General features: G+C 46.9%; 52 protein-coding genes, 1 tRNA gene and 1 other RNA gene (1 of these 54 running past the window's edge). 27 read left to right on the forward strand and 27 right to left on the reverse strand.

All coding sequences use genetic code 11. The features are described 5' to 3' along the window. Window positions 1–5 precede the first annotated feature (5 nt). Window positions 6–1,337: a hypothetical protein gene (locus tag ACEW9I_RS03125; RefSeq protein WP_373538914.1), complete on the reverse strand. Its 1,332-nt coding sequence runs from the start codon at window positions 1,335–1,337 to the stop codon at window positions 6–8. Between the two features lie 104 nt (window positions 1,338–1,441). Between ACEW9I_RS03125 and msrB the strand changes: the two genes are divergently transcribed. Next, window positions 1,442–1,855 (forward strand): peptide-methionine (R)-S-oxide reductase MsrB, encoded by a 414-nt coding sequence (gene msrB / locus ACEW9I_RS03130; RefSeq protein ID WP_373538915.1) that lies wholly within the window; start codon window positions 1,442–1,444, stop codon window positions 1,853–1,855. 193 nt (window positions 1,856–2,048) lie between these two features. Beyond that, window positions 2,049–2,507 carry a CBS domain-containing protein gene (locus ACEW9I_RS03135; RefSeq protein ID WP_373538916.1) on the forward strand — a complete coding sequence of 153 codons (459 nt, stop codon included), beginning with the start codon at window positions 2,049–2,051 and terminating at the stop codon, window positions 2,505–2,507. Window positions 2,508–2,789: 282 nt separating this feature from the next. Here the strand turns inward: ACEW9I_RS03135 and ACEW9I_RS03140 are convergent, their stop codons facing one another. After that, window positions 2,790–3,560, reverse strand: coding sequence for a hypothetical protein (locus ACEW9I_RS03140; RefSeq protein ID WP_373538917.1), 771 nt, complete (start codon window positions 3,558–3,560; stop codon window positions 2,790–2,792). Window positions 3,561–3,843: 283 nt separating this feature from the next. Continuing rightward, on the reverse strand, window positions 3,844–4,671 hold the full coding sequence (map, locus tag ACEW9I_RS03145) for a type I methionyl aminopeptidase (protein WP_373538918.1): 828 nt from the start codon (window positions 4,669–4,671) through the stop codon (window positions 3,844–3,846). Between the two features lie 92 nt (window positions 4,672–4,763). On the opposite strand from map, the gene ACEW9I_RS03150 reads away from it, so the two are divergent. From ACEW9I_RS03150 to ACEW9I_RS03175, 6 genes are all read left to right on the forward strand, one after another. Continuing rightward, window positions 4,764–4,928, forward strand: a complete 165-nt coding sequence (locus ACEW9I_RS03150; RefSeq protein WP_373538919.1) for a hypothetical protein — start codon at window positions 4,764–4,766, stop codon at window positions 4,926–4,928. A gap of 316 nt (window positions 4,929–5,244) precedes the next feature. Further along, window positions 5,245–5,766, forward strand: coding sequence for a DNA phosphorothioation-associated protein 4 (locus ACEW9I_RS03155; RefSeq protein ID WP_373538920.1), 522 nt, complete (start codon window positions 5,245–5,247; stop codon window positions 5,764–5,766). A gap of 115 nt (window positions 5,767–5,881) precedes the next feature. After that, window positions 5,882–7,507, forward strand: a complete 1,626-nt coding sequence (locus tag ACEW9I_RS03160; RefSeq protein ID WP_373538921.1) for a B12-binding domain-containing radical SAM protein — start codon at window positions 5,882–5,884, stop codon at window positions 7,505–7,507. A gap of 182 nt (window positions 7,508–7,689) precedes the next feature. Next, a non-coding RNA gene (gene ssrS, locus ACEW9I_RS03165) (6S RNA) lies at window positions 7,690–7,879 on the forward strand. A gap of 129 nt (window positions 7,880–8,008) precedes the next feature. Further along, window positions 8,009–8,707, forward strand: a complete 699-nt coding sequence (rpiA, locus tag ACEW9I_RS03170) for a ribose-5-phosphate isomerase RpiA (RefSeq protein WP_373538922.1) — start codon at window positions 8,009–8,011, stop codon at window positions 8,705–8,707. A 167-nt stretch (window positions 8,708–8,874) separates the two neighbouring features. Beyond that, complete coding sequence (locus ACEW9I_RS03175; RefSeq protein ID WP_373538923.1) at window positions 8,875–9,630, forward strand: Uma2 family endonuclease; 756 nt, start codon at window positions 8,875–8,877, stop codon at window positions 9,628–9,630. A 68-nt stretch (window positions 9,631–9,698) separates the two neighbouring features. On the opposite strand, the gene ACEW9I_RS03180 is transcribed toward ACEW9I_RS03175, so the two are convergent. Beyond that, entirely contained in the window at window positions 9,699–10,115 is a 417-nt protein-coding gene (locus ACEW9I_RS03180) for a photosystem I reaction center subunit II PsaD (RefSeq protein WP_373538924.1), read from the reverse strand. 277 nt (window positions 10,116–10,392) lie between these two features. Here ACEW9I_RS03180 and ACEW9I_RS03185 point away from each other — a divergent pair, with 277 nt between their 5' ends. Next, window positions 10,393–11,526 (forward strand): iron-containing alcohol dehydrogenase family protein, encoded by a 1,134-nt coding sequence (locus ACEW9I_RS03185; RefSeq protein WP_373538974.1) that lies wholly within the window; start codon window positions 10,393–10,395, stop codon window positions 11,524–11,526. Between the two features lie 17 nt (window positions 11,527–11,543). Here ACEW9I_RS03185 and ACEW9I_RS03190 read toward each other — a convergent pair whose 3' ends face one another. The 7 genes from ACEW9I_RS03190 to metG form a co-directional block, all read right to left on the reverse strand. After that, entirely contained in the window at window positions 11,544–12,740 is a 1,197-nt protein-coding gene (locus tag ACEW9I_RS03190) for an S-layer homology domain-containing protein (RefSeq protein WP_373538925.1), read from the reverse strand. Between the two features lie 279 nt (window positions 12,741–13,019). Continuing rightward, the gene (locus ACEW9I_RS03195) at window positions 13,020–13,154 is read right to left on the reverse strand and encodes a ribbon-helix-helix protein, CopG family (protein ID WP_373538926.1); all 135 of its coding nucleotides are present in this window, start codon (window positions 13,152–13,154) and stop codon (window positions 13,020–13,022) included. Between the two features lie 325 nt (window positions 13,155–13,479). Continuing rightward, window positions 13,480–14,703: a cell division protein FtsZ gene (gene ftsZ / locus ACEW9I_RS03200; protein ID WP_373538927.1), complete on the reverse strand. Its 1,224-nt coding sequence runs from the start codon at window positions 14,701–14,703 to the stop codon at window positions 13,480–13,482. Window positions 14,704–14,952: 249 nt separating this feature from the next. Continuing rightward, window positions 14,953–15,795 (reverse strand): cell division protein FtsQ/DivIB, encoded by an 843-nt coding sequence (locus ACEW9I_RS03205; RefSeq protein WP_373538928.1) that lies wholly within the window; start codon window positions 15,793–15,795, stop codon window positions 14,953–14,955. A gap of 22 nt (window positions 15,796–15,817) precedes the next feature. Then, a complete protein-coding gene (gene lptC, locus ACEW9I_RS03210) occupies window positions 15,818–16,942 on the reverse strand; it encodes an LPS export ABC transporter periplasmic protein LptC (protein WP_373538929.1) in 1,125 nt (374 codons plus the stop codon). A 133-nt stretch (window positions 16,943–17,075) separates the two neighbouring features. After that, window positions 17,076–17,666, reverse strand: coding sequence for an NYN domain-containing protein (locus ACEW9I_RS03215; RefSeq protein ID WP_373538930.1), 591 nt, complete (start codon window positions 17,664–17,666; stop codon window positions 17,076–17,078). A gap of 116 nt (window positions 17,667–17,782) precedes the next feature. Then, on the reverse strand, window positions 17,783–19,420 hold the full coding sequence (gene metG / locus ACEW9I_RS03220; RefSeq protein WP_373538931.1) for a methionine--tRNA ligase: 1,638 nt from the start codon (window positions 19,418–19,420) through the stop codon (window positions 17,783–17,785). A gap of 416 nt (window positions 19,421–19,836) precedes the next feature. Here metG and ACEW9I_RS03225 point away from each other — a divergent pair. The 4 genes from ACEW9I_RS03225 (at window position 19,837) to ACEW9I_RS03240 (ending at window position 23,987) form a co-directional block, all read left to right on the forward strand. Next, window positions 19,837–19,908 (forward strand) — tRNA-Lys (locus ACEW9I_RS03225). Window positions 19,909–20,399: 491 nt separating this feature from the next. Further along, window positions 20,400–21,332 carry a beta-carotene hydroxylase gene (gene crtR, locus ACEW9I_RS03230; protein ID WP_373538932.1) on the forward strand — a complete coding sequence of 311 codons (933 nt, stop codon included), beginning with the start codon at window positions 20,400–20,402 and terminating at the stop codon, window positions 21,330–21,332. A gap of 328 nt (window positions 21,333–21,660) precedes the next feature. Next, window positions 21,661–23,037 carry a UDP-N-acetylglucosamine 1-carboxyvinyltransferase gene (murA, locus tag ACEW9I_RS03235; RefSeq protein WP_373538933.1) on the forward strand — a complete coding sequence of 459 codons (1,377 nt, stop codon included), beginning with the start codon at window positions 21,661–21,663 and terminating at the stop codon, window positions 23,035–23,037. Between the two features lie 314 nt (window positions 23,038–23,351). Further along, the gene (locus tag ACEW9I_RS03240) at window positions 23,352–23,987 is read left to right on the forward strand and encodes a peroxiredoxin (protein ID WP_373538934.1); all 636 of its coding nucleotides are present in this window, start codon (window positions 23,352–23,354) and stop codon (window positions 23,985–23,987) included. A 261-nt stretch (window positions 23,988–24,248) separates the two neighbouring features. Here the strand turns inward: ACEW9I_RS03240 and ACEW9I_RS03245 are convergent, their stop codons facing one another. The 3 genes from ACEW9I_RS03245 to ACEW9I_RS03255 form a co-directional block, all read right to left on the reverse strand. Beyond that, on the reverse strand, window positions 24,249–24,698 hold the full coding sequence (locus ACEW9I_RS03245; protein WP_373538935.1) for a hypothetical protein: 450 nt from the start codon (window positions 24,696–24,698) through the stop codon (window positions 24,249–24,251). Window positions 24,699–24,898: 200 nt separating this feature from the next. Continuing rightward, window positions 24,899–25,168 (reverse strand): DUF3146 family protein, encoded by a 270-nt coding sequence (locus ACEW9I_RS03250; protein WP_373538936.1) that lies wholly within the window; start codon window positions 25,166–25,168, stop codon window positions 24,899–24,901. 57 nt (window positions 25,169–25,225) lie between these two features. Then, a complete protein-coding gene (locus ACEW9I_RS03255) occupies window positions 25,226–27,571 on the reverse strand; it encodes a tetratricopeptide repeat protein (protein WP_373538937.1) in 2,346 nt (781 codons plus the stop codon). Between the two features lie 236 nt (window positions 27,572–27,807). Between ACEW9I_RS03255 and ACEW9I_RS03260 the strand changes: the two genes are divergently transcribed. Continuing rightward, complete coding sequence (locus tag ACEW9I_RS03260) at window positions 27,808–28,740, forward strand: ferritin-like domain-containing protein (protein WP_373538938.1); 933 nt, start codon at window positions 27,808–27,810, stop codon at window positions 28,738–28,740. A 104-nt stretch (window positions 28,741–28,844) separates the two neighbouring features. Next, window positions 28,845–29,588, forward strand: coding sequence for an isoprenyl transferase (locus ACEW9I_RS03265; RefSeq protein ID WP_373538939.1), 744 nt, complete (start codon window positions 28,845–28,847; stop codon window positions 29,586–29,588). A gap of 215 nt (window positions 29,589–29,803) precedes the next feature. On the opposite strand, the gene fabD is transcribed toward ACEW9I_RS03265, so the two are convergent. From fabD to topA, 4 genes are all read right to left on the reverse strand, one after another. Further along, window positions 29,804–30,691, reverse strand: coding sequence for an ACP S-malonyltransferase (gene fabD / locus ACEW9I_RS03270; RefSeq protein ID WP_373538940.1), 888 nt, complete (start codon window positions 30,689–30,691; stop codon window positions 29,804–29,806). Between the two features lie 143 nt (window positions 30,692–30,834). Next, window positions 30,835–31,842, reverse strand: coding sequence for a beta-ketoacyl-ACP synthase 3 (locus tag ACEW9I_RS03275; protein WP_373538941.1), 1,008 nt, complete (start codon window positions 31,840–31,842; stop codon window positions 30,835–30,837). A 234-nt stretch (window positions 31,843–32,076) separates the two neighbouring features. Continuing rightward, window positions 32,077–33,123 carry a phosphate acyltransferase PlsX gene (gene plsX / locus ACEW9I_RS03280; RefSeq protein WP_373538942.1) on the reverse strand — a complete coding sequence of 349 codons (1,047 nt, stop codon included), beginning with the start codon at window positions 33,121–33,123 and terminating at the stop codon, window positions 32,077–32,079. A 96-nt stretch (window positions 33,124–33,219) separates the two neighbouring features. Further along, a complete protein-coding gene (gene topA, locus ACEW9I_RS03285; RefSeq protein WP_373538943.1) occupies window positions 33,220–35,898 on the reverse strand; it encodes a type I DNA topoisomerase in 2,679 nt (892 codons plus the stop codon). A 28-nt stretch (window positions 35,899–35,926) separates the two neighbouring features. On the opposite strand from topA, the gene ACEW9I_RS03290 reads away from it, so the two are divergent. Continuing rightward, window positions 35,927–36,103 (forward strand): hypothetical protein, encoded by a 177-nt coding sequence (locus ACEW9I_RS03290; protein WP_373538944.1) that lies wholly within the window; start codon window positions 35,927–35,929, stop codon window positions 36,101–36,103. A gap of 91 nt (window positions 36,104–36,194) precedes the next feature. Here ACEW9I_RS03290 and ACEW9I_RS03295 read toward each other — a convergent pair whose 3' ends face one another. Beyond that, window positions 36,195–36,956 (reverse strand): sucrose-phosphate phosphatase, encoded by a 762-nt coding sequence (locus ACEW9I_RS03295; RefSeq protein ID WP_373538945.1) that lies wholly within the window; start codon window positions 36,954–36,956, stop codon window positions 36,195–36,197. Window positions 36,957–37,158: 202 nt separating this feature from the next. Here ACEW9I_RS03295 and ACEW9I_RS03300 point away from each other — a divergent pair, with 202 nt between their 5' ends. Beyond that, window positions 37,159–37,770, forward strand: a complete 612-nt coding sequence (locus tag ACEW9I_RS03300; RefSeq protein ID WP_373538946.1) for a peroxiredoxin — start codon at window positions 37,159–37,161, stop codon at window positions 37,768–37,770. 186 nt (window positions 37,771–37,956) lie between these two features. On the opposite strand, the gene ACEW9I_RS03305 is transcribed toward ACEW9I_RS03300, so the two are convergent. The 5 genes from ACEW9I_RS03305 to ACEW9I_RS03325 form a co-directional block, all read right to left on the reverse strand. Further along, window positions 37,957–40,257, reverse strand: coding sequence for a GumC family protein (locus ACEW9I_RS03305; RefSeq protein WP_373538947.1), 2,301 nt, complete (start codon window positions 40,255–40,257; stop codon window positions 37,957–37,959). Window positions 40,258–40,537: 280 nt separating this feature from the next. Beyond that, window positions 40,538–41,929, reverse strand: coding sequence for a UDP-glucose/GDP-mannose dehydrogenase family protein (locus ACEW9I_RS03310; protein ID WP_373538948.1), 1,392 nt, complete (start codon window positions 41,927–41,929; stop codon window positions 40,538–40,540). A 151-nt stretch (window positions 41,930–42,080) separates the two neighbouring features. Continuing rightward, window positions 42,081–43,010: a UDP-glucuronic acid decarboxylase family protein gene (locus tag ACEW9I_RS03315; protein ID WP_373538949.1), complete on the reverse strand. Its 930-nt coding sequence runs from the start codon at window positions 43,008–43,010 to the stop codon at window positions 42,081–42,083. Further along, window positions 42,998–43,174: a hypothetical protein gene (locus ACEW9I_RS03320; protein ID WP_373538950.1), complete on the reverse strand. Its 177-nt coding sequence runs from the start codon at window positions 43,172–43,174 to the stop codon at window positions 42,998–43,000. Before ACEW9I_RS03320 ends, ACEW9I_RS03315 begins: the two co-directional genes overlap by 13 nt. Before the next feature lie 20 nt (window positions 43,175–43,194). Beyond that, window positions 43,195–44,829 carry a WD40 repeat domain-containing protein gene (locus ACEW9I_RS03325; RefSeq protein WP_373538951.1) on the reverse strand — a complete coding sequence of 545 codons (1,635 nt, stop codon included), beginning with the start codon at window positions 44,827–44,829 and terminating at the stop codon, window positions 43,195–43,197. 657 nt (window positions 44,830–45,486) lie between these two features. On the opposite strand from ACEW9I_RS03325, the gene purF reads away from it, so the two are divergent. Continuing rightward, window positions 45,487–46,971 (forward strand): amidophosphoribosyltransferase, encoded by a 1,485-nt coding sequence (gene purF, locus ACEW9I_RS03330; protein WP_373538952.1) that lies wholly within the window; start codon window positions 45,487–45,489, stop codon window positions 46,969–46,971. A 35-nt stretch (window positions 46,972–47,006) separates the two neighbouring features. Here the strand turns inward: purF and ACEW9I_RS03335 are convergent, their stop codons facing one another. Both ACEW9I_RS03335 and sufR read right to left on the reverse strand, forming a co-directional pair. Next, complete coding sequence (locus ACEW9I_RS03335) at window positions 47,007–47,252, reverse strand: hypothetical protein (protein ID WP_373538953.1); 246 nt, start codon at window positions 47,250–47,252, stop codon at window positions 47,007–47,009. Between the two features lie 11 nt (window positions 47,253–47,263). Then, complete coding sequence (gene sufR, locus ACEW9I_RS03340) at window positions 47,264–47,914, reverse strand: iron-sulfur cluster biosynthesis transcriptional regulator SufR (protein ID WP_373538954.1); 651 nt, start codon at window positions 47,912–47,914, stop codon at window positions 47,264–47,266. Between the two features lie 214 nt (window positions 47,915–48,128). On the opposite strand from sufR, the gene sufB reads away from it, so the two are divergent. The 9 genes from sufB (at window position 48,129) to ACEW9I_RS03385 (ending at window position 56,685) form a co-directional block, all read left to right on the forward strand. Beyond that, window positions 48,129–49,568, forward strand: a complete 1,440-nt coding sequence (gene sufB, locus ACEW9I_RS03345; RefSeq protein WP_373538955.1) for a Fe-S cluster assembly protein SufB — start codon at window positions 48,129–48,131, stop codon at window positions 49,566–49,568. A gap of 73 nt (window positions 49,569–49,641) precedes the next feature. After that, window positions 49,642–50,220: a hypothetical protein gene (locus tag ACEW9I_RS03350; RefSeq protein ID WP_373538956.1), complete on the forward strand. Its 579-nt coding sequence runs from the start codon at window positions 49,642–49,644 to the stop codon at window positions 50,218–50,220. An 82-nt stretch (window positions 50,221–50,302) separates the two neighbouring features. Next, window positions 50,303–50,926, forward strand: a complete 624-nt coding sequence (locus tag ACEW9I_RS03355; protein ID WP_373538957.1) for a hypothetical protein — start codon at window positions 50,303–50,305, stop codon at window positions 50,924–50,926. A gap of 60 nt (window positions 50,927–50,986) precedes the next feature. Then, window positions 50,987–51,553 carry a Uma2 family endonuclease gene (locus ACEW9I_RS03360; protein ID WP_373538958.1) on the forward strand — a complete coding sequence of 189 codons (567 nt, stop codon included), beginning with the start codon at window positions 50,987–50,989 and terminating at the stop codon, window positions 51,551–51,553. Between the two features lie 96 nt (window positions 51,554–51,649). Further along, window positions 51,650–52,426 (forward strand): Fe-S cluster assembly ATPase SufC, encoded by a 777-nt coding sequence (sufC, locus tag ACEW9I_RS03365; protein ID WP_373538959.1) that lies wholly within the window; start codon window positions 51,650–51,652, stop codon window positions 52,424–52,426. Window positions 52,427–52,630: 204 nt separating this feature from the next. Continuing rightward, window positions 52,631–53,908, forward strand: coding sequence for a Fe-S cluster assembly protein SufD (gene sufD / locus ACEW9I_RS03370; RefSeq protein ID WP_373538960.1), 1,278 nt, complete (start codon window positions 52,631–52,633; stop codon window positions 53,906–53,908). Window positions 53,909–53,981: 73 nt separating this feature from the next. Next, a complete protein-coding gene (locus ACEW9I_RS03375) occupies window positions 53,982–55,241 on the forward strand; it encodes a SufS family cysteine desulfurase (protein ID WP_373538961.1) in 1,260 nt (419 codons plus the stop codon). 157 nt (window positions 55,242–55,398) lie between these two features. Further along, window positions 55,399–55,752, forward strand: coding sequence for a single-stranded DNA-binding protein (locus tag ACEW9I_RS03380; protein WP_373538962.1), 354 nt, complete (start codon window positions 55,399–55,401; stop codon window positions 55,750–55,752). Between the two features lie 279 nt (window positions 55,753–56,031). Further along, entirely contained in the window at window positions 56,032–56,685 is a 654-nt protein-coding gene (locus ACEW9I_RS03385) for a PEP-CTERM sorting domain-containing protein (RefSeq protein ID WP_373538963.1), read from the forward strand. Window positions 56,686–56,748: 63 nt separating this feature from the next. On the opposite strand, the gene ACEW9I_RS03390 is transcribed toward ACEW9I_RS03385, so the two are convergent. After that, window positions 56,749–57,671 carry the 3' portion of an ABC transporter ATP-binding protein gene (locus tag ACEW9I_RS03390; RefSeq protein WP_373538964.1) on the reverse strand. Its footprint extends 874 nt past the window's final position, so 923 of the gene's 1,797 nt are visible here — the last part of the coding sequence; its start codon lies beyond the right edge, outside the window; the stop codon is at window positions 56,749–56,751.

Below are 57,671 nucleotides of genomic sequence, written 5' to 3' on the forward strand. Positions count from 1 at the left end.
AGAAATTATTTAGAGAATTCTAACAGGCGCTCCACGATTCTGCCCAAGGGCTGACTGGATCTTGAGCTAATCATCGCAGGCTCCTTCCAGGCCTGAGGAAGAGGCTGGGATAACTCCCATTGGCTGTTGTCTCTAATTCGATCCAAGCGGTAGTCTCCAACAGACTTAGCCTTCATGCCCACCGGTGGAACCCATAGAAAATCCGGCCGCTTTTCCTGTAGCCACTCGCCGCCTACAATCTCTCCTTTATCGTCAAGCTCAAGCTCGTATTTATAGATTGCGAACCTCTTCATGTCTAACCTTGGGCTATCAGGTAAGGTAGTTGGCGGCCGTTCTGCTAAGTAAGTCACGTTCATAAGAATCTTAACGAGACTCACAGCAGTAGGAGCCCGGAGGTGGCGTATCGGGTCGTCTGAGGTAATCGGAAAAATTGCACTGGAAATAGAGTTCACTTTTTTTCCAGTTTTTGGATGTAAGTAAAAATAAGAGTAACTAAGAACTGGTTGATTCCAAACTTCCAGATCGTAAGTGGTATCGAATATAAAACTGCGCTTGGAGTGGCCAATTTGATTTACTACCGCAAGATGCCAAGTGCCTGGATTATTATCGAGGCAATCAGGATCCACGGGCCTTCCATTGGAGTCTCTTTCTGGCTTTTGAATATTGCATCTTCCACCAATAAATCTAATTCTAAATCGCCCTTTGGCCCACAAAAGCGTAGTTAGAGCCTTGATGTCGGAGGGATAGAAGAGAATTCTGTCCCCATTCACTCCAATTACCTCTACGGGCTTAGCCGGCCTACTTTCCATAAAAGAAGCGACCGCCCATCCGTCACAAAGCCCCATCCAAGTAGCGACCTTATTTTCCCTTTCATGATAGGGTTTGCCATAATTAATCATTAACTTCGTTAGAGTAAAATTTTTGTCTCCAATCAGAAGGTCATATTTTTCTGCTGGAGAAAATTTCAGAAGATCACCACGCCCTAACTGCTCATTTAAATAAGTCTGATTGGCAAACCAATCCATGCTTGCTGGAAACTGTGGATCGGCATAGCGATTTGCGATGGTGCCCATATAGAAGGGCCAATAGAAGTCACTCCATGGCTGCCCTGAAATCTGGCCATTTCTCAATTTATGCATATCTTTTAGCGAGCGAAAGCGAAGCTCATCAACCAGATTTTCTGCATTGTCATTTCGTTTGGGTGCCGATGCCCCACTACCGGGCAGTTTATCCAGCCAATGCTCTCTATGCTCCTTCCAGTCATCTGCCCCAATCGCCGAAGAAGCAGTGACCCAAAGGAAGAAACAGACAAATACCATTATATTTTTTTTCATCATTCCCCCATGTGTACGTAAGTGCACTAAGCAAAGCCTGGGCCGCGGCAAAGCGCTGAGGCGAACTAGACAGCTTCGTGGTATGACCGGATTCGAAGAGGAGTTATATGAAAATCTTTGACCCCCAGACGTTTAAAAAACCGAGCAAAGAAGAGCTGAAAGAAAAGTTGACCCCGGAAGAATTTAGAGTCACTCAGGAAGAAGGAACAGAACGGCCTTTTGAGAATAAATATTGCGACAATAAAGCCGAAGGAATTTATGTCGATATTGTGTCTGGAGAGCCCTTATTTAGCTCTCTCGAAAAATTCGACTCCGGCTGCGGTTGGCCAAGCTTTACCAGCCCTATCGAAGAGAACAATCTCATTTCCCGGGTAGATAATAAGCTATTCGCCACGCGGATTGAAATTCGCTCAAAACACGCAGACTCGCATTTGGGGCATGTATTTGAAGATGGCCCAAAACCTACTGGCTTACGTTACTGCATGAACGGTATTTCCATGAAGTTCGTTCCAGCCGCATAGTTCGTTAAAATTCTCAATTCTTTTAGAGGTGGCGATATTTGACGATCGCCACCATTAGTCTTGTTGACGGATATCAAGATATCGTAAGATTGAGCGACAATTATTTGGCGACTGTTATAATAAATCTATCCATTCGATCGATCTACTCCATCAAATTCTCCAACTACCCACACATCTCCAGATGAGGTAAATCATGTCAAAAATTGTTGCAGATTGGATGAATCGCGACCTTTTAACTGTTACTCCCAGTACGCCACTGGCGGATGCCGTCAAGTTACTAGTCGCTCGACACATTAGTGGGTTACCTGTAATTGATGAAACTGGAAAACTAGTAGGCGTGATTTCTGAATCAGATTTGATGTGGCGCGAACAAGGCTTGGAGCAGCCCCCATACATGATCTTTTTAGGTGGCGTAATTTATTTCCAAAACCCATTGACATACGAGCGCGATTTGCACAAAGCTTTAGGACAAACAGTTGGCGAAGTGATGACTCCACATGCAATCTCCATCGCGGCGAATACATCACTCTCAGAAGCAGCCAGACTCATGCATGATAAAAAAATTCACCGTCTACCTGTAGTGGACGAGCAAAACCACCCGATCGGAATTATTACTGAAAGTGATATCGTCCGCGCGATCGCGGTTGGATAAATTCAGCGATCGCAACTAACAACGACCGCTAGAAATTCAGGGTAGAGGTAATTCATGAATTACCCCTATCTTTTAATTTAACCTGAATTCGGGATAAGAGGTGCCCAGAGACTGGAAGTCTCGGTTCGTGATGCAAAGTCCGCCTGCGCGGACTGATTAACTTGTCCGCGCTGGCGGACTTCGCCATGCTAGCCCCGATTTCAATCGGAGGCGGTACCAGAGCGGAGCAAATATCCTTAACCAGTTAGCGTAGCCTCTCCGACAGGAGATACTCACGTTAATTTAGGCTTCTTTAAAGAACCGAATCAATTCGCGGGCATGTTCGAGAAATTGGCCATCGACAGTAATTTGTGAAATCGCCTGTCTGGCTTCTTGCGCCAATCGTTGATGTTCTGACTCATTAGTTGCTTTGTGATTGGCGATCGCTACTGTTAGTTTAGCAATTTCCTCGCGATTTGTTTCCCAGCGATAATTTTGTTGACTCAGCCAAGATGTATCTTCATCGGGATCGAGTTGGTTGGTTAGTTGAGTCACCCGCTCTTCCAATCTGACAAATCGATCGCGCAACTCAAATATATCCTCACGCGGGTACACAAATTGGTTTTGCATATCCCCCAATCGAGTTGCTAAATACTCATAAGTACTAATTGCCGGACGCAATAATGTCAGCAAGAGTACGCCCACAGAACTCCAATAACCTAGCGCGGTAACACCACTAATTGATAACCAATATAACGCGATTGCCGTACCCAAATGCAACCCGATCGCGACGATTAGAGACTTGTTGGCTATGCTGCTGGCATATTGAATTTGACGCTGTTCGATCGCGATCCCTTGTAGCTGAGACTCTTGTCCTGTCTGAGCGACGGCTTTGGCTTTAAAATAAATATTCCACGGTACCGTGACGATCAAAATCGTCCATTCAAAAATACCAATCCCGACCGCCCAATCCCACAAACTACCTGTGGGCATCTGAAACCAATTTAATAAACCAAACGCTAATAAAGCGATAAAAAGTAATCCAGAATTAAAGACTGCAATACTGCCGTACATAATTTATAGTTAGTGTTGATATTTGCGGATACTTCATTCTCAATACAGTTCGGTTAGTCAGCGACTGAAGTCGCCGCTAATGATGCGTAATGTCCGCCTGCGCGGACTAATCCAATCTAAGAAATTAGGTTAACCGAACGTATTGACTCCATTCTGGCTTGGGAGCGATGGGACTCGCGATCGGCTTATGCTACTTTTTCAACCGCACAAGACAGATCCCCGACTTCTTGGAGAAGTCGGGGATCTAAATAGTTAGCTTTAACTTTGCTGTCAACTGATTTTTTTAGACTAAATCTCGATCGGTCAAAATCTCATAACCGTCTTTGGTCACCAGTACTGTATGCTCGAACTGAGCAGACAAAGATTTATCAACAGTTACTGCCGTCCATTTATCGGGCATCATTTTGGTAATCTTCGATCCAGCGTTGATGATTGGCTCGATCGCGATCGTCATCCCTGCTCTGAGTTTCACATTGGGCATCTCGCGGGTGCGGAAATTAAATACCGATGGTTCCTCATGCAGATTGCGCCCTACTCCATGTCCGGTGAAATCTTCCACGATACTGAAGCCATTGGCCTCTACATGGTCTTGGATTGCTCCAGCGAGATCCAGGAGGTAAGCACCTTCTCGCACCTGTTCGATGCCCTTATAGAGGGCTTCCTCGGCAACTTTGATGAGTTTAGCAGCCGCAGGTGTGACTGTGCCAACGCCGATCGTGATACAAGAATCGCCATGAAAACCCTGGAAGAAAGCCCCTGTATCGACTTTGAGTACATCTCCCTGCTTGATGACTTTCTTGCGATTGGGGATGCCATGTACGGCTTCATCATTGATGCTTGCACAGATCGAGGCGGGAAAGCCATACAAACCCTTGAAGCTGGGAATGGCATCCATTGCCCGAATCCGCTTCTCAGCATAGGCATCTAGATCGGCTGTCGTCATTCCTGGCTCGACCATCACCATAATTTCTTTTAAGACAGTAGCGACAATTCTGGCAGATTGGCGCATGATTCCAATTTCCCGCTCAGTTTTGATCTGAATCCCCTTTTGTTGCTTCTTTTCGCGGGTGGGTTGCTGCTTTTGTAAAAGTAAATCGCTGAAAATATTCATATCGTGATGGAGCAGGCTGAGTAAAGGTAAAAAGATGGCAACTGCTGCGGTAGCAGGATGTTCTAGTCAATTTCGCAACGCGATCGACCACATTGAGACAACCCTTAAATTTGGACTGTGCCTTTGTCTATTTTAGTTCTTTATTTGTGCCTTGGCGCACCCGCTATGAAACAGGAGCGGGTGTGCCAAAAAAGTTCGGGTTGCTCTGTGCGATCGTTCATCTCCAAAAACTTAACGATCGAGCATATCCCCTTTGACTCTAGGCGGATGCCACCTTTGCATTCCGGCGTTGGCGCAAGCCTGCCGTAAGCATAGCTGTGTCGCTCGGGCGGTCTCCTCAGCCAAGGTTGCACCAAGCACCCGATCCTACAAGTCTATAAATTTATCCAATACATTTGAGAGATCGACCGTGGGAGGGTTATGCTAGCTAATATCAATGTTACAAAATCGATGTTGTTGGCGTTGGCACTGTCTACCGTAGGTATCCGAACCCGCCCTCCCCGCTAGGAAATCTCAAATGGGTTCTATCGTCATTGTAGGGTTTCAGGCATTATCAATGTGATAAATAATTAGATGGAAAATCGCATCCGAGTCGCTAAAGACAAAGCCGAACTAGTCAAATCATTAATGGCATCGACTGAAAATAATAGCCCCTTCCAGATCTATGCCGATATCATCTTATTTGCAGCAGTATTGGGTGCAAAACACCAAAAACGAGTCCCACTCGGCGAAATTTCTAAAAAAGAACCAGGGCCGATTAGCATGGACATCTTCATCACGCGCGGTTACGATGCGGTGATGAAACTGATGGCGATCGCCGCTACTGAGAATATTAATGTTATCTCACCAGACCGAGCGGATTTTGAACAGCAGCGGATTGAGATCTTCGAGGAGTATGCCAATGGTGGGTTGGATATTCTCGATCGCGAGTTGTGTGGCGCGGTAGACTATACCGAGCGGATTTTGTTGATGTTGTCAGTAGAGACAGCAAGTCCATCAACTGCATCTACCGCTCCCAATGCACCCAATTCGACGGGAGCAGATCCCCTCACTACTGCGCCCGTCGAATTCGATCTCCGAAAATTCTTGAGTTAAATCGAGTAAATATGTTGCCAAAGAAACAAAACCAACTAAACTAAAGTCAGTCAAGTTAGTTGTCTGCGTCCATCATTCCACCTAACGGGGAATGCCGTTACTTGGAGATAATATTATGAACGTTCTGCTCCTCTATCCCCGCTTTCCCAAAAGTTTTTGGTCGTTCGAGAAAATGATCGAACTGATGGGTCGCAAAGCTTTGATCCCACCATTGGGATTGATCACCGTTGCAGCAATCTTACCTCAAGAGTGGAATTACCAGCTCGTCGATCTCAACGTGCGGGAAGTTACCGAAGCTGAGTGGAGTTGGTCGGAGTTGGTAATTTGTTCGGCAATGATCGTCCAAAAACCAGATTTACTCGCTCAGATCCAAGAAGCCAAACGCCGAGGCAAACGCGTCGCCGTCGGTGGGCCTTACGCTACGGCTTTACCCAACGAAGTCTCTCAAGTTGGGGCCGACTATTTGATTTTAGATGAAGGCGAACTGACGATCCCCTTGTTTGTCGAAGCAGTCAAACAAGGGCAACTGTCTGGCACCTTCCGTGCGCCCAATGGCGAACGTCCCGATGTTACGACAACTCCCATTCCACGCTTTGAACTGTTAGACTTCGATGCTTATGCTGAGATGTCCGTCCAGTTTTCACGGGGTTGTCCGTTCCAGTGTGAGTTCTGCGATATCATCGTCCTCTACGGTCGCAAACCACGGACTAAAGATCCAGCCCAAATGCTCAAAGAACTCGATTATCTCTACGAATTGGGTTGGCGGCGCAGTATTTTTATGGTGGATGACAACTTTATCGGCAACAAACGCAACGTCAAACTGTTGCTCAAAGAATTATTGCCGTGGATGGTCGAACATAAGTATCCGTTCTCTTTCGCAACCGAAGCCTCAGTCGATTTGGCAAATGACCAAGAACTGATGGATATGATGGTCAAGTGCAACTTTGGCTCCGTGTTCCTAGGGATTGAAACTCCAGACGAGGAAAGCCTCGCACTGACTCAAAAACACCAAAATACTCGTAGCTCACTGAGCGAAGCAGTCGAACGCATTGCTAAATCGGGGATGCGCGTGATGGCTGGATTCATTATCGGCTTCGATGGTGAGAAAACAGGTGCGGGACAACGCATCGTCAAATTTGTCGAACAGACAAATATTCCCACCGCTGTATTTAGTATGCTCCAAGCATTGCCAGATACCGCACTATCGCATCGGTTGGCCAAAGAAGGTCGCTTGCGCGGCACGGCGGACGGCAACATCAACCAAACCACGTTGATGAACTTCGTCCCCACCCGTCCGCTCGAAGAAATCGCCATCGAGTATATGGATGCCTTCGATGAATTATACGAGCCATCGAAGTTCCTCGATCGCACCTACCGTCACTACCTCACGCTCGGCGAAGCTACCTACCCCTACAAAGGTGAAGGTCGTAAGAAAGATTTTAGCTGGATGGTAATCCGTGCCCTCCTCATCATCTGCTGGCGTCAAGGAGTAGTGCGCTCTACTCGTTGGCAGTTCTGGCGCAACCTCTGGAGCATGTACAAGCTCAATCCAGGTGGGGTCAGTAGCTATTTGGTCACCTGTGCCCAAATCGAACATTTCTTGGAGTACAGAGGCATTGTCCGCCGCGAGATCGGCTCTCAATTGGCAGACTTCCTGGCTGAGGAAGCCAGAATCAAAGCAGCAGCGATGGCAGTAACAAACACAGAACCAGTCGAGGCTCTAGCTGAGACTGCTGTCTAATGCCTCAAGATTAAAGCAAAAATTGAGGGTAGGGGCAGTTTATAAATTGTCCCTACTCTAGTTTAAGTCCGTGTAGGCGGACTTTGCATCACTAGCAGCGGTTTTAACCGCTGACGCATCAACCAACCTAACTGTATTGCACCTTGACCGATCGAGTATTCTCCCTTTAAGATGTAGAGATGGTCTGGCGGCGACGTTGGTGACTGCCAATAACGTTTTTTGATCTATGCTTGAATTTTTTACGGGAACTAATGTTGTTCTAGCGGCAGTAGACTGAACTTTGGTATTCAGAAACTTTATGCGCGAACTTCCGGTACCCACCTGGTTTTAACCAGGTCATAAACTGAGGTAAAACGGCGTTGCGGCTGACCTAAATTTTGAAAGATCGAACCCCTGGTAGTGGTACTAGGGGTTTTGTAGTAGTTGGTGGATGGTGGATATTAGGGCAGAGTTTTACTGATAAAGTGAGATAAGCAGATATTTGATGAAACTAATAAGAGCATGACACCACAGGATTTGATGAAGCAGGAAGTTGGGAAGGCTGCTGCGGCGCGGGTACAGTCTAATTCGATTGTGGGATTGGGTACGGGTTCGACGACGGCGTATGCGATCGAGTTTATCGGCAAACGGTTGGCGGCGGGGGAAATTACCAATGTCAAGGGGATTCCGACTTCTTTTCAGGCGCGAGTGCTGGCGAAACAGTATGGTATCCCTTTGACTACTCTAGATGAAGTCGATCGGATCGACATCGCGATCGATGGTGCGGATGAAGTCGATCCTCATAAAAATCTGATCAAAGGTGGCGGCGCGGCGCATACCCAAGAAAAAGTAGTCGATGCGCTGGCGGAACAGTTCATCGTCGTTGTAGACAATACCAAGTTAGTCGATAAACTCGGTAGTACTTTTCTCGTCCCCGTCGAAGTGATTGCGATGGCTGTCACCCCTGTCATGCGGGCAATCGAAAAATTAGGCGGAAAACCTCAACTCCGCATGGGTGTCAAAAAAGCTGGCCCAGTAGTGACGGATCAGGGTAATTTAGTCGTAGATGTCAAGTTTGACTCGATCGATAATCCCGCAGAGCTAGAAAAGACGCTGAACAATATTCCTGGAGTCTTGGAAAATGGTCTGTTTGTTGGCGTGACAGACTTGGTATTAGTCGGTGAAGTTCAAGGTGAGAAAGTTATCATCAGGGAAATGTAGGGGTTAGGCTTTAGGTTTTAGGTTTTAGGCTCTGGGCTTTAGATTTTAGACTTTAGGTGAATTTCATGAGCCTCGGTGGTTTGATTTTCGCCATGCCCACAAACTCGCTAGAGCCTACAACCTAAATTACAATTAGATCTAGGAACCTTGTCGCCAACATCTAACTTATGGTTGCTCAACTACCAATATCAAACCAAATCGAATACCCCGACAGCGATGGCAAACCGATGTCTGACAATACCAAACAGTTTCGGTGGATAACGATCGTCAAATACAACCTAGACTGGTTATTTGCCAATGATGAAAATGTCTTCGTTGCGGGTGATTTGCTTTGGTACCCCGTGGAAGGCAACCCCAAGCGGCGGGTAGCTCCCGATGTAATGGTAGTATTTGGAAGACCAAAAGGCGATCGCGGTTCATACAAACAATGGCAAGAAGCCGGAATTGCGCCCCAAGTGGTGTTTGAAATCCTCTCGCCTGGAAATACTACCAACGAGATGGCAGCTAAGTTAGCTTTTTACGATCGGCATGATGTGTCGGAATACTACATTTACGATCCCGATACTAATGCGTTGTCTGGATGGGAGCGATTGGATGATTATCTCACTGAAATTCCAGTCATGCAGGATTGGACTAGCCCACGACTAGGAATTAAATTCGATCTGAGTGCTCCACCAGAACTGCAAATTTACAGACCTGATGGCGAAATATTTCTGACGTTCGAGCAAGTTTCTCAACAATTAGCAACTACTACTCGCGAACTGGAGACTACTACTCGCGAACTGGAAACTACTACTCGCGAACTGGAAACCATTGCCCAAACTCTGTCCACAACCGAACAGGAATTGGCAGTAAAAGCAGCTCGAAATCAGCAACTCACAGCCAAGTTGCGAGAGCTAGGCATCGATCCAGAGACGATTTAGCTGCAAAAAACGAGGTAGAAACCGATCGGTTCTACCTCGTTTGTCATACTTATAAAAGTTACGTCGATCTAGTCGATGGTTCTTTTACCAGTAAACTTGAGCTTTGCTGGTTCAGGATTGCTGCCGATATTCCGATCGACTTTACCGTTATATTCCCGCCCTGGGTTAACTTTTTCGGGGAACACGCCATCGTTGGGATGGAGTAAGGTAATTTCCCCCTTGGGGAGAATGCGGTATACTTTGTAGTTGGTGATTTTGTACTTACGCAGTTGACCGCCAAGAGCGAGACACTGTTCTTTTCTGGCGAAGTTGAGCAGGTTATCGCCCGATACCATGGTTGCAGCACCACCAGTTGGCATTTCAAATACTTGTTCCTTGGGACTATTCCAAGTAATCGCGTATTTTTCTTCGACATCGGCTTTGCTGAGTAACCCACCAGTGCTGCCACCAAAAATCGGTGTCTTGCCAGTTAGTTTGATTGCCATAAAACTATTCGTTATTAGGGTTTTAGGAAATACTACCACTCTGGCTGAGTGCGATCGCCATCTCGTCAAGAACTGTAACAGTCAATCGGGTCGATCTCGATCGCTTGGGGTAAGGCAGTAGATATCAAAGTCGATGCCATCGCTACAGCTAGATGCACACTAGCGATAGCGATGGGCTACCTGAACTAGATTTCCGTCACCACCGGATCGGTTTTCAGCCACAGCCCCGATGAGTACTAACAAATATAATTTAATCATTAACCGTAGTTCGATCGCCATGACTGAGAATTCTACTACCATTTCCTTGCTGGTTGCTCCTGCGCGTGTGGTGCGAGGTCAACATGCGCTGCTTCCCGCGATCGAGTATATTCTCAAACTGGGTCACCGCCCGCTGATTGTGGGTGGCGAACGGAGCCTAAAACTGAGTCAATTGCAAGGATTAAGCGATCGACCCGAACTAGAGATCGCAACGATTGGCTATACTCCTGACTGTTGTGAAAGTACTCTCGATCGCTTGATGGTAGCAGTTACCACACATCAAGCAGATGTCATCATTGGCATTGGGGGCGGTAAATGTCTCGATACCGCCAAATTATTGGCTTATCGCTGTCAATTGCCAGTCGTGACGATTCCGACTAGTGGAGCTACCTGTGCGGCGTGGACAGCATTAGCCAATATCTATTCTGAAGCGGGGGCTTTCTTATCTGATGTCAGTCTGGCTAAATGTCCAGATCTCGTCATCCTCGACTATAGTATCGTCGCCACCGCTCCACCACGGACACTAGTTGCTGGGATCGGTGATGCGATCGCCAAATGGTACGAAGCTTCAGTCAGTAGCGGTCATTCGACCCAGACATTGCTGATTGCCGCAGTCCAACAAGCCCGCGTCCTCAGAGATATCTTGTTCCAAAAGTCGGCAGCAGCACTAGCCGCTCCTGGCGGTGACGACTGGCAAGAAGTCGTCGATGCTACCGTCCTCCTCGCTGGGGTCATCGGTGGGCTAGGCGGTGCCCAGTGTCGCACTGTAGCCGCCCATGCAGTACACAATGGTCTGACGCACCTCCCAGGCTCTCACCAAGCCTTACACGGCGAAAAAGTGGCATACGGGATCTTAGTCCAACTGCGACTAGAGGAAATGCTCCAAGGTAACCAGTTAGCCGCTACCGCCCGCCACCAGTTGCTCGATTTTTATAATGAGATCGGTTTACCGCAAACCCTGGCAGATTTGGGGTTGAGCAATGTGACGATCGCTCAATTACATCATGCTGCAACACTGGCGTGTCAACCTGATTCTGACATTCACCGTTTGCCGTTTACGGTGACGCCAGCACAACTAGTTGCCGCGATGGTATCGACGACAATTATCGAAAGCCGAGCTGAACTCATACCAATTTCCGAACGGAATATCTGAGCTAGTGGTTACTGGGGCTAATTGCCGATCGCATCACGCGCGGATAAGCCTTCACTGTTGGCACCAAAATACCACAGCGCAGTAGCAACTTCGCCCAGACTAACGGTTTTTTTGGGTTGAAATAAAGTAGTGTAGCCAAAAGCGCGGCGAATATTCGATCGATCGCCATTTTGGAAATCAGCCAACACCGCACGTAGGGCATTGGGATCGACTTTACCAGCATCTTGAAATCCCCAAGTCTGTTTGACGGCATCAAGGGAGGCTGTGGGCAGGGGTTGGCGGGTATCTAAGGGCACCTTCCACAAAATCATCTGTTCTCGCGTCAGCAAGGCTTCAGGACGGAATAGAACGGAAGTATTGTCACCACTCAGGGCACTAGGAATCAGCCCTGCTTCAGCCAAGCCCTGAATGCTCGGAAAATCGGGATTGGTAGCAGGTACGTCCTGAAATGCGGGTTTGGTATCGGTAGTCGCTAGTCTTATTTGCTGGGTAGGTTTGGTTCCGGTAATGCGATTGTGGGCAGCGACTAGCCATCGAGCGTATTCACGGCGGCTAACTGGGCGATTGGGAGCAGTGTCGGTACTAGCGAGGACACCGATTTGGGTGAGGTCTTTTAAATATTCGGCGGTGGTGGTTGGTACTGTGGCGATGGGTTTGGTAGTTGGTAGGGGCGATCCGGTTGGAGTAGGGCTGGGAGCGGCGGTGGGTGTGGGTACTGGCTCGGATACCTTGGCTCCCCCCCAACTAATCGTGTAGGTTGTCAGTCCAGGCTGTTGTTTCGCAGGGTCGGTTTGGGCGGCGATGGTGACATTTAGTTGTTGTTTGGCAACTAGTTGAGGATTACTATCGCTAGGTGTGGCGACAATCTCCCATTGCTTGGCAGTTAGTTCTTTTTTGTAAAATGTGTAGACGAGATCGATCGGATCTGGAGTCACCCAGGTAGCGATCGTTTGTTGTGCCTGAGTTTGTGTCGATTGCAGTTTGGCTTGAGGATAGAGGGGAAAATCGGCGGGGAGGGCGGTGGCTGTGGCTAGATCTGGAGATGCTACTGTGCCAACTGGTGGTGATTTGAGCTGTGGATCTGGTGCTAAAGTGGTTTGTAGCGTGCCATCACTGCATCCAGATCCAAGTAACAGCAAGATTGCTGCCAGACAACTAACTAATCGAGATTGATGAGTATGAATGATATCGATCCGACGCTGCGATCGCGACACAATTAATTCTTGTCCAAAGATAGTTGAATATTTCCATTATACTTGAGTTTTTTGGACGTTCGATCGCCGTGTAGATACAAAGCAAATGTCCATCGCTGCCGATCTTCTACACTTTAATAGTGGGAGTCGGATCGATGCCAAGCCAACAGTATTTATGAAAAAGGGGAGATGGTACTAAATCTAGCACCATCTCCCTTGGATCGAGGCGGCGATCGTCATTTGAGGATCGTCACTGCGCGCTCTGGCGATAATTAACAACACTCTACTGCTGAGAATCACTCATATTTTAGCTTGCAGAGATCTGATGAATTCCCTAATAATATCAGTTTTAGTTCTTTCAGTTTTATCAGCAAAAGCTTCGAGAATTCTGAGTTCTTGTTCGGGAATCTTCACATTTAATTGCTTTAAAGACATATTACGCGTACCTGAAGGAGTATTATACTGAGTTGATTGGTTCATAATTTTCGGAGCGATTGAAACCGATCCATCTTTGTCGTTAAATATGTTCACCATAAATTAAAAGTAACAAAATTACTTCAGATCGATTGCCAACCCTGGCAGCAATTGAGTATTTAGATATCGCAGCTAATTGCGAGATCTAAATTGCGACGATCGATAACTTGGCAAGCTAGTCGCGATCGCGCTCCAAGCCACTGCGAACTGTAGGTCCGCTCGATCGGTAGCAGCAACCCCAAGGATTGAGTAACTGCTACGTTTCAAGCGTGTGCCCGAACTCGTACTAGCGATTAGGGCGACGATTTTGCAGAAAAGCAGGTAAGTCAGCACCAGGATTTTGAGGTGGCTGAGGTCTGGGAAAGTTGTCAGTGTTTGTTGATGTTCCTGGTGGTTGGCGATCTCGGTCGGATGACGCAGCTGGATTCCGTGTTGGCACAGCGGCTGGCTGCCGACGGTTGACTGGCTCGGCAATCTCGCCTGTGAATCCGGTGGCGATGACTGTAATCCGCATCTCTCCCTGCATCTGCGGGTCGATTACGGCACCGAAGATGATATTTGCGTTGGGATCTACGACTTCGTAAATTGTCTCCGCAGCAGTATTTACTTCGATCAGGGTCATATCCGACCCCCCAGTGATATTCAAGACCACACCTCGCGCACCTTCGATCGAAGATTCTAGCAGTGGTGAAGTGATAGCTTGGATTGCTGCTTCCCGTGCGCGTGACTTGCCAGATCCTTCGCCGATGCCCATTAACGCCGATCCGGCATCTGCCATCACAGTACGGACATCTGCAAAATCCACATTGATCAAGCCAGGAATAGTGATAATATCAGAAATTCCTTGCACCCCAGATCGCAGTACGTCATCTGCGATGCGGAATGCTTCTTGAACCGGAGTCTGTTCGTTGATCGCTTGGAGCAGCTTATCATTGGGGATAATAATTAAAGTATCAACCTGACTTTGCAACCCACTGATACCTTCCTCCGCCTGATTTGTCCGTCGGCGTCCTTCAAAGGTGAAGGGACGAGTGACAACTCCGACAGTCAAAGCACCCATTTCCTTGGCAACTTCAGCCACAATCCGCGCCGCACCAGTGCCAGTACCACCTCCCATCCCCGCAGTGATAAAAACGAGATCGGCTCCTTCTAGAGCCATCGCGATTTCTTCACGAGATTCTTCGGCAGCTTTTTGCCCGATGGCTGGATTGCCACCTGCACCGAGTCCACGGGTAAGTTTTTGACCGAGTTGAATCCGTCGCGTCGCATCTGAATGAGAGAGTGCTTGGGCGTCAGTGTTCATAGTCCAAAACTCGATGCCTTCAATATCGCTAGCAATCATGCGATTTACCGCATTACTGCCGCCACCGCCAACACCAATAACTTTGATGCGGGCTATACTGCTAGGAGTGATATCGTCGGACATTCTGTCATCCCTTGGTGTGATATAGCCATTTCGGATTGAGTGGCTGTTGAATCCTGGATAGGAGAGTGGACTGGAGTTAGTCATGCAGTAGTTGTTGTTAGAGGCTTTTAAAGCATATTAACCCGCATTATAGATATTTTTTGAAATTACATGGATATGTAGTAGATATATTTTGGACAGCATCGATCGACCTTAGTTGGAACTCAGGTTAATTCTGGGCTGGATTTCGATTGGCGGCTAGACAATCAATCAGCTAGAATGTAGAAATTATAGAAAAATAATTTAAAGTCGCAATCATTGACTCTAGTATGCTATTGATGTAGCCGAATGTAACTAGAGTTTGAATGATGTTCGATCTGTGGTAGGACTTGGCTGAGTGTCGGTAGGTACAGCGGGATAAAGCTGCAACTTAGGGCGATCGGGACGATCTAGATTCAGCAGCTCGACATCATCAGTGGACAGATGTTTTTGCCAATCGCGGAGTCGATCGAGTTGTTGCATTTGATAAATCAACCGAGACTTGTCAGTAAACCCACCGAGGGCGATCTTACCTACTTCAGTTTGCAACATCAAATTTTGGGGGGTACGGCAGTCAATTAGCCCCACAGCGACTGGACTAGTATGAATTACTTGATAAATTTGTGTCCAATGCGGACAGGTGCCCTGAAGGGGCAACACGAGTTGTAGCCTGGGGAGCGATCGCCAAACCGTCGGGCGGTAACTAGACAGTGGCAATTGGAGACCCCGTTCGTCGATAAATAGCTGGGATTGAAGGCTTGAAGATCGCCCGATCCGTGCCACAGGCAGAGTGTCCCTCACTTGGACGCGTAGCTGCGGCGGGAGGACACCGCGATCGATCTGGACGCTGGCAATCGAGCCATGTGAGAACAGTTGGGATCGCAACTGCTCTGGAGCCAATTCCAGAATCAGTTTTGGGTACGGAATTGCTAGCATCGATCGAATTGCCCGATCGCTCAGATACTGGTTCCCCTCAATCCGAATCTGTTCGGGTTGGGAGATTGTCCAGTCAGGTTGGTTTACTACCCACGCCAATCCAGCCAAAATCCCACTCATGCACAAAAATCGCCACAGAGATTTGATAACTCTGACGCGTTGTTGTTGTCGTAATTGGCGACGACGTTGCCGCAATTGTTCTTTAGATGCAGATTGGTGCACGGGACTAACAGTTAGCTGACTCTTAATTAGGTACAAATTCGGTCTCAACTCGTTGCTTGCTGTCACTGCTGACGACGATCGAGCGATCTTGGAGCTTGCCGACGCCACGAGCACCAGTAAATTTGATGAGTGGATCGATCTGTTGATAGACTACATTACCAGTTCCGATCAGTTGTTGGGAAGGGATTTGCCAGATTAAGCGATCGGCACTGATGTTTGCGCGATTGCGAGTTGCTACTCCCCGCGCGTTACCTGCAAGTGTCGCTGTTGAGGCTTGGAGATCCAACTCGCCAGCGTTGGCAGTGAAAGTGACTGCTTGCTGTTGGTGGACCATCGTCAGCGGTCGATCGGCTGTCACCACTTCGCGGTTGAGATTCCAGGCAAATGATTCACCATTGACCTGAATTAGGGGATCGACAGCATTCAATTGCACTTTGCCTTGTAAGTTGATGATTTGGCGATCGAGTTGACTAGCAAAGCCATTGGCGGTCACTGTAGCAGTGAGGCGATCGCCTTGGTAGCGTTGGATTTGGGTGGGTCGATCGCCGATCGCTCGGCGCGCTTTGACTTGCCAGATCAGGTGCGTTGTCTGCATTGCCAAGCGGGGATCGCTGGCAACTGCGGTGATTTTGCCCGTGAGATCCAGTTGTTGCTTGCGGGTAGAGTATCGCCCTTCGGTAGCATTGACTTGGAATTTAGGTTGCTCGGCGCGAACGCGATCGCGAATGATGAGTAGATCGGCTTTTGGTTGCCACTCTACTTCTTGTCCACTCACAGTCAAATTATTCCGAGTTTCGGTAGTGACGACATCGCCACGCAGGAACACTTTTTCGCCTGCTTGTTCGACTTCACCTGTTTTCGCCGTGACGTGCATGACGATCCGTCCATCTTGATACAGATCGCCATCTAAATTAGTCACCTTGGCACGTTGGCGATCGGGAGAGTAGACGCCACGTTGCGCCCGCACTTTCCACAGCGGTTGACCCTGTTTATTGACTTGCTCGAAGCTGAGATTTGCTAGTTCGAGCTGGGGTGCGCTGGCGATGGGAGTCTTGGTGGGTTCAGGCTTGACAGGAGCAGAACAACTACCGATCCCCAATAGAGCGATCGTCAAGACTATTCTCACGCAGCGGTATATTTTGATCATGCGCCCAGCTTTTGGCTCGATATTGATTCCCTTCCCAATCTGACTCGATTACTCGATCCTGGTTCCACGCGGTAGCCACCCGACGGGGCATCCCGCCGCGCAGGTAGCCGCTCGCGATCGAGCGACTAATTAATTACGTCCAAATTTCAGGAGAGATCGTGAGGATATTGCTATTGACTCTAGGTGTCTTTTGAATCTCTTCCTTGACATTTTCGAGGTCGATATAGCGATCGGAAACATCGATCAGACTATCACTAGTCATCGATCGCAGACTGACAACTTCGACCCGCACACCGCGATAACTGACTGCATCGACAGCATACGCCAGATCGCCATCCCCACTGACCAGCACGGCGGTGTCATAAGAGCCGACTAGTGCCATCATATCTACCGCAATTTCCACATCGAGATTGGCTTTTTTGGAGCCATCGGGTAGTTGCACCAAATCTTTGGCGATAACGCGATAACCATTGCGCCGCATCCACAACAAGAATCCCTGCTGTTTTTCATTAGTGCGATCGACTCCAGTGTAGAAGAACGACCGCAACAGCCGCGAACCGCCAGTGAGCCGAGCCAGCAACTTTGTATAATCAATTTCAATATTTAGCTGCAATGCTGCATAAAATAAATTGGAACCATCGACAAAAATTGCTACTCTGCCACGATTTTCTAAGACTTGTTTTGCTGAAAATATTGAGTTTTCATCATGATTAAAACTGTTCATTATTATTGAGGTAGTTATAAAGTTAGAAAAATGAAGATTTAAAAAAAATTGGTTTATATATTTCTGCTAATGAAACCCGATCGCTGGAGCTTACCGATCGACAAAAATTGCCAGATTTAACTACTAGCAGCGGCGAGTAGTTCTAATTTCGTAAAAATTGGCTGGGCTTCACCCAACTGACTATCTGCTTGCAAGATCCCCCATTCGCCATGCTGTTCCCAGTTAACTGGTAGCTCTGAGGTACTGGAGTCCTTACTGGCACTACGATTGCTACAAACGGCATCGAAATTGATATCCAATCCCAATTGTCGATATATATCCGTACTAATCTTTGGAACGATCGGTGATAGTAAATAAGCTGACAACCTGGCAGACTCTAGCACTGAGTAGAGAACTTGAGCTAATTCTGAATGTTTGGCTTGCTTAAATAATGTCCATGGAGCGAGATCGTCGATATATTTATTGCTGGAGTGTACTAAATTTAAAATTGATTCACAAGCAGCTTTGAAGGCTAACTCATTGTAAGCGATATCTACCTCAACTCCTAACTTTTGCCCCAATATTTTCAACGGGTTGTCTGCTGCAATATCTTGAGCACTGCAATGTGGTACGCGACCTTGGCAATACTTTTTAGCCATGCCCAGTGTGCGATTGACTAAGTTTCCCAAGTTATTAGCCAGATCGGCGTTGACTATTTCAATGAAGCGATTTTCATTAAAGTCGCCATCTTGCCCGAATTCGATTTCCTTGAGGAAGTAATAGCGTAGTGGTTCAGCTCCATAGCGATCGACTAACTCGATCGGATCGATCGCATTGCCTTCACTTTTACTAATCTTCTTGCCATCCTTAGTAAAATAACCGTGGGCAAATACGCGATCGGGGATCGGTAGTTCTGCTGACATCAACATCGCTGGCCAGTAGACAGCATGGAACCGTAAGATATCTTTACCAATTAAGTGTAAATTAATCGGCCATCTGTGCCGGAGGGCATTGTCGAGAGTCGGCTCTGCATCTGGATCTAATAATGCTGTCATGTAGCCCAACAAGGCATCAAACCAGACATAAATCGTCTGCTGGGGATCGATCGGTAGGGGAATACCCCACTCGACATTGACCCGCGAAATCGAGAAATCTTGCAACCCCTGCGCGACAAATTTCAAGACTTCATTGCGCCGACTTTTGGGGAGGATAAAATCGGGACAGCGATCGTACAAAGCTTCGAGTTGATGTTGATATTTGGACAGCCTAAAAAAGTAATTGCTTTCATCTCGCCATTCTACCTGCTTGCTCGGATGCAATGGACAATGCTTGTCAGCAAGTAAGTCGCGCTCCTCCTTGAACTCCTCACAAGAGACGCAGTACCAACCTTGCTGAGTCCCCTGGTAAATATCTCCCCGCTCCCACACCCGCATAAAAAACTCATTGACGATCTGGAGATGAGCGGGTGCGGTGGTGCGACTAAATCGGTCATATTGGATGTCTAGCTTGCTCCAGAGCGCGTCAAACCTCTCCACAATCCGATCGCAGTGGACTTGAGGCTCGACGCCTGCGGCAATCGCCGTCCGCTCGATCTTCTGTCCGTGTTCGTCAGTCCCCGTAATCAAGAGGACATTGCGGTGTTTGAGGCGGTGCCATCTGGCGATCGTATCGGCAGCCATCGTAGTGTAAGCATGTCCGATGTGCGGAATATCATTGACGTAATATAGCGGTGTAGTGACAGTAAAATACCGATTGGTGTTGGCAGGGTGATTCATATAGCAGCTAAAATTTGGCGAACTCGATCGACGAAAAGTAGAGCGCGGCTCAAATAACAACTTAAATCACTTTCAAGTTTTGACTGTAGCTAGATGCTGGTGGGTGGCGCTCCTGAAATTAATGAGCGCGCGATCGAGCACAGCTCACACTGTGACTGACTGTTGGCGTCAACCAACGCGCACGAGTGCGAAACTTTGAAACTGATTTTGAACATCGAAAACTCCAGAGCAGAGTGTTTTTCGTAGCGTCGTTGGCACGTTCTCTGACATTTTCTGTGTGTCTCTTCCGCTGGGAAAAATTACATTCGAGGTGGTGGAGACTTAGATCTAGTCTCCATCATAAATGAGGTTGACCAACTTCACTAGCTCTATTCATAATTAGTAATTGGTTTGGTGCTAAAATATAGTAATTATCAGGGTAACTAGCTCAATGGTAGAGCATCGGACTCTTAATCCGTTGGTTCCGAGTTCGAGCCTCGGGTTACCCACTTACAAATTAGGTTGTAGCACTGCCTTCAGTTAGTATTACTGCTGGCAGAAATGGGCGATATGGCGATCGCCACATCGCCCATTTCTACTTAGCTCCTGAATTTAGCAGCACATTTTAAATGGACTTTGCATCGCACCGCTTAGTCCGATCACTCTATACTACAGCGAACGAACGAGCGGAATTTCTCACAATCGGAGATAGATAACAAATCCTCAGCTTTTGAGAGCGATCGATTAGTTAGAGTTATTATCTCACCACTGCTGTAATCGATCTTCTGCTACTGGGAGCGGCTTTACTCGCGATCTTGCGGCGATCGACTCCATTAGTAGTATCTCACCGATCTGCACATCAATCTCCCAACAGCTCAGTTTTAGGGCGATTTAGGCTTTTGCATTAGCTTAAAAAATTTCACAAATCTTTATCATCGGCTGGGATTAGCGTATACTACGAAAGCAAAGCTTAATCCCATGTAAAAGGAGCAAAAATCTAATGTCGGAGGCGCAGCAGCCCCTCAGAGTCCCTAGGGAATTTTTGGGACCGCCTGATGACTTGAATCCCAACGTCTTCATGTTCTTTGGCGCACTTGCTTTAGTAACGATTTCGACAATCGGTTACTGGCAATGGCAGTTACCAGGTTGGTGTTGCTTCGGCTTCAATGTCTTGGCTTTACATATGGCAGGTACGGTAATTCATGATGCTTCTCATAATGCCGCCCATCCCAATCGCGTTTTCAATGCGATCATGGGACATGCCAGCGCACTGATGCTAGGGTTTGCATATCCAGTGTTTACCCGCGTACACATCCAGCATCATGCCAACGTTAACGATCCAGATAACGATCCCGACCATTATGTTTCGACAGGTGGTCCACTCTGGCTGATTGCTGCCAGATTTTTTTATCATGAGATCTACTTCTTCCAGCGCAAATTGTGGCGCAAATACGAGTTACTAGAATGGTTCCTCAGTCGGTTAGTCGTCGGATTGGTAATTTATTTTGCCTGTCAGCATGGTTATACCGCCTACATCTTTGATTTTTGGTTTTCACCAGCATTAGTGGTGGGGTTGGCACTGGGGCTATTTTTTGACTATTTACCGCATCGTCCATTTACAGAGCGCAATCGCTGGAAAAACGCGCGTGTCTATCCTGGGGGGATCTTAAATATCCTCATTTTTGGACAAAATTATCACTTGATTCATCACCTCTGGCCATCAATACCCTGGTATAAATATCAAGCTGCCTACCAAGCCACCAAGCCATTACTAGAATCAAAAGGATGTCATCAGTCATTGGGATTATTGAAGGGCAAAGATTTCCTACATTTTGTCTATGATATCTTTCTAGGGATCAGATTTCATCACAAATCCGCACCAGTGAAAGTGGTCGAACGAGAACACGAGCTGAGTGTGCCTGGGAAAAAGTAGCGGAATTAATTCAGGCGGAAAGAGATCGGGCTAGGCAAGACAATTGTCTAGCCCAAAAATTTGGAGTGTGGATCTAATTCGATCTGAGGGTAGCTGAGGATAGTTATCAGCAATTTAGTTGCTAGCAAATTTGCAGCGCGGTATCGATCGGCACATTGTTCGTCAAACTAAAGAGTGTTTAATATGGTGCCACAAGTTCAGCTTTAGTAACAAATCTTACTCATTGCGCTCGAATTGCTGCCGAATTACTGCAAATTGAGCGTATTTATTACCTAATTCCTGTAAGATTTAAGCAAAAATAATCATCCCGACCACACTCTCTTAGTATTTGGAGGACAAACTTATCACTAGCACAACCACCACCCAAAACATATCAGCCACCGAACAGTCCGTCATTCACATCTGGGGACAAACCCAGTTGTCAGGGGAAGTACAAATCAGTGGTGCCAAGAATTCGGCATTAGTAGTGATGGCTGGCTCCTTACTATGTTCGAGTGGCTGTCGGCTCCGAAATATTCCTGGGCTGGTAGACGTTGACAAGATGTGTCAGATTATCGAAGCGTTGGGTGTGAAGATTCAACGCAATGGTGAAGTACTGGATTTTGATACGACGGGCTTCAACTGTCATACTCCGCCGTTTGAACTGGTGTCCAAATTACGGGCAGCTTTTTTTGCGATCGGGCCAATTTTGGCGAGGATGGGGGTAGCGAAGGTGCCGATGCCTGGGGGTTGCTCGATTGGTGCTAGACCGATCGAATTGCACGTTCGGGGGTTACAGGCAATGGGTGCTCATGTAGAAATCGAGCATGGGATTGTCAATGCATATGTAACTGGGTCGAGCAAACGCCTCCAAGGAGCGAAAATCTATCTAGACTACCCAAGTGTCGGCGCGACTGAAACATTGATGATGGCGGCGACGCTAGCTGACGGTGAGACAATTTTAGAGAACGCAGCCAAGGAACCTGAAGTTGTCGATTTGGCAAATTTCTGTATCGCGATCGGTGCCAAAATTTTTGGGGCGGGGACGGATCGGATTACGATCGTGGGTGTGGACAAGCTCCACTCAGCCGATTACAGTATCATCCCCGATCGGGTGGAGGCGGCGACATTTCTGGTAGCTGGCGCGATTACCAATTCGGAAATTAGTCTGTTTCCAGTCATTCCCGATCATCTGACTGCGGCGGTTGCCAAATTGGAACAGATCGGTGCCAAAGTAGTGCTGGATGCTCCAGATCGGCTGCGGGTAGTACCGACAGGGATACTCAGGGGCACGGATATCGAGACATTGCCTTATCCAGCTTTTCCGACGGATATGCAGGCGCAATTTATGGCAATGCTGGCGATTAGTGAGGGCAATAGTGTGATTACGGAAACTGTGTTTGAAAATCGGCTCCAACATGTTGCCGAACTCAAGCGGATGGGTGCCAATATCAAAGTCAAAGGCAATCACGCGATCGTGGAAGGGGTGGCGATGCTCTCTGGCGCGACCGTAACTGCGACAGATTTGCGTGCTTCGGCGGCGTTGGTACTAGCGGGTTTGGCTGCTCAAGGCAAAACTACGATTCAAGGTTTGCATCATCTCGATCGCGGTTACGATCGCTTGGAAGCAAAAATGCGAAATCTGGGAGCTAAAATCGAGCGAGTTCACGTCAACGGTGATGGCGATCTCGTCGCTCATCCAGAAGAGGTCATAGTTAGGGTTTAGAAGTGAGTGCTTGGGCACGAGTAACTAACCTAAGTTGCTACCTACAACCTCAACTACTGCTGCCAACTTGTCGGTATGCCGGAGATGATGGGGGAGCCGTGAGATTGGAGCTTCGCGGCTCTGCATCATTACATCTTGCATTTGCAAGTTGGTGTAAGGTGTGAGCTGATTTCAACCGCATGATTTATGACGGCGATCGCCATCGACCGTGCAGACTCGATCGTAAATAAACATGTATATTGGTTGGAGATCGAGATAAATGTGTGTCAGGATCGATAGTTGCTTCGATCCACTTTCACCTATTTAGATAGAATATGCAGTTAAGATTAGGGGACATCGTACCCAACTTCACACAGGCTACTACTCACGGCGAAATTGATTTCTTTGAATGGGCTGGGGATAGTTGGGTCGTCTTATTCTCCCATCCCAAGGATTTCACCCCTGTTTGCACCACAGAACTTGGCGAAGTTGCCAAATTGAAGCCAGAATTTGATAAGCGGAATGTCAAAGCGATCGCGCTGAGTGTTGATGACGTAGATTCACACAATGGTTGGGTAGGAGATATCTTGGAAACCCAAGGTACAGCTCTGAACTATCCGATCATTGCCGATCCAGACAAAAAAGTCTCCGATTTGTACGACATGATCCACCCCAATGCGAATGCAATGGTGACTGTCCGCTCGGTATTTATTATCGATCCCAACAAAAAGCTCCGACTGACGATTACTTATCCGCCTAGTACCGGACGGAATTTCGGTGAGATTTTGCGAGTAATTGACTCACTGCAACTCACTGATAACTACAGCGTGGCAACTCCTGCCAACTGGGTCGATGGTGGTGACTGTGTGGTAGTCCCAACCATCTCCACTGAAGATGCCAAGGTGAAATTCCCCAAAGGTATCAACGAACTCAAGCCTTATCTGCGGATGACTCCTCAGCCCAATAAATAGCTCGATCGTCAACTTCAGCGATCCAAATCGCTGAGGATTAGTTGACATCGATCGAGCGTTTCCACACAGCCATCAGGCTGTTTTTTTGGGTAAGGATCGCAACTGCCAAGGTGGTGAGGACAGATCGGCTCCCCGACTTTTTAGACAAGTTGGGGAGCTAGTGTGAGTTATGCCATCCGCGCTCTTGAATTCAGGTGATTAGGGGCAGGAATTGGTACTTGCTCCTGCACAAAAGCTGCCCCATTACTCACGATTCCCACTCTATTTTTGTTGAGGGGCGTACTGTTTGTTGATTTCTTGCAGCTTGAGCTTCTGTTCGGAGGTGAGGATTGCATCCTGTTGAGCCAGAGCTGCGGTTTGGATCGCTCTGAGCTGATTTTGTTGATCGACAGTCAATGTCAACGTTGGTGATTTACCCTGTTGCATGGCTGTCCGCACTTGCTGCTGTTGACTGGGAGTCAGGACAGCAATCTTCTTCTGCATAACGGTTTGCTGAAGTTTAGATAATTTGATCTGTTGATCTTTGGTGAGCTTTAATTGGTCGATCGATGGTGGTTGGGCGGCAGGAGTGCCCGTAGGCGCAGGAGCGACTTTAGTTGCAGGTGTGGTGGTCGTGTTGGGTTGATTTTGAGCGAAACTAGGAGCAGCCGTAGCCGCGATCGCTAAACCCAAAATTGCGGTAGATGCAGCAGTTAAAGTTAATTTTTTCACAGTATGAGAATGAAAATTTCAGTAGGAATGTGACTGAGCTGACAGTCGATTTTGATTGTGACACCTTTTGGATAACTCCGCTAGGTAGCAAAATGTTCGATATGAGCTAGATTTCTAGCTGTCAGCGGCATCCAGGTTATCTAAATTAACTGAGATTGCGACTAGGCAGTAAGCAGCAATTTTCGATGATTTGAGCAGGATTAAAATTTTGCGCGAACAGTAAATTCATAATCCCCCCCAGCCTCTAATTGATAGTCCCACTGTTTTAAAAATCGCCCCAGTGCATCTTGAATCAGAGCACGTCCGAGAGCTGGTTCGACAATCAATTCTAGCTGCCCTTCACGACAGCACCACTGAAATTCCCAGCAAAATTCGCCAGCAGTGACTTCGCCGAGCACTTTTCCAAATTGCCAAGAGTGATGGGTGACGCGGACATGTGCGGTTGTTTCTGGGAGCTGACGTTTGGCCATGGTTGCGATTGAGGACTGCCCTTAGAGATACAGATCTGGTGACTGATAGCGACGATCTTAATAAATAATTCTAGCCTCGATCTTTGCTAATTGCTTTAAGGCACCAATTTCAGTAAATAGTTGACGGGCAAGTAGATCGCAGTAGACGCGAGCTTGAGTGGGATCGCCTGCTCGTTCCCATGTCAATCCAGCGTGATAGTAAGCTGCGGCGAGGTCGCATTTGGCACCCAGTCTGTCGAGAATGTCGATCGCTTGGAGGTGGGTTGCTTGGGCGAGTGCCCAGTGACCTTGGAGTCGATACAGTCGTGCCAAGCTAGTTAAAGTTCGACCTTGGGTTTGGACATAATTGCCAGTTTGGCAAAATGTCAAGGTTTGCTGATAAATGGTGATGGCGCGATCGTATTCGCCCAAATTGGTATAAATTTGACCGACAATTTGGAGAAAGTAAGCACTACTACCAGTCCATTTTTGACTATTTATGAGTGGTGCGATGGTTGTTAATAGGTGTCTGACTGTTTCAGTATTATTTTGATAAGATTCAACCAATGCTAGACAAACAATTGCTTTTTGTACCCAACGATCGTGGACAGTATTAGTCGCGATCTCGATTACTTGGTGAAATAGCGCTTGTGCCCGATCTAGTTCCCATAGGTCGATGTGATATAGACCCAGACTCAGTAATGAATCGAGATGTAAGATATTGAGACAATAAATATCCCGATCGGCTAAATCAGCTCGATCGAGAGTATAGTGAGTAAAGACGATCGCCTGTTGTTGACTCGCGATCGCTTCATCTACCCGACCGACAATCCAATACAGATCGCCGAGAATATTTGCCAATTCTGCCGCCATTCGATCGGGTGGTAAATGGGGGATAATCTGAGTAATTGCTAGCAACACTGGTTGAATTAGTCCGAGCCGATAAAGATTGCTAGCTAATGGTAGCAACTGCCCCCATTGATTATCTCTGGGTTGCAGCAATACCCCTGCGGCTCCGACAAAATCATCAATTTCTAGATAGTGATAATATGCTTCTAACCCAGTCAGTGCTGTATCGATATCGACAATTTTAGTAACAGAATTTAGCCAATATTTAGCCGCTTGGCGATGTGCTTGGTGCCAATCCTCACGATCGCGTAACCTGGAGATCGCTTCAGCGCGAATCGCTGGATGCAGCCAGTATCGTCCGCGCTGAAACTCAATCAGAGAACGATTTTTGAGTGCAGTAATAACTGCCATCTGGCGGCTAGGTTCGATATCCCACAATAGTGAAATCAACGCAGCGACATCGATCTGGTTGTTATCGCGATCGCGATAACAACCAGTCCGACAAAGTAAATGATAGGCAGCTAAATCTAGCGATCGCAACCGATCGAATTGAGTGATAATTAATTGCTTCAATCCGATTTCGACCGCATACATATCGCGATCGGATTGTAGATATGTAGCTAGATCGCCATCGAGATCGGTGCAAATATTACCAGCAATAATTTCCATTGCTTTAGCATTACCGCCATAAGCTTGATGTAGTGGCGCGAGATCGACTCCCACCAGATCGATCTGGCGGTATCCAAAATACGTTTGCCATGCTTCGAGATCCAAACCAGATAAGCGATAATGAACGAGATTGAGATCGACCTCACACAACCGATCGCGACTAGTAATCAAAGTAACTCCAGCTAACTGTCGATCGGTTAAAACTCGCAATAATTCGAGATAGTGACGATGTGCCAAAATGAATCTACCATCGCGATCCAATGCTGGTTCTAAATTGTCGATTAAAACTCCAATCTTGTGAGTAACTAGTTGCCGTTTCAGACGTTGTAATGCAATCCCAAATTCTCGCCCAGGCTCAATTTGAAAGTCCTGTCGCAACCACTCCTCGACGATGATGGCTGCTGGAGTGATTTGCGCTGCTTCCTTTGCCATCGCTAGCTCCAAAATCCGCTCGCAACCGCAGGTTTTTAAATACTGTTGGGCTAGAGTCGTTTTGCCCACACCGCCCTCGCCCTGAATCACGATCGTCCTTTGTCCTCGCGCGATCGATTCATCTAATTTAGCGATCGCCTGCTCCCGACCGATAAACTGATAATTGATGATTTGGGGGAACTGAGACTCGTTCGCGTATTGCTGTAAGAAAATCGAGCTAGCATGACGCTGGAGCAGCGATCTGAGGTTGGTTTTCGTGACTCGCTCTGCCAATAGTTGTGATAATAACTGCCACAATGCAGCGGCGGTATCTTTGACGTGTCCCTCTGTACAGTGGTAGTCTGCCGCGATATCTAGATACTTCCGCCCCCGCCAAACATGCTCGATGATAAAGATCTGGAGATCGCTGAGATGTTTGCCTGTTGCTGGTTCAAGCAATCGATCGATCCAATTTATTGCAGTATCGGCATTCATTGAGAGGGTAGAGGGTAGAGGGTAGAGGATAGAGGGTAGATGGGCAATCGTGGGGTGTGTTTGACACAAGAAGCTGCAACACACTAGGGGTAAGACTAACAACTACCCATTTATATTTACGCATTCCCGACTTTTTCAGACTTTTGAGCGGTGTTGGATTGCCGACGAGATCCGACTGACAGTATTTGGGTGGCGGGTTATGGTGGGGATAACACCTCAAAATTGGTAGATCGATCGTGAATTTATTCCACTCTAACGAATTAAACTGCCAGATTCACCCTAATTTTTTAGTAACAATTAAAGAGTTAATTCATATTTACTTCGATCGAGCTCATCTAACCGATCGATTGCAAGAACTGCCGCGCCAATTCGAGCAGCCTCAACCCCGTAAATGGGCGCGGATCGATTGGCAAAGTATCAATTGCGCTCTGATAATTGGGATCGAACCACAACTATTTTTAGCTATTATTCAAGGAGCGATCGATACTGAAGCACCCATTCGCGATTATGCCCATACCAGCCGCCAATATCTCGATCCCATCCAGCCCCTGATGGCAAAGTTTGTGGGTGGCTCAGTAGATGAACTCGGCAAATCTCGTCCAGGCATCTGGGAACTAGAAGAGCGTCGTCATGCACCTGCACTAGTCGCCATCTATCAGCAGTTGAGTGGCAATAAAATCCAGCCCAATCCCAAATCAGCTAGAGGCTATCAACCTACTAATTGTGTTGACAACGATCTGTATCGTCATGGCTTAGCTCGGATTGCTACTGAATACGGTGCGGCTTGTTTATATCTGTGGTTGATGGGACATACGACAGGCACATTGAGGCAAGTACTGGCTGAGATGCTGTGCGATGAAATCAATCATTTGATTAAATTCTGGGGGTTTGGGATCTGGCTATATCCTTACCCGCGAGGAGCGCGATTTATTTATGGCTGTCAACAACTATTAACACGTCAATCTTCAGGTGGCAATTTATTCAAAACTTACCAGCAAATGATGTCTACTCTGCATTGGCAGCAGTGGACATTACGACAGCGGTGGCAATTAGTTGTCACCTTTTATTTGGTAATGCAGCAACTATTGAGTTGGCATCATCGGCTGACACCAACTGCGCTCGAACAAATCTTTGGCGAATCTCCTAATCGATCGATCCGCACTAAGTAGGTGGGCGCAATTATTTGTTAGCTAGACTGTACCTGAAACATCGTTAGTGGGCAGTGCCTACCCTACATTATTTCTAGAACTTTTATCTCTTTTACATCAATAATATGGCTACTCAATTAATTACTAAATTACCCGCCATTCTCGATCCGACTAAAATCCCTCAACATGTTGCCGCCATCATGGATGGTAACGGTAGATGGGCAAAAAAACAGGGATTGCCCCGAATAGCTGGACACCAGCAAGGTGCCCAGACTGTTAAGTCACTATTACGGTGTTGTAAAGACTGGGGAATTGCCAACTTTACAGTCTTTGCTTTCTCTACAGAGAACTGGGGTAGACCAGCAGTTGAGGTAAACTTTTTGATGCAATTATTTACAGGTTTATTGGCTAGTGAATTGGTACAAATGCACGCTGAAGGAGTGCGAATTAGATTCTTGGGCGATCGATCTCAAGTCCCGATCTTCCTGCAAACAATGATGGATAAAGCGATTATAACAACTGCGAGTAATCAAGCAGTTACATTCAACATCGCAATTAATTATGGTAGTCGATCTGAAATTGTCAATGCTTGTAGGTCGATCGCTCAAAAAGTGCAGGCGAATCAATTAGAACCTTACCAAATTGATGAGTCATTATTCACCCAATATCTAGATACATGTGGATTACCCGATCCAGATCTATTGATTCGGACTAGTGGCGAACAGCGACTGAGCAATTTCTTGCTGTGGCAACTTGCCTACACGGAGCTATATATTACCAATACCTACTGGCCAGATTTTAGTAATGACGAATTCATGCAAGCGATCGCCGTTTATCAGCAGCGCGATCGTCGCTTTGGTAAAGTATAATCAACCCCAATTACTACCGCTAGAATGCCTACGATTGAAATCGTGGCTAATAATGCAAAGTCCGCCTTCGCGGACTAATATGTCAGTCCGCGAAGCGATTCGCGCTCGTCGGGTTTCCCGACGGTTTAGCGAATCAAGACAGGCGGACTTTGTATTACGAGGAGTGGTTTTAACCACTTCGAGTGTCAGTAGTAACTCGGCTTAATTAATAACTACTAACTATCCAGCGATTCCAAATCCGATCGCGTACTCACCTGTACCACTACAATCCCCTCACAGGTGCGTTTAATCAACCCACCCAGCACTTTGCCAGGGCCGACTTCGATCGCGCGTTCGATGCCCAATTCGGGTAACTGGAGTGAGATTTCGCGCCACCTTACTGCACCTGTAATTTGGCTAGTTAGATGTGCTTTGAGTTTGTGACCATCAGTTGTCGCGATCGGTGCAACATTAGATAATACTGGGACGCAAGCATCATGAAAAGTAACGGGAGCTAGTAATTTGCCAAACTCCGTTGCGGCTGTCGCCATCAGCGGCGAATGAAAAGCACCCGAAACATTCAACGGGATGGCGCGCTTGACTTTGATTTGGCTGACTACGGTAGCAATTCCGGCGACTGTGCCCGAAATGACCACTTGAGCCGTACTATTATCATTGGCGATGACGACGCCTTCAGTAGCAGCGATCGCATCTGCTAGCTGCGATCGATCGAATCCGATCAAAGCCGTCATCCCGCCATCTGAAGCCAAAGCCATCAATTCGGCGCGATGCTTGACTAGTTGCAATCCCGTCTCAAAGTCAAATACACCAGCCGCAGACAAAGCGACGTATTCACCTAAACTATGTCCGGCAACGACACTAGGCATCAATCCACGTTGCTTGAGTAGATCGACCAAGATACTTTCAATTACATACAGACAAGGCTGAGTATAACGAGTATTCGCTAATTTTACTTCATCATTTTGGCAGATATCAATTACCGACCAGCCCAAGATTTCTCCGGCTCGATCGAATGTTTTTTGAGCTAGATCGATCGCGCGTAAGTCCATACCCATTCCAAGTACTTGCGATCCTTGCCCAGGAAATACCCATGCGGTTTTCATATTACTAATAATTGATTATTTAGAACTATTAACTTATCTAAGTAACTAGACGTAAACATTCGTTGGATAGAAATTGCATAAACCTTAGCTGGTGGGCACTGCCAGCCCTACTATCTAAAATTTAGCTGTCAACTGTCAACTTTCTACTTGCCCCATTTGAGGATGGCAGCCCCCCAGCTCAGACCCGCTCCAAAGCCAGATGTGGCGATCGTATCACCAGGTTTTATTTTGCCGGATCGCACAGCTTCATTGAGAGCGATCGGGATGGAAGCAGCAGATGTGTTGCCATATTTAGCAACATTACTAATCACTTTTTTGGCAGAAATATGCAGACGTTCGGCGACAGCATCCATGATTCTTTGGTTGGCTTGATGTAGGATCAGCCAGTCGATATCGGTACTAGTTAGCTGTGCTTGATGAATGACTTTATCGATCGCATCGGGGACACGATTGATGGCAAATCGATATACTTCTTTACCATTCATCGTGATGTAATGATACTTCCCCTGAGTGAGGATCGCACCAGGCAATAATTCGCGCAACTCTGGTTTGAATGCCAGATTGAGACAAGCATTTTGAGTGCCATCGCTTTTGATTTCAAACCCCAACAATCGATCGCCATCCCCACTACCTTGCATCAATACTGCACCTGCACCATCACCAAATAAGACACAGGTATTGCGATCGCTCCAATCCACCCATCGGGATAATAAATCGGCTCCAATTACCAAGACATTGCGATAAACACCCGATCGTAAAAATTGCGCCGCAGTCACTACCCCAAATAAAAATCCCGAACAAGCTGCCGTCAGATCGAAAGCGACAGCTTTAGTCGCGCCCAGTCGGGCTTGAATCTGGCAAGCACTACCAAATAAGTCTTCAGCAGAGGAAGTCGCCAAGACGATCAGATCCACGTCCACAGCAGCAACTCCAGCCATCGCTAAAGCCTGCTGTGCCGCTTGTGTCGCCAAACCAGCCAATGACTCGCGATCGTGACAGAGATGCCGCTGTCGAATCCCCGTGCGGCTGGAAATCCACTCATCCGAGGTATCTACTACCTCCGCTAAGTCATCATTGGAGACGATCGTCTCTGGCACCGCCGCGCCGCAGCCAATAAAGGTAACTCCCATTGAGGTGTGGTTTGATGGCATTTAGGTAGAGGGTAGAGGGTAGAGGGTAGGGGATGAATGGTGGATGGTAAATCACGTTGGCGAAGCAAGGATCTGTAGGTTGGGTAGAGCGAATGTGAAACCCAACACACCCAACCAAAGTTTCTGTTACCCATTAGACAACGTTTACGTCGGCTCAGTTGCTCTTTTACCCTTTACCCTTTACCACTTCCCCAACTTTGCTAAAAATTGAGGCAGATCGTTAAAAATGTCAAACTAATCGCTAGCAATAACAGGTTCCGCTGTTGGTTTTTTGTCGCGGGTGAGGGATTGGATGCGATCGATGATATTTTTATCGACGGCACTTTTGGCAGAACGAATGGCATTGGCGATCGCAAACGCATCAGAACTACCATGACTGATAATGCACACTCCCTCCACTCCCAATAATAAACCACCGCCATGTTCGGCGGCATCAATCCGCTTCTTGAGGCGTTGGAGATTGGGCTTGAGCAGAGCCGTACCCACCTTGCCATTCAAGCCCCGTGGTAGCTCCTCTCTGAGCATCTGGACGACGATATTGCCGACAGCTTCGGCAAACTTGAGCAAGATATTCCCCACAAAACCATCGCAGACGATCGCATCAAAATTGCCCGATAGCACGTCTCGCCCTTCAGCATTACCAACAAAATTAATGTACTGATTTTGGCGCAAAATTTCATGTGCTTCGATCGCAGCGGCATTGCCTTTGGACTCTTCTTCGCCGATATTGAGCAGTCCGACGCGGGGGGTATCCACACCCAGCACGTACTGACTATACACCGAACCCATCACGGCAAATTGTTCGAGATATTTGGGACGACAATCGACATTGGCACCGACATCCAAAATCACAACGGATTTGTCAGCGCGATTGGTGGGAAATACTGCGGCAATTGCAGGTCGATCGATCCCCCGCAATCGTCCTAGTCTCAGTAGTGCCGCCGCCATTGCCGCGCCAGAATGCCCCGCCGAAACTACAGCATCAGCTTTACCATCTTTGACAAGCTGCATCGCCACATTAATTGAAGCCTTGGGCTTGCGCCGGAGGGCACCTAGCGGTTCTTCGTGCATTTCGATCGTCCCTTCGGCTGGCACGATCTCTAGCTTGGGCGCGTTGGGATGCTGGTTGAGACAGGCCTGGATTTGGTCAGGATCGCCGACTAGCAATACATCTACATTATCTAATTCTGTTTGGGCGGCGATCGCACCCGCGACGATGGCGGCGGGTGCATCATCCCCACCCATTGCGTCAAGTGCGATGCGTGCGCGAGTTGAAGCCATTGATGCCACTGATAGAAACCTTCAAAATTCTACCAGAATATGGCAGGCTGGATCTCGATGCCCAGCAACCAATCTCAATTTAGGTACTGGCGATCTCTAGCTAGTTTTCGATTTGGTAGTGGTTTTTTTAGCTGTAGTCGTTTTCTTGGCGGTAGTGGTTTTCGATTTGGTGGTAGTAGCTTTGGCTTTAGTTGTGGCTGTAACAGCTTTCTTGGTAGTGGTTTTTTTCGTCGTCGTTTTTTTGACTGCACCACCTTTGGCTACTAGTAAGCTGAGTGCAGTATCGAGGCCGATCCCTTCTACTGTCTCGCCTTCAGGGATGCCCACATTGATTTTGCCGTGCTTGATATATTTACCATAGGGGCCAGCAAAAATCGCGACGGGTTCATTATCATCAGGGTGATTGCCGAGCGTCCGCAGTGGTTCTTTTTTGCCGCCACGGGTAGCTTTGGGTTCGGCGAGGATGGCGACAGCGCGCTCTAGGGAGACGGTGAGGACATCATCGGGGGCTTTGAGCGATCGATACTCTTTCCCTTCCTTGCCGCGATCGTAGAGGATATATGGCCCAAATCTACCGAGATTGGTTTGAAGTTTGCCGCCTGTTTCGGGGTGAGTGCCCAAGCTGCGGGGGAGTTTGAGCAGTTCGACGGCGATCTCGAAGGTCACATCTTCGAGCTTCATCCCTTTGGGTAAGGAAGATTGTTTGGGTTTTTTCTTACTATCCTCATCTTTGTCGCCGAGTTGAACGTAGGGACCATAGGGGCCGAGTTTGGGATAGATCGGTTCGCCAGTTTCGGGATGATTGCCGAGGGTATCGGGGGTGCTGCTCTTTTGTTTGAGCAACATTTCGATCGTCTCTGGATCGAGATCGGCGGGGGTGAGATCTTTGGGAATGGAAGCGTTACCAGATTCGGCTTCGATAAACGGGCCAAATTTACCGATCCGAATTTTGACATCGAGATTATCGAGATCGATCGTCCGTGCGAGCGTAGCATCGATATCTGTGAAGCCAAGTTTAACCTGATTTTCTAGCCCGTTGTCGCCTAGATAAAATTTCTCTAAATAGGGTAACCATTGAGTAGTGCCAGTGGAGATATCGTCCAGAGTTTGTTCCATCCGAGCGGTAAAGCTCGGATCGACGAGAGCGGGAAAGTTTTTTTCGAGTAGAGCTGTGACGGCAAATGCGGTAAAACTGGGCACTAGGGCGTTGCTTTGGAGTTGAGCGTAGTGGCGATCGAGAATCGTCCCGATGATGCTGGCGTATGTACTCGGACGCCCGATCCCTTCACTTTCGAGCATCTTGACGAGGGATGCTTCGGTATATCGAGCGGGGGGCTGGGTTTCGTGGTCGATCGCGTCGAGTTTCTTACAATCGGGTTTGTCTCCCTTGACTAATGCCGGGAGGATGATTTCTTGGTCTTCGATCGCCGCATGAGGATCGTCTGAGCCTTCGACATACGCTCTCAGATAGCCAGGGAAATCGATCCGCTTACCGGAAGACCGAAATCCAGCATTCTCGACCTGTAGATCGACGCTGAGATGGGTTTGGCGCGCATCTGCCATCTGCGAGGCAACCGTTCGTTTCCAGATTAGATCGTAGAGTTTGAGTTCTGTATCGGCTAATTTGGTATCTCTGGGCGTACGGAAAGTACTCCCCGCTGGACGAATGGCTTCGTGAGCTTCCTGAGCACCTTTGGATTTGGTGCTGTATTGGCGGGGCTGGGGACTGAGATATTCTTGTCCGTACTTTTCGAGTACACACGCCCGCGCAGCATCGATCGCTTGGGCGGACAAACTGACCGAATCCGTCCGCATGTAAGTGATGTAGCCCTGTTCGTATAACCTTTGGGCGACTTGCATGGTGCCCTTAGCTGAGAGGCGGAGTTTCCGGTTGGCTTCCTGTTGGAGAGTCGAAGTGGTAAATGGGGGTGCTGGTTTGCGAGTCACGGGTTTTTCTTCTAAGCCTGTCACCGTCCAACTTTTGTCCTTGAGGTTCGCGACTAGAGCTTGAGCTTCTGCGCCATTGAGGACTTTAACTTTTTTGCCAGCCAATAGATTGCCAGTATTGGGATCGAAATCTGCACCTGTGGCAACTTTGACACCATCTACTGCGACTAGTTTTGAGTCAAATTCAGCTTTGTTGTGAGCCAGCAGTGCCTTGAGATCCCAATACTGTGCCGATCTAAATGCTCGTCGTTGACGTTCCTTCATGACTAACAATCTCACCGCCACCGACTGCACCCGCCCCGCCGATAAGCCACCCGCAATCTTCCGCCACAGTAGCGGTGAGAGGGTATAACCGACCAATCGATCGAGAATCCGGCGCGTTTCCTGAGCGTGAACGATGTGTTCGTCAATATTGCGGCAATTTTTCAGGGCTTTCTGGATTGCCTCTTTGGTAATCTCGTGGAATACCATCCGTTTGGTCGGTACTTTGGGGTTGAGGAGCTGCAATAAGTGCCAACTGATACTTTCACCCTCGCGATCTTCGTCCGTCGCTAGAATCAGTTCCTGACAGCCTTTGAGCGCGGTTTTCAATTCCTGCACGATCTTGCGCTTGTCTTTAGGAATGATGTACAGCGGCGCAAACCCAGACTCGACATTGATTCCCAAGTTTGCCCACTTTTGCGACTTGTATTCGGGGGGGATTTCATCGGCTGATGAGGGCAGATCCCGAACGTGTCCGACTGAGGCTTTTACCACATAACTCGATGGCAAAAACTTACTAATGGTGGCTGCTTTGGTGGAAGATTCGACGATGACGAGAGTTGACATAGGGGCGTTTTGAGGTCGTCAGGAATTGATGAACAAATCTGGAGCGGGTGAGTTCTGGGAGATCGCAGCCACTATTGTGCAAGTTGGGGTATATTTGGCAATTTGTCAAGGGGGTCGCGCTCCAGCGATCGGGCGATCGACACTGCGCGGGAGTACTCGATCGATTGCACTGAGCCTCTTTAATCCGATCGGATCGAATATTTGACGCTCGATCGGGATCTTGATAAAACTCTACATGACCGCGCTCTTACTTAGCTCTGCCGAAGGGAAGAGTTCCAGGCAATCTCACTCCTACCCTATGCGATAAATCGAAAATATCTCAGTCCCTCCATCATGCCATCGGCGTACCCAGCCACAGCCAGATAATGATAGTCAACTGGATGCAGTTCGTGCCACAAGCGTAACTCAGACTGGGCATTGCCGACAATGATGCCCCGTTCTCGACCATATTTAAACAGTGCGATATCGTTACCCGAATCACCACACACTACTGTCTGACTCGGCTCGATCTGCCAGCGATCGCGTAAAAACTGGACGGCGGTACCTTTGTCGCCCCCGCGTGGGAGGATATCTAAATCCTTGCTGCCACTATAAATAACTTCCACATCCAATCCTTGCTGGGATAGTAGCTCTTGCAATCTCGGTACTACCGCAGTTACCACACTAGCTGATAGATAGTAGCTCACTTTGTAGGGACGTTGCTCGGCAGCAGGTTGCGGTGCCAGATCGGCGAAGCGGCTGGCGATGGTGACAATCTCCTCGCGGTGCCAACCGCTCCCGAGCTTGTCTACCCACTCTCGATCTGGCAGCTCAGACGAGCTGAGATAAATTTCGGTACCCACCGCCGCAATCAGCGCATCGGGAACCATTAGGGGCTTCGTTGTTGCCAAATCTTGATAAGATGCCCGCGATCGACCTGTAGCATAAACTATTTTAGTCCCCCAAGTTTGGCGATAGCGATGGAGGACTTGGTTGAGCCTGTCGAGTGCTCGATCGTTGCCAACTAGGGTATTGTCGAGGTCTGTAACTAATAATGACAGCGGCGTGAGGAGACCCATACTAACTAACAATTATGGATGTGGGGGCGATCGTTCCCAAGACTAGCATTTTTGACGTAAAGTCAGCCTGTCAATACAGAGAACTTATCAAAATCTGCTAGTTCTGACCCGAGCGATCGAGAATTTTAGATATTTATCACAAATTGTAAATATTTTTTAACTTTTATCTTGCCCATCTGAAAATTAAGTCAAAAATAAATATATGAATAACTATCCCGAAAGTTGCCTCAGAGTAGGTCAAATCGCACCCGATTTTACAGCAACTGCTGTTGTCAATCGGCAGTTTCAAAAGGTGAAATTGTCCAGCTATCGCAAGTATGTAGTTTTGTTCTTCTACCCACTAGATTTTACATTTGTGTGCCCGACGGAGCTGATCGCCTTCAGCGATCGCTATGCGGAGTTTGAGGCTCTCAACACTGAGATTTTGGGAATATCGGTCGATAGTGAGTTTTCGCATCTGGCTTGGATCGAAACCGAGCGCAAAATGGGTGGTTTAGGCGATCTAAATTATCCGCTAGTTTCCGATCTCAAAAAAGAAATTAGTACCGCCTACAACGTCTTAGATCCAGATCTGGGAGCAGCATTGCGCGGCTTATTTATCATCGATCGCGTGGGGGTATTGCAACACGCTACCATCAATAATCTCTCCTTCGGTCGCAGTGTCGATGAAACCTTGCGAGTACTCCAAGCCATCCAGCACGTTCAAGCCAATCCCAATGAAGTATGTCCCGCAGATTGGCAACCCGGGAGCCAAACAATGATCCCCAATCCGATCGAGTCTAAAGTGTATTTCGGTCGGTCGTTGTCATCATAGTTTACAGGAGCAGCTCGAATTTAAAAATTCTCAATCTCGCTCGATCGAAACTCCACTCTAATTAGTAGATCTAGTGCTAATTACTTAAGCTAACTAGCACTAGACTAGGTATCTACTCGGTGACGATTGCCAAAGATCGGGCGATCGTCTCATGTGATAAATTGTCGATCGCACAACTGGATTGGATTAAACTTCAACTCCCTGCTGTTCGGGGTTGAGAATCTTAGACTTGTCAGCGATCGGCTGTAGGTCATTTGCTGCGTGATAATACTGGTAGTACTTATTGTATCCCGAGTGATGATTTTCGACGCGATTGATTGCTAAGCCCAATACTGGCGTCCGCAGCGAAGAAATAATATCGATACCGCGATCGATAATCTGTTTCTGAGCGACATTCAAGCTGACGATATACACAATCCCATCCACCAAACTCGACAGTAATCGCGTATCACTCACGCCGACAATTGGTGGCGTATCAAACAAGATATAATCATACTCCTTGCGCCATTCTTCCATCAATCGGATCAACCGGGGTGAATTAAAGAGGACGATCGAGCTAACAGTTTGCTTCCCAGAAAACATCACATTTAATTTGGATTCTGGACTGACTTTAATTAAATCTTTCCAGTTACAACTTCCGACAATTGCATCGCTCAATCCATCCGAATCATCACAATCTTCACGCTTGAATAAGGGCGAATTCGCACAGAGATGCGCGATTGTCGATTTGTGCATATCGGCATCGATCAATAGCACCCGATAACCTAGCTCAGCCAAGGTATTGCCTGTATGAAAAGCGATTGTCGATTTGCCTTCCTTGGGTAATGAAGAAGTCATCGCGATGATTTTACCACCGGATTGCTTGTCATCGCGATCGGAAGTCAAGCCGATTCCTAGAGCTAATGTGCGGATTGATTCAATAAAGCTCCAGTAAGAATAATCTTTGTTCTTCCCTTTTGCTGTCTGAAGAAAGGTACCACCGCGCATCGTTGAAGAGCGATCCAAATCGTCTACTCGCGGAATGAGAGACAGCACTGGCATTCCAGTCATCGCTTTGACACTATCAGGATTGTCAACTCGATCGTCAAGTTTATTCAACCCAACTGATACTAATATACCTGCCAATAAACTGCCGATCGCGCCCAGTCCCATTTGGCGCGGGACATCAGGAGATAGTGGTAAGCTCGGATATTCTGGTGGATCGAGTAATCGCCACGGTACCACTTGCTCGGCATTGACGATTTTCAATTCTTGCACTTTTTGCAAGAATGCTGTCAATTCTTGGGAAGTAATTTGGTACTCCCGTTGCAGTTCTGTATATTGTTTCTGAAGTCCGGGTAGTTGCGCGATTTGGGTTTGTACTTGCTGATATACCGCTTCCAAGCTTTGAGCCTGAGCTGTTTGAGCAACCAAGCTGGTTTCGAGTTCGGCTTGTTTGTTAGCCAAATTTTGAGCCAAGTTGTTACCAAAGTTAGAAATTCCACCTTTGGTGAGTTCGTTATCTGCGACTTCCCGCTTGAGCACCTGCTGCGCGCGCTCTCTGAGCAATATCAGTACGCCATCACGCTTTTCCTTGAGGGCGACGATCAGCGGATTTTCGGGGCTAAACCGGACACTTTCTTGATTGTATTTTAGCTCTAGATCATTGAGCTGTTTGAATAATTCTTGGTAGGCTGAATCTTGCGTCAACATGGTGGTACTCAAATTGCCACTAGAAGACAAACCAACTGAAGCAAGTTGTCGCTTTAATTCTTGATACTGTTGCTGTGTTTGGTAATAAGTGGATCGCGACTCATTGATCTTGGCAACGATGCTTTGACGGTAGCCATCTAGCGCACCCGCTGAAGTCGCCGGATCGACAAATCGATATTTGATCCGAAATTGCTCGATCTGGGAGGCTGAGGACTCTAGTCGCTGGCGAGATGCAGGGAGTTGGGACTCGATGAATGCGATCGAGTTATTGGTACGAGCTTTTTTGGTTTTGATACTGTAATCAATATAAACTTTGCTCAAACCATTGAGTACGGCGACGATTTCATCCTGCTTGAGAGCTGTATAGCTGACTGTCAAAACGTTACTGTCTGGCTTGGATTGGATCGACAACCCACCCAAAACTTGGGCGACTGATGGTCGCATTTTTGGGTCGGGAATCAGTGCGATTGCTTGCTCGATCAGGCTCTTACTTCTCAAGGATTGAGTAATTGTCTCGATAGCGATCGCGCGATCTTCGGATTGCCCATCATTGTCGCCAGTACTTTGAGCGAGCTTTTCGGCAAAACTGTTACCACCTTTGAGATCGATCGCAATTTGCACCGCAGAGCGGTAGATCCGCACTTGGGTGGCTGTCACATAACCGATTGCTCCCATCATCAAAGCAGTAGTGAGTACTGAAGCATACCAGTATTTTCGCAAACCACTGAGGATCGTCCCGATCCCAATTCCTTCCTCTTGCCGTGCTTCTGGGAAGCCATTTGGGCGAGGTTTCATTGACTCTGAGGACTGCATTAGTCTGGGAGGATTAAATTCAGGAAAGCTCTCTTTCATGTTAAAAGACTATTTATAGAACAAGTGGGCAATGAACCGCCAAATGGCTGAAGTAATCCGAATTCAACGATTGTAAAATATAAGAGGCGTGCTAACCGATTAGACTAGATATATATTGTCCGATAATGGTCGATCGACAAGCGATCGAGAGTCAAATGTATCAAAAAATAGCGATGCCATACCCAGTACATGCAGATGCGGGTACTGGGTAATTTATAACTAGTTAGCACCCAATGCCAATGTATTGAAAACCTGCCTTGCCTAGCTCCACTGGTGATAAAAAGTTGCGACAATCAACTAGAATCGCAGACCGCATGAGGAGGGCTAATTGTTGATAATTTATATCTTGAAACTCCGACCATTCTGTCATCAACACGATCGCATCACTATCAGTTGCGAGTGATTGTGGGCTATCAACTAAGTTGACATTGGCTAAATATGGCAATGTTGAAGATTGAGGTGAGACGATCGGATCGTATGCTTTAACTTTTGCACCAAGCTCAGTGAGTTTTTGTATTATATCAAGTGCTGGTGCATCCCGCAAATCATCAGTATCGGGCTTAAAAGTCAATCCTAGCAAACCGATCGTTTTACCTTTGAGAATTTTGAGCGAATTTTGGAGCTTTTGGATCGCCAGTGTCCGTTGCTGTTGATTGACACTGACAGTTGCTTTGAGTAACTGAGCATCATATCCATAGTCGGCTCCAGTATGGATGAGTGCGGCTAAATCCTTGGGAAAACAAGATCCACCCCAACCAATCCCCGCATTCAAAAACTTGTTGCCAATCCGCGAGTCCAAGCCGATGCCTTTGGACACTTGAGTCACATCCGCACCCACCCGCTCGCAAATATTGGCGATTTCATTGATAAAGCTAATTTTGGTTGCCAAAAAGGCATTCGCAGCATACTTGATCATCTCTGCCGAACCTAGATCGGTGGTTAAAACGGCGACGGGAGACTGTGTAGTAGCCTCAGCATGTTGGCGATCGATAATCGGTGCATACAACCTTAGCATCAAATCGATCGCTTGCTGATTGTTGCTACCGAGCACAATCCGATCGGGATTGAGCGTATCGTAGATTGCCGAACCCTCACGCAGAAATTCTGGATTGCTGACGACATCAAACTTGGGTACGAACTGCTCAGGAGGAAGATTGTCACCACCACCAACCAACAGCGGCTGCTTGTTGCGCTCGGCGACACCATCGAGTACCAGCATCTTGACCCAATCACCCGAACCGATCGGTACTGTAGACTTATTGACAATGACTTTATACTCACCATTGAGATGCTGTCCGATCCCCTTGGCTACAGCTTCTACATACTGAGTATCGCTCGAACCATTGGCCAAAGGTGGCGTACCGACAGCAATAAACAAAATCTCCCCATGCTCGACCCCCAATGCTAGATCGGTCGTAAATTGCAAGCGACCTGTCGCCATTGCCGATCGCATAATATCTGACAATCCTGGCTCATAGATCGGTGATTGTCCAGATTTCATCAGCTCGACTTTGGCGGGATTGTTGTCCACACAGATCACGTCATGACCGATGTGTGCCAGACATGCTCCTGTAACCAAACCGACGTAACCAGTACCGATAGTGCAAACACGCATGTTACTATACCCCCAATTTTTGACTCAGTGAACGTTTAGATCCTTTGGTATCGCTGCGACCCCAGGAGCAGCGATGAGGGGAGATGAAGATGAGTAATATTGACTCCAAGTCATCTCAGACTCTCGACCATCAGAATAATGTCATCAGCGATTAGACCTTCAATCGTTGTTTAAACTCCGCAATTGTATCGGTCAGTCCTGCTTCCAAGGTAATAGTTGGCTGCCAATTCAACCGCGTTTTCGCCTTGGTGATATCTGGTTTCCGTTGTTTGGGGTCATCTTGAGGTAGTGGCTGAAAGCTAATTTCTTGACCGGGGTTAATTCTGTCGCGGATTTTTTCGGCGAGTTGCAGAATAGTATATTCTTCAGGATTGCCCAGATTGATCGGCCCAATTTCATCACCATTCATGAGCTTAATCAACCCATCGACTAGATCGGTGACATAACAAAAGCTCCGTGTTTGGCTGCCATCGCCGTAGACAGTCAATGGATGTCCTTGTAAAGATTGAGCGATAAAATTACTCACTACCCGCCCATCATTTTCCAGCATCCGGGGGCCGTAGGTATTGAAGATCCGCGCTACGCGAATTTCGACATCGTGCGCGCGGTGATAGTCAAAACTGAGCGTTTCGGCGATCCGCTTGCCTTCGTCATAGCAAGATCTGATGCCAATGGGATTGACATTACCATGATATTCTTCTGGTTGCGGATGAACATCGGGATCTCCATATACTTCCGAAGTTGAAGCCAGCAAAAATCTGGCTTTAACTCGCTTGGCAAGTCCGAGCATATTGGATGTACCGAGAAAACTGACCTTGGTAGTCTTGATCGGATTGGACTGATAGTGTACTGGCGATGCGGGACAAGCTAAATGATAGATCCGATCTACTTCGAGGCGAATTGGTTCGGTAATATCATGGCGAATAAACTCAAAATTTGGGTGACCATACCATTTACTGATGTTACTCTTGGTTCCAGTATAAAAATTATCCAAGCAAATCACTTCATGTTGCTCGTTCATCAGCCGCTCGATCAGATGAGAACCGATGAAGCCTGCACCACCTGTAACTAGAATTCGCATAATCTAAAATTTTGAAAATTAATTTGGTTGACAAGTTCAATGGTAGTGTCTTCAGTATTATTCCCTAAGATTGCTAGATCGGCAACAGCGATCGCCATCTTTGGGCAATAATGACCCAGGAGTAGGGTACGGAAGACATCAGACTTCACTGACTGTAACATCATCTAAATGAGCTTCCCAATGATTAAATTCGCTGCCAGAGCTGGATTGTCCCGTCAGCACCGCCAATAGCGATCGACTGACTATCGGACGAGATCGCCACAGACATCACCGACCGACCTGGGTCGCCTTTGAGGATACTCCTGGCTTTGTCATGAAAGCGCAGATCCTCGCCGCGATACCAGACTTTGGCTTTGCCATCCACACTACCCGTAATCAAATACTGACCATTAGGACTGAAGACACAAGCATTGATCTGTCCAGCGTGAGCTTTGATCGTCTGAGACACAGCGATCTGGGGTAATCGATCGCTACCATAGTCTTCTAGGTGCCACAGGACTACATAGCCGTTGACGGTGCCTGCGGCGATCGTCCGTGAGTCGGGACCGATCGTCAGGGAGCCGATACAATGTTTATTGCCGCTGGAGTGAGCGATCTGGGTGCCCGCAGTCATCGACCAGATCTCGATCGTGCCATCATCGCCAGTACTAGCCAACAACTGACCATCAGCACTCAAGGCAATCGTTGCCACTGGTTGGCGAGCAGCGATCGTCTCGGTCACGCTACCATCAGGTAGACTCCACAGGACGATCGTCTGGTCGAAACTACCACTAATTAAAGTATGACTATCGGGACTAATTGCCAACGAGCGGACAGAGGCTTGATGCTGAGTCAAGTTACGTAGCAATGTGCCAGTTTCGAGATCCCACAATTTGATCTGTTCATCCCAACTACCGCTAGCGAGGAGTTTGCCATCAGGACTCACGGCTAGGGCAAATACCCCCTTGAGATGGTCGGTGAGGGTATGGATAGCGGTGCCTGTAGCTAATTGCCAGACGGCGATCGTTTTGTCAAAACTCCCACTCACGAGCTTGAGTCCATCCGGCGTAAAGCTCAGACATCTGACCCAATCACGATGAGCGGTAATGGTCTGGTGCAGATTCCAGGTCGGTTTTGCCCAGAGATCGCCACTTAGGTCGCCAGAAGCTAAGCGATCGGACATCAAGTCACCAGACATCAGATCCTCAGAGATCATGTCAAATAATGGCGTAATATCTACTTCTGATTCGGGATTGCTAGCTGTGGCGAATCTACTAGTAGCTACTGGCGATCGCTTGAGTTCGAGCGGCTCTAGCCCCAATTGCTGAGAGACTTGAGTCAGATGGCGTTCTAGGTACTCTACTCGATCGGCGAGTGCATTGCTTTCTAGTAGCTCAACTACATCCCTGAGACTCCCCTCCACCCCAGTGACGTGCTCTTGCATCGATTGCATCAGTTGCTGGTGCAGGTTGAATTTTTGCTCCAATCCGGTCACCTCTTGGTGGCTGCCAGCAGCTAGAACGGCAGGCTCTATCCTCTTTTGGGCAGCCATAGTTTGCTTGACTAGAGCGGTCGCAAAGCTCCGCGCTTGAGCGATTTCTTGCTGGAGCACTTCGCCCTGTTGTTGGAGTTCACCATCGATCTTGCGCTCCAATCCGCGATCGTGGAGGCGGAGGTCTTGATACAGTCGCCATCGATTGATCGCGCTCAGAATCAGGCTCATCAGGATCGGCACCAAGGCATAGCTCCACGTAGCGGCGGAAGCGGCGGCGATCGATCCTACCACTGCTAGCGCGATCGCGAGATATTCACTCAGGTCTAACCAATGAAGATTTGACATTACAGTTATCGGTTATTAGTGGTGGATCGCAGTCATTCACAATGGCGATCCTCTCGCTTGGCAGAGCATCACCTTGGCAGAGCTTTGCCGTTGATGTGACCATCGGGATTGAGATGGATGTTGGTATTTGGTGTTGAGGCGGTACGTACAGATTGTTAGCATCTTGCCTAACTGTACGCTCATAATGCCACAAACAGCGGCGTGCAGCAAGTAGATACCAGCGATTGGCTCTCAATGCCCTGAGATCGTCAAATTAGAATAGTGGATGGTGGGCAGGGAGTAGCTGCTTTTTGAAGAGATCGGTTGATGCTCCCAGCACCCAGAGATCGGGCTACCTGACTGAATTTTTGTACTCGACTCACTAGTTTCATGCTATCGTTAATAGATTGTTAATAAATTCTTAACAAAATTTAAATCAACTGCGTTTAACTCAGGAAGATTCCAGTTATTGCACTTAAAATATAAGTATCAGCATTACGGCTCTCGCTTTGACCTCATTACGATGTATATTCAGATACAGACATCGGTGATGCTAGATCTACTAGTAGATCGCTAAATACTAGTGACACTGAGATCTAGCCACAGAGATCTTCGCGCCGATAGCAACAACGCCAACAACTCCAACAACTTAGCCACCACTCCCCACCGTAGCCATTCATGATTCCCGATCGCGACTTGCGCCTCGATTTGTGTCCCGATATCGATCCCGATAATGCCAGTGACAAGCCAGAAGAAGCCTGTGGAGTGTTCGGAATCTATGCTCCTGGGCAAGAAGTTGCCAAGTTGACATATTTTGGATTGTACGCACTCCAGCATCGCGGTCAGGAGTCGGCAGGTATTGCCACTTTTGATGGGCAACAGCTATTCGAGCATCGTGATATGGGGTTGGTATCTCATGTCTTTAACCCAGAAATTTTACAAGAATTACCAGGTCAATTGGCGATCGGTCATACTCGTTATTCGACCACTGGGTCGAGCCGCCGCTGCAATGCTCAGCCAGTGATTGTCGAAACTAGATTGGGCAAACTTGCCTTAGCACACAATGGCAATCTTGTCAATACCGACCAGATGTTGGCAACTTTAGCTGCTAGAGGCTGCGAACCCAGTACCACGATCGATTCAGAAGCGATCGCCCTGTTGATTCGCGAAGAAGTCAATGCTGGCAAAGGCTGGGTGGATGCGACGATCGCGGCTTGTCGGCAGTGCGTAGGGGCATTTAGTCTGACGATCGCGACTCCTGATGGCATCATGGCAATCCGCGATCCGCACGGGATTCGACCGTTGGTACTGGGAATTATGCCCGATCGGATCGGGCAATATGTTGTGGCGTCTGAGACTTGTGCGCTAGACATCATCGGTGCGGACTACGAGCGGGATGTCAAACCAGGTGAATTGCTATGGATTACCGAACTTGGCGTCACAGCGATCGATTGGGCACCAGATGTACAGTCGAAACTATGCATTTTTGAGATGATTTATTTTGCGCGTCCCGATAGCTGGGTACATGATGAAAGCCTGTACAGCTATCGGATGCGCCTGGGCAAACAGTTGGCGCGCGAGTCATTTCAGGCAGCGGATATCGTCATTGGCGTGCCAGATTCGGGGATACCTGCGGCGATCGGTTTTTCAGAGACATCGGGTATCCCTTATGCAGAAGGCTTGATCAAAAATCGCTACGTCGGACGGACATTTATCCAACCCACCCAAGAGATGCGCGAAGCTGGAATTCGGATGAAATTGAACCCGCTCAAAGATGTCCTCAAGGGGAAACGGGTAATCGTGATCGATGACTCGATCGTCCGTGGCACTACCAGTCGGAAACTAGTCAAAGCTCTCCGCGACGCCGGAGCTAGCGAAATTCACATGCGGATCTCGTCCCCGCCTGTGACTCATCCATGCTTCTACGGCATCGATACCGATACGCAAGACCAACTGATCGCCGCCACCAAATCTGTCGCCGAAATCGCCGAGCAAATCGGTGTAGACACTCTAGCATATCTGACGTGGGACGGAATGCTATCGGCGACGGGTCGCGATCCCAATAGCTTCTGCTCGGCTTGTTTTACAGGTGACTACCCAGTCCAAATTCCCGATGGCGTCAAGCGATCGAAATTAATGCTAGAAGTGGGGACAAAAGGCTAGAGCGGCATTGCCACACAGCGTATTGCACTGTGTGGCTACCATTGCAAAGAACCTGCGGAATCACCTTGCGATCGCTTGATTTCTGCATCCCGCTCGAACCATTTGATAATTTGTTGAGGAGTCAGATCTTCAATTTTTGCTACCTGCTCCGCATCAGCAATCTGTTTCAGCATTCGCATCGAAGAAATTGTAATTCTCGTCAAAAATTTCTCATGAGTAGAAAGTAGGGCTTTATCTACTTCTACTGCTTCAGCGTGAGTGAGATATTGTTCGTTATTCATGTCTGTAAAGATTAGCCGATTGGATGAGTCATCGAAATTAAATAACCACACTGATGTTCGCCATCAACCAGCCAGTGCGTCCGCTCTACCTGACAATCTTCCAGCGCGGTGGCAAACATTTCTAGTTCGTGTCCGCACACCGCTGGAAAGGAGGTCGCTACCTGCGAAATGGCGCAATTGTACTCAGTCAGGATAAATTTGTCATCTCGCCCATCTAAAGGGTGATACTCAGCCATATATCCCTCTTGGCGGCGCAATTCTACCAGCTTTGCCACTCTGTCGATTAAGACTCCATCGCCCAACTCTCGCCGATAATCGATACTTTTCTTTTGCCAGTGCCGATGTAGTATTTCGCTGGCTTGCTCATAGCCGAGATTAGCGACTAAAGTGTCTAGGAATGAAATCGCAAATCGATCGTACTGATTTGGGAAGCGATCGCGTCCTTTAGGACTCAAGTGATAGATATGCTGGGGTCTACCCGTACCAGATGAAACCGACTGATAGCTGATTAAACCTTCAGTTTCCAAATCCTTGAGATGGCGGCGAATCGCTTGGGGGCTGATGTCTAGCGATGCAGCCAGATCTTGAGCGATGGCTTGTCCCTGTTTGAGGAGATATTCGAGGATATCCTGCTTGGTGGAAGAGTGCTGCTCTGTCATCATATCGGTGCTGGGTGTGGAGAAATGGTCGCGCGCAGACGTGCAAATATTAAAAATTTCCCTAGTTTTGCTACTTTAGCAACAACTATGTTGTTAAATTACGATACAATAGGGTTAAAGAGTTAAACAATCAGTTTATTGTTTAATTATACGATATTTTGTCTGTCCCAGTCAGACACCTTAACCATCCTTATTCTAGAGAGAACACAGGCGATCGATGAGTACTGTAGTCCAAAACTTAGTCAATCAACCCTATAAATACGGCTTCGTCACTGATATTCAGTCAGACCAGATCCCGCGCGGCTTGAACGAGGATATCGTGCGGTTGATTTCGTCCAAGAAAGACGAGCCACAATTCTTGCTCGACTTCCGCCTGCGTGCCTATCGTCAGTGGTTGAAGATGACCGAACCTACTTGGCCGCATGTAGACTATCCCGCGATCGATTACAACGATATCATCTATTACTCCGCACCCAAGCAAGCCGCCAAAAAGTTGGACAGTTTGGATGAAGTCGATCCTATTCTCCTCGAAACATTTGAGAAATTGGGGATTTCCCTCAACGAGCAAAAGCGACTCTCCAACGTGGCTGTCGATGCCGTATTTGATAGCGTCTCGATCGGCACCACTTTTAAGGCACAATTAGCTAAAGAAGGCGTGGTATTCTGCTCGATTTCCGAAGCAGTGAAGGAATATCCCGAACTAATCGAAAAATACTTGGGAAGTGTCATCCCGATCGTCGATAATTTCTTTGCAGCCTTAAACTCCGCCGTATTTAGCGACGGCTCCTTTGTCTACATCCCCAAGGGCACCAAGTGTCCGATGGATTTATCAACCTACTTCCGCATCAATACCGGAGATAGCGGACAATTCGAGCGGACATTAATCATCGCCGATGAAGGTGCTTCAGTCACCTATCTCGAAGGCTGTACCGCACCCGCCTTCGACACCAATCAACTCCACGCCGCCGTCGTCGAATTGGTGGTATTAGATAACGCTGAAATCAAATATTCCACAGTCCAAAACTGGTATGCTGGCGATGAAACTGGCAAAGGTGGCATCTACAACTTCGTCACCAAACGCGGCTTGTGTAAAGGTGTCAATTCCAAGATTTCTTGGACGCAAGTAGAAACAGGTTCGGCAATTACTTGGAAATATCCCAGTTGTGTCCTAGTCGGCGACAACTCCGTCGGTGAATTTTACTCCGTCGCGCTGACTAATAATCTCCAGCAAGCAGATACCGGAACAAAAATGATCCACGTTGGTAAAAATACCCGCAGTACGATTATTTCCAAAGGGATTTCCGCTGGTAAATCGAAGAATAGCTATCGCGGTTTAGTCAAAATGAATCCGACAGCCAAAGGAGCGCGAAATTACTCCCAGTGTGACTCGATGCTAATTGGCGACAGAGCGCAGGCGAATACTTTCCCCTACATCCAAGTTCAAAATCAAACCGCCAAAGTCGAACACGAAGCATCTACTTCAAAGATTGGTGAGGATCAATTATTCTTCTTCGCTCAACGCGGGATTTCCCAAGAGGATGCGATTTCGATGATGATTAGTGGTTTCTGTAAAGATGTTTTTAATCAACTGCCGATGGAATTTGCGGTTGAAGCGGATAGATTGTTGAGTCTGAAGTTAGAAGGTACGGTAGGTTAAATATAATCTCGATGGGCAATGCCCATCGAGTATTAAAATATTGAAAAATAGATGAATTTTATCAATTTCTTAATTGGGTAACGCCCATCATCAAAAAAATCTACGCTCGATGGGATCATTTACAATTACTGGAGATATCCACGATACCAACATAGACATAAAAGAGCTTAGATTGTGTATTGGTAGAGCCTTGAAAATAGATAATATTAAAAAATCCGTTGATAATATTTACATAGAAAATGAGGTTTTCAGTCTATACATTTTTGAGTTCGACCTTCCAAATAACATTGGAAATCCTTTTCGTCAGAAAGAAATTGATTCCGATTCCCCATTAAATACCTGTGCAAAATTTCTAGACAATATACAGAATAATCTCAAAGATATTTTCGGCAAACCGAGTAAAATAATTGTCAAAAATAATTGTAGTGATAGTTTCCAGTGGTTTTTAATTTCCGGTGGTTATGAAGGCTCATTTGAAGAAATGAAAATATTTCTTCAAAATATTGCCCAATCTTTATATGAAAGTAACATTAAATTCGAGTTTGCATTCTACGAAGATGATGAAAATACTGATAACCCTTCATGGGTAATGCGTTATCCTGACTACTATATAGGGAATAATGGAATATTTGTTGACTTTCAAGATATTTAAATTTTATCGAAAGCTGAATGTGGGCACTGCCCACCATACAAAAAGATAAACTTATGTTTAAAACTTAATTTACGAAAATATTATGCTCTATAGTAGCTTCACAATTGAAGAGGTGGAATCTAAATTTAATCTAAACTTGCAGACAGGTCATTTTTTACCAAGTATCGAACCGATTTCTCCTAGTTTGATGTTAGAACAGTTTTTAAATATTACTTTGCCATTGGCTCGTGAAACTGGCTCAGAAAAAGCCAGATCGGAACTTATTGTTTCGCCAATTTTGGTAGAAGTCCGCACCTTACTGAATAACTCGATTAGTTTATTTTCAGGGGAAGACTTTACAGTAGATAGGGAACTGGGATTAAATGGTATTTGTGATTTTTTGATTAGTCGATCGCCGATTCAGTTTAAAATTAATGCACCCGTAATAGCATTAGTCGAAGCTAAAAAAGGTGTGCTAAAAGATGGCTGGGGTCAATGTATTGCCGAAATGGTAGGAGCACAGAGATTTAATCAGCTTCGACAACACTCGATCGAATTTATCTATGGTGTTGTTACTAGCGGTACTAGTTGGCAATTTATTGAGATGAAAGGAAGTAACGTAACGATCGATCCAGAAGAGTATCCCTTCCCGCCGATTGAACCATTACTGGGTATTTTGAAATGGATGGCATCAAGAGAAGCGAAATTAGTAGATTTCGACAGGTAATTGAATTCGATCGAAAGCTAAATGTGGACAGTACCCATCATACAAAATCAAAGTTTTAAAATGGTTGCGACACCTGTAAAAAATCTTACTTTAGAAAACTTTCTGGCTCTTCCAGAAACTAAGCCTGCGAGTGAGTATATTGACGGAAAAATAGTTCAAAAGCCGATGCCTCAAGGAAAACATAGTTTGTTGAAGATGAAACTAATTACTTTCATTAATTCGATTTTAATGGAAGCAAAGATCGCGATCGCATTTTCAGAATTGCGATGTACTTTCGGCGGGAGAGCGATCGTTCCTGATATAGTTGTCTTGAAGAATGAAAATATTCCCAAAGACGATGATGGTGAAGTTTCTAATGTGGTGATGACTGCACCTGATTGGACAATTGAAATCTTATCTCCAGACCAAAGCACGACTAAAGTAATTAAGAATATTCTTCACTGTTTAGATAATGGTACTGAAGTAGGCTGGTTAATCGATCCGGCTGAGAAGATGATATTAGTTTATCAACCCGATCGACAAGTGCAAGTAGTGGATATACTCGAAGCTGAATTAATTGTACCTGAATTTGCTAGATCGATTAAATCAACGGCTGGCGTTGTGTTTGGCTGGTTGAAGCTGGAATAGGATTGAGATTCAGATATGTATTTATCGAGTGATATGATAAGAGACTAGCTACTATCGATCGAACATTATTAAAGCTCAATTAAATAAAATCTAAATATGATTAATCCTGATAATCCAGTTATTCTATCGATCGAGAACCTTACCGCAAACGTCGATGATACGCAGATCTTAAATGGCGTAAGTCTCGAAATCAAAGCTGGCGAAATCCATGCGATCATGGGGCCGAATGGTTCTGGTAAAAGTACTTTGTCTAAAGTATTAGCCGGACATCCTGCGTATACAGTCACAGGTGGAACAGTTACCTATAAAGGTGAGAACTTATTTGACATGGAACCTCAGGATCGGGCGCGTTCTGGTGTATTTCTGGCTTTCCAATATCCGCTCGAAATTCCTGGGGTGAGTAACCTCGACTTCTTGCGAGTGGCTTACAACTCACGGCAAAAGCATCGCGGATTGGAAGAATTAGATGTATTTGACTTTGACGACTTGATTCAGGACAAATTAGAGATTGTCAAAATGAATCCTGCTTTCCTCAGCCGGAGTGTCAATGAGGGTTTCTCTGGTGGTGAGAAAAAGCGTAATGAAATCCTGCAAATGGCAATCCTCGAACCGAGTCTCGCGATTCTCGATGAGACTGATTCGGGTTTAGATATTGACGCGCTCAAGATTGTTGCTAATGGTGTCAATCAGTTGTCAAATCAGGATAATTCGATGTTGGTGATTACTCACTACCAACGGTTGCTCGACTATATCATCCCTGATTTCGTACATGTGATGGCGAATGGGCAAATCCTGACTAGTGGCGGGAAGGAACTTGCTCTGGAGCTAGAAGCCAAGGGTTATGACTGGGTAACTGAAGCTCAACCCGCATAACTCAATAATTCTCATTATCCCCACCGTTTATAGTCTTTTTGATTTGCTGCATGGATCTCTACCCCACCCCAGCCCTCCCCCTGTAAAGGGGAGGGAGCAAGAAAAGCCCCCTCTTTACAAGGGGTTTGAGGGGTAAAGATCTTCGCCGAAGTCAGTTTTGATTCATCGGTGCATAGTAAAGATCGTTTAAAATCCATCATCGAAATGACAGCAACTCTTACTCAGCTTATTCCGCTTACTCCGCCTCCAAATCCGCAGCTTGAAGATATTCGTATTCAAGCTACTGGATATCTGCAAGAGGAGACTATTCCTACTAATAAAAACGAGGAGTGGCGGTTTACTAATTTATCGCCATTGCTGGAGCAGACATTCACAGCACCGAGTCAACAACTACCGCCTGTTAGTATTGATGATTTAGTTATCCCTGAAGCTGCTCAGAGCCGTTTAGTCTTTGTTAATGGCATCTATGCGCCTCTACTCTCCAGCCTTGCTGATTTGCCCGTTGGCGTATTTATCGGGAATCTCGCAGCAGCCAACGCCGCTGGATTGGCGATTACTGATTATTTAGGCAAGCAACCAGGCGGTGAGGAAGTCTTTACGGCGATTAATACGGCGGGTATTAATGAGTCAGCCGTAGTTTGCTTGGCTCCAGATACAGCTATCGAGTCCCCAATTCAGCTATTATTTATCACTACCGTAGATGATACGGCGATCGCGACTCAACCGCGCACTCTCATCGTGTTAGAACAGAGAAGTAGTGCAACAATAGTCCAAGAATATCTGCATACATCAGCTTCCAGCCGTGCGTACTTTAATAACAGCGTTACTGAGATCTGGCTAGGAGAAGCCGCCAAACTCAACCATACCCGTATCCAAACCGAAGATATCGCCGCTATCCATATCGGTAAAACAGCGGTTTCACAATCTGAGCATAGCTCCTATACTGGTAACGCGATCGAGCTTGGTAGCAGACTCTCCCGCCACAACTGGGAAATCTTCCAAATCGGCGCACAGACAGAAACCTACCTCAATGGTTTGACAATGGTAAATGGCGAACAAGAGTCAGATACTCATAGTGTCATCGCTCTCACCAAACCCCACGGTATCACCAATCAATTGCATAAATGTATCGTAGACGATCGCGCCCATGCAATTTTCAACGGTAAAGTATTCGTGCCGCAAGCTGCTCAACAAACCAATGCAGGACAATTGAATCGGAATCTGTTGCTATCGTCTAGAGCGCGCATCGATACCAAGCCTCAGCTCGAAATTACCGCTGATAATGTCAAATGCTCCCACGGGGCGACAGTCAGCCAACTCGAAGACGATGAGATCTTTTACCTCCAGAGTCGAGGTTTAGATGTCGAAACAGCTAAAATATTACTAATTAACGCTTTTGCTGTAGAGATTATCGATCGCATTCCCGTCGCTTCAGTCCGCCAAAAACTAGCCGCAGCAGTAAAAGCATTCAAAGCTAGCTAAACATTGGCAAGCAATGACTAGAGAAAGTCCGATTCTACGACAGATCCAAAACCTTACAGGAAATACCAGCGATATGACTTATCTTCAGACTAAAACTTTAACTATTGCCGATACAGTTCGAGCAGACTTCCCAATTCTCCATCGTGAAGTTCATGGTAAGCCATTAGTCTATCTAGATAATGCGGCGACTTCCCATAAGCCTCATGCTGTTATTCACGCACTAGATCATTATTATAGCCACTACAATTCCAACGTCCATCGCGGCGTACATACGCTCAGTGCTGAGGCGACAGATGCTTATGAAGGTGCGAGAGAAAAGATTGCTAAATTTGTCAATGCTGCTTCCTCGCAAGAGATTATTTACACGCGCAATGCTACTGAAGCAATTAATCTAGTCGCATACAGTTGGGGATTGAGCAATCTCCAACGTGGTGATGAGGTCATTCTCTCCGTGATGGAACATCATAGCAATCTCATCCCCTGGCAATTAGTCGCTCAAAAGACAGGTGCCAGACTAAAATTTGTGCAGCTAACACCAGATGAAGAATTTGACTTTGGGCATTATCAATCACTAGTTAATGAAAAGACTAAATTAGTCTCGGTAGTTCATGTTTCTAATACTTTGGGCTGTATCAATCCGGTCAAAGATATCGTTGCATTGGCTCATCAATATGGCGCAAAAGTATTGATTGATGCTTGCCAAAGTGCGCCACATATGCCTTTGGATGTTCAAGATTTGGATTGTGATTGGATGGCTGTATCGGGCCATAAAATGTGCGGGCCGACTGGGATTGGTTTCCTATATGGTAAATTGAATTTGATGCGATCGATGCCTCCGTTCTTGGGTGGCGGTGAAATGATTGCTGATGTATTTCTGGAAAATGCTACTTATGCAGATTTACCACATAAATTTGAAGCAGGTACTCCGGCTATTGCTGAAGCGATCGCTTTAGGTGCTGCTGTAGATTATTTAACTAATATTGGGATGGATAAAATTCATGCTTATGAAGTAGAATTAAACACCTATTTATTTGAGAAATTAATGCAGATTCCTCAAGTTAAGATCTATGGGCCAAAACCACCGAAAGAACGCGCTGCCTTAGCTGCTTTTACCTGTGGCGAAGTCCACCCACACGATCTTTCCACCATGCTAGATCAAGCGGGAATCGCGATCCGCGCCGGACATCATTGCACTCAACCATTGCACCGTTTTATCAAAGCTCAATCGACAGCACGGGCAAGTTTATATTTTTATAATACTAAAGCAGAGATCGATACTTTCATTGCATCGCTCCAAGAATCGATCGAGTTCTTTGATAGTATTTTTAGTTAAAATCATCGACAATCGATATTGCAATAGGTGTAGATCGATCGATACCCAAATGTCAAGTATCGATCGTTTGACGATACAGCTCCAAAACCCGCCATAACTCTGAATACAACGATCGCCATTCTGAGTTAATATAAGGTACAGAACTACTATATTCATCATGAGTCTTAACGTTGTCCATCTGGTTGGGAGAGTTGGCGGAGATCCAGAACTCAAATGGTTTGAGGGTTCGGGCAAATGTGTCTGTACTATGACTCTAGCTGTCAATCGTCGTAGCAAAAATCAAGATCAACCCGATTGGTTTAACCTCAAGATCTGGGGTAAAACTGGCGAAATCGCCAAAAACTATGCGAAAAAAGGTAGCCAAATCGGCGTTAAAGGCTCTCTCGAAGTCGAAACCTGGATCGACAAGGCAACAGGTACCGAACGCTCTCGCCCTGTGATCAAGGTTGACAGTCTGGATCTGCTTGGCTCCAAAAAGGATGCTGCTGAAGCGATGCCTGACTATATGTAATCTAAATTGCTACCTGTAATCTCAGCGATTTCAATCGTTGGCACTTCTGGTAGCAATTTAAGCTTTGTAGTGAGTAAGTAACTAATATTTCATGCCAAGGGATCGATTGTAGTTAACGTGAAGGTGCCTTGAAAAAGCCAATGAAATTGTGAATTTATCTAAAGGTAAAAATCCGGACGAAAAATTTTGATTTATTGACATATAATCACGCAATAAAGGAAATAATACAATTAGTTCCTTTATTCCAGATTAGCTGTATTCATCGAACCAAAATTTTTTATGAAATTCCTCCTAACCAGTACATATCTCCTAGCAACGACGATGGTGGCTATAGTTCCAGCAAGTCACGCTCATGCTGCGATACTTAGCTTCGCCGCCAATCTAAATGGAGCAAATGAAGAGCCAGCAAACAACTCGCAAGGGATAGGAACATCCTTAGTCACACTCGACACCATCGCAAACACCTTGCGGATACAAGGAACCTTCAGCGGACTGACCGGAACTAGTATAGCCGCGCACATACACAGTGCGACAGCAGTTCCTGGGAGCGGCACCGCTGGAGTTGCGACAGTTCAAACTCTTCCGGGCTTTCCGGTTGGAGTGCAGAGTGGAAGCTTTAACACATTGTTGGATTTAACGCTGTCAAGTTCTTATAGATCGGGATTTATCATTGAAAATGGTGGTTCACCAGCTACTGCACAAGCAGCACTTACGGCAGGTTTGGGCGCGGGAAGAGCTTACTTCACTATTCATTCAAGTTTTGCCACTGGTGGTGATGACATCCGAGGATTTTTGACACCTGTAATCCAATCTACAGCCGTGCCGGAACCATCTTCTATGTTAGGGATACTCACCGCGCTCGGTGCTGGGTCGATCTTGAGACGTAAAATTAAGGGATGCAAATCTATAGAAAAAGACGCTACCAATGACTAAGCAGAGGTAACGTCGGTTCGGAATAAGAATGCGGGGTGTAGTTTATCCCGAACCTATCCTAACTTATCGCCACTTTTCGATATTCGATCGAGTGGCGATTTTTGCATTTTGTTGGATATTCCACAGTCCAGCATAAATTCGATCGAGAGCCAATAACTCATCATGAGTACCAGCTTCGACTAATTTGCCATGTTCCATGACATAAATACAATGGGCATTGCGGATCGTCGAGAGACGATGCGCGATCGCAATTGTAGTTCGGTTGAGGGTGATGCGATCGAGGGATCTTTGAATTGCAGCTTCGGTTTCGTTATCTACCGCCGATGTCGCTTCATCGAGAATTAAAATCGGCGGGTTTTTTAAAACCGCCCGGGCGATGGCAATTCTTTGGCGTTGTCCCCCAGATAGTTTCTGTCCCCTTTCGCCGACAATCGTATCGTAACCCTGTGGTAATCGATCGATAAAATCATCAGCTTCAGCAATTTTGGCAGCCGCAATTGCTGAATCTAGATCCGCGTCGGGACTACCGTAAACAATATTTTCTAGTACCGAACCGTGGAATAAAAATACATCCTGACTGACTAAGCCGATCGATTTGCGTAAGTCAGCTAGATGTAGATCCTGAATATTAATACCATCTAAAGTAATCTCTCCCGACTGAATTTCATAGAGTCGTAGTAATAGTTTTACTAATGTACTTTTGCCCGAACCTGTCGCACCGACGATCGCGATCGTCTGTCCAGCCGGAATTTTTAGTGATAGTTCTTTGATGACAGTCGATCGATCTGGATAAGCAAAAGTTACATTTTTTAGCTCGATTTCGCCGCGTACATATGGTAGAGATAAACTACCGGAATCGATCGCGATCGGGGTATCTAATAAATCCATCACCCGATCGGTTGAAGCCATCCCCCGTTGATAGAGATCTAATGTCTCACCTAAGCGCGTCAACGGCCATAATAAGCGTTGGGTAAGATAGATGAGAA

The sequence above is a fragment of the Chamaesiphon sp. genome, from assembly GCF_041738855.1.
GTDB lineage: Bacteria > Cyanobacteriota > Cyanobacteriia > Cyanobacteriales > Chamaesiphonaceae > Chamaesiphon.

What these genes read in the sequence shown, in the direction of transcription:
- ACEW9I_RS03125 (WP_373538914.1), bottom strand. Translation starts at nt 1,337, where the DNA reads ATGATGAAAAAAAATATAATGGTATTTGTCTGTTTCTTCCTTTGGGTC.
- msrB (WP_373538915.1), top strand. Translation starts at nt 1,442, where the DNA reads ATGAAAATCTTTGACCCCCAGACGTTTAAAAAACCGAGCAAAGAAGAG.
- ACEW9I_RS03135 (WP_373538916.1), top strand. Translation starts at nt 2,049, where the DNA reads ATGTCAAAAATTGTTGCAGATTGGATGAATCGCGACCTTTTAACTGTT.
- ACEW9I_RS03140 (WP_373538917.1), bottom strand. Translation starts at nt 3,560, where the DNA reads ATGTACGGCAGTATTGCAGTCTTTAATTCTGGATTACTTTTTATCGCT.
- map (WP_373538918.1), bottom strand. Translation starts at nt 4,671, where the DNA reads ATGAATATTTTCAGCGATTTACTTTTACAAAAGCAGCAACCCACCCGC.
- ACEW9I_RS03155 (WP_373538920.1), top strand. Translation starts at nt 5,245, where the DNA reads ATGGAAAATCGCATCCGAGTCGCTAAAGACAAAGCCGAACTAGTCAAA.
- ACEW9I_RS03160 (WP_373538921.1), top strand. Translation starts at nt 5,882, where the DNA reads ATGAACGTTCTGCTCCTCTATCCCCGCTTTCCCAAAAGTTTTTGGTCG.
- rpiA (WP_373538922.1), top strand. Translation starts at nt 8,009, where the DNA reads ATGACACCACAGGATTTGATGAAGCAGGAAGTTGGGAAGGCTGCTGCG.
- ACEW9I_RS03175 (WP_373538923.1), top strand. Translation starts at nt 8,875, where the DNA reads ATGGTTGCTCAACTACCAATATCAAACCAAATCGAATACCCCGACAGC.
- ACEW9I_RS03180 (WP_373538924.1), bottom strand. Translation starts at nt 10,115, where the DNA reads ATGGCAATCAAACTAACTGGCAAGACACCGATTTTTGGTGGCAGCACT.
- ACEW9I_RS03185 (WP_373538974.1), top strand. Translation starts at nt 10,393, where the DNA reads ATGACTGAGAATTCTACTACCATTTCCTTGCTGGTTGCTCCTGCGCGT.
- ACEW9I_RS03195 (WP_373538926.1), bottom strand. Translation starts at nt 13,154, where the DNA reads ATGTCTTTAAAGCAATTAAATGTGAAGATTCCCGAACAAGAACTCAGA.
- ftsZ (WP_373538927.1), bottom strand. Translation starts at nt 14,703, where the DNA reads ATGACTAACTCCAGTCCACTCTCCTATCCAGGATTCAACAGCCACTCA.
- lptC (WP_373538929.1), bottom strand. Translation starts at nt 16,942, where the DNA reads ATGATCAAAATATACCGCTGCGTGAGAATAGTCTTGACGATCGCTCTA.
- ACEW9I_RS03215 (WP_373538930.1), bottom strand. Translation starts at nt 17,666, where the DNA reads ATGAACAGTTTTAATCATGATGAAAACTCAATATTTTCAGCAAAACAA.
- metG (WP_373538931.1), bottom strand. Translation starts at nt 19,420, where the DNA reads ATGAATCACCCTGCCAACACCAATCGGTATTTTACTGTCACTACACCG.
- crtR (WP_373538932.1), top strand. Translation starts at nt 20,400, where the DNA reads ATGTCGGAGGCGCAGCAGCCCCTCAGAGTCCCTAGGGAATTTTTGGGA.
- ACEW9I_RS03240 (WP_373538934.1), top strand. Translation starts at nt 23,352, where the DNA reads ATGCAGTTAAGATTAGGGGACATCGTACCCAACTTCACACAGGCTACT.
- ACEW9I_RS03250 (WP_373538936.1), bottom strand. Translation starts at nt 25,168, where the DNA reads ATGGCCAAACGTCAGCTCCCAGAAACAACCGCACATGTCCGCGTCACC.
- ACEW9I_RS03255 (WP_373538937.1), bottom strand. Translation starts at nt 27,571, where the DNA reads ATGAATGCCGATACTGCAATAAATTGGATCGATCGATTGCTTGAACCA.
- ACEW9I_RS03265 (WP_373538939.1), top strand. Translation starts at nt 28,845, where the DNA reads ATGGCTACTCAATTAATTACTAAATTACCCGCCATTCTCGATCCGACT.
- fabD (WP_373538940.1), bottom strand. Translation starts at nt 30,691, where the DNA reads ATGAAAACCGCATGGGTATTTCCTGGGCAAGGATCGCAAGTACTTGGA.
- ACEW9I_RS03275 (WP_373538941.1), bottom strand. Translation starts at nt 31,842, where the DNA reads ATGCCATCAAACCACACCTCAATGGGAGTTACCTTTATTGGCTGCGGC.
- plsX (WP_373538942.1), bottom strand. Translation starts at nt 33,123, where the DNA reads ATGGCTTCAACTCGCGCACGCATCGCACTTGACGCAATGGGTGGGGAT.
- topA (WP_373538943.1), bottom strand. Translation starts at nt 35,898, where the DNA reads ATGTCAACTCTCGTCATCGTCGAATCTTCCACCAAAGCAGCCACCATT.
- ACEW9I_RS03290 (WP_373538944.1), top strand. Translation starts at nt 35,927, where the DNA reads ATGAACAAATCTGGAGCGGGTGAGTTCTGGGAGATCGCAGCCACTATT.
- ACEW9I_RS03295 (WP_373538945.1), bottom strand. Translation starts at nt 36,956, where the DNA reads ATGGGTCTCCTCACGCCGCTGTCATTATTAGTTACAGACCTCGACAAT.
- ACEW9I_RS03300 (WP_373538946.1), top strand. Translation starts at nt 37,159, where the DNA reads ATGAATAACTATCCCGAAAGTTGCCTCAGAGTAGGTCAAATCGCACCC.
- ACEW9I_RS03305 (WP_373538947.1), bottom strand. Translation starts at nt 40,257, where the DNA reads ATGAAACCTCGCCCAAATGGCTTCCCAGAAGCACGGCAAGAGGAAGGA.
- ACEW9I_RS03310 (WP_373538948.1), bottom strand. Translation starts at nt 41,929, where the DNA reads ATGCGTGTTTGCACTATCGGTACTGGTTACGTCGGTTTGGTTACAGGA.
- ACEW9I_RS03315 (WP_373538949.1), bottom strand. Translation starts at nt 43,010, where the DNA reads ATGCGAATTCTAGTTACAGGTGGTGCAGGCTTCATCGGTTCTCATCTG.
- ACEW9I_RS03320 (WP_373538950.1), bottom strand. Translation starts at nt 43,174, where the DNA reads ATGATGTTACAGTCAGTGAAGTCTGATGTCTTCCGTACCCTACTCCTG.
- ACEW9I_RS03325 (WP_373538951.1), bottom strand. Translation starts at nt 44,829, where the DNA reads ATGTCAAATCTTCATTGGTTAGACCTGAGTGAATATCTCGCGATCGCG.
- purF (WP_373538952.1), top strand. Translation starts at nt 45,487, where the DNA reads ATGATTCCCGATCGCGACTTGCGCCTCGATTTGTGTCCCGATATCGAT.
- ACEW9I_RS03335 (WP_373538953.1), bottom strand. Translation starts at nt 47,252, where the DNA reads ATGAATAACGAACAATATCTCACTCACGCTGAAGCAGTAGAAGTAGAT.
- sufR (WP_373538954.1), bottom strand. Translation starts at nt 47,914, where the DNA reads ATGATGACAGAGCAGCACTCTTCCACCAAGCAGGATATCCTCGAATAT.
- sufB (WP_373538955.1), top strand. Translation starts at nt 48,129, where the DNA reads ATGAGTACTGTAGTCCAAAACTTAGTCAATCAACCCTATAAATACGGC.
- ACEW9I_RS03355 (WP_373538957.1), top strand. Translation starts at nt 50,303, where the DNA reads ATGCTCTATAGTAGCTTCACAATTGAAGAGGTGGAATCTAAATTTAAT.
- ACEW9I_RS03360 (WP_373538958.1), top strand. Translation starts at nt 50,987, where the DNA reads ATGGTTGCGACACCTGTAAAAAATCTTACTTTAGAAAACTTTCTGGCT.
- sufC (WP_373538959.1), top strand. Translation starts at nt 51,650, where the DNA reads ATGATTAATCCTGATAATCCAGTTATTCTATCGATCGAGAACCTTACC.
- sufD (WP_373538960.1), top strand. Translation starts at nt 52,631, where the DNA reads ATGACAGCAACTCTTACTCAGCTTATTCCGCTTACTCCGCCTCCAAAT.
- ACEW9I_RS03375 (WP_373538961.1), top strand. Translation starts at nt 53,982, where the DNA reads ATGACTTATCTTCAGACTAAAACTTTAACTATTGCCGATACAGTTCGA.
- ACEW9I_RS03380 (WP_373538962.1), top strand. Translation starts at nt 55,399, where the DNA reads ATGAGTCTTAACGTTGTCCATCTGGTTGGGAGAGTTGGCGGAGATCCA.
- ACEW9I_RS03385 (WP_373538963.1), top strand. Translation starts at nt 56,032, where the DNA reads ATGAAATTCCTCCTAACCAGTACATATCTCCTAGCAACGACGATGGTG.